The 43581-nt window shown below is 61.2% G+C and carries 43 protein-coding genes and 1 pseudogene (1 of these 44 only partly in view); 30 read left to right on the top strand and 14 right to left on the bottom strand.

The window, feature by feature from the left end; all coding sequences use genetic code 11:
* Positions 1-141 precede the first annotated feature (141 nt).
* Together AC2A04_RS17110 and AC2A04_RS17105 are read right to left on the bottom strand one after the other, a co-directional pair.
* Positions 142-540, bottom strand: a pseudogene (locus AC2A04_RS17110) (transposase); the annotation flags it as partial.
* Between the two features lie 107 nt (positions 541-647).
* The gene (locus AC2A04_RS17105; protein ID WP_484213574.1) at positions 648-896 is read right to left on the bottom strand and encodes a hypothetical protein; all 249 of its coding nucleotides are present in this window, start codon (positions 894-896) and stop codon (positions 648-650) included.
* A 737-nt stretch (positions 897-1633) separates the two neighbouring features.
* Between AC2A04_RS17105 and AC2A04_RS17100 the strand changes: the two genes are divergently transcribed.
* From AC2A04_RS17100 to AC2A04_RS17080, 5 genes are all read left to right on the top strand, one after another.
* Complete coding sequence (locus AC2A04_RS17100; protein ID WP_484213573.1) at positions 1634-2251, top strand: ribonuclease D; 618 nt, start codon at positions 1634-1636, stop codon at positions 2249-2251.
* 24 nt (positions 2252-2275) lie between these two features.
* On the top strand, positions 2276-2920 hold the full coding sequence (lptC, locus tag AC2A04_RS17095) for an LPS export ABC transporter periplasmic protein LptC (protein ID WP_484213572.1): 645 nt from the start codon (positions 2276-2278) through the stop codon (positions 2918-2920).
* Positions 2917-3468: an LptA/OstA family protein gene (locus tag AC2A04_RS17090; RefSeq protein ID WP_484213571.1), complete on the top strand. Its 552-nt coding sequence runs from the start codon at positions 2917-2919 to the stop codon at positions 3466-3468. The genes lptC and AC2A04_RS17090 overlap by 4 nt, the downstream gene beginning before the upstream one ends.
* A 443-nt stretch (positions 3469-3911) precedes the next feature.
* On the top strand, positions 3912-4850 hold the full coding sequence (locus tag AC2A04_RS17085; protein WP_484213570.1) for an IS1595 family transposase: 939 nt from the start codon (positions 3912-3914) through the stop codon (positions 4848-4850).
* Entirely contained in the window at positions 4847-5977 is a 1131-nt protein-coding gene (locus AC2A04_RS17080; protein ID WP_484213569.1) for a transposase, read from the top strand. The genes AC2A04_RS17085 and AC2A04_RS17080 overlap by 4 nt, the downstream gene beginning before the upstream one ends.
* Positions 5978-6275: 298 nt before the next feature.
* On the opposite strand, the gene AC2A04_RS17075 is transcribed toward AC2A04_RS17080, so the two are convergent.
* The 3 genes from AC2A04_RS17075 to AC2A04_RS17065 are packed head-to-tail and all read right to left on the bottom strand — an operon-like array spanning position 6276 to position 8097.
* Positions 6276-6554, bottom strand: coding sequence for a helix-turn-helix transcriptional regulator (locus AC2A04_RS17075; RefSeq protein ID WP_484213568.1), 279 nt, complete (start codon positions 6552-6554; stop codon positions 6276-6278).
* A gap of 13 nt (positions 6555-6567) precedes the next feature.
* Positions 6568-6819 (bottom strand): type II toxin-antitoxin system RelE family toxin, encoded by a 252-nt coding sequence (locus AC2A04_RS17070; RefSeq protein ID WP_484213567.1) that lies wholly within the window; start codon positions 6817-6819, stop codon positions 6568-6570.
* A 21-nt stretch (positions 6820-6840) separates the two neighbouring features.
* Complete coding sequence (locus tag AC2A04_RS17065; protein WP_484213566.1) at positions 6841-8097, bottom strand: NYN domain-containing protein; 1257 nt, start codon at positions 8095-8097, stop codon at positions 6841-6843.
* Between the two features lie 1639 nt (positions 8098-9736).
* Between AC2A04_RS17065 and AC2A04_RS17060 the strand changes: the two genes are divergently transcribed.
* From AC2A04_RS17060 to AC2A04_RS17050, 3 genes are all read left to right on the top strand, one after another.
* On the top strand, positions 9737-10906 hold the full coding sequence (locus AC2A04_RS17060) for a hypothetical protein (protein ID WP_484213565.1): 1170 nt from the start codon (positions 9737-9739) through the stop codon (positions 10904-10906).
* A gap of 1272 nt (positions 10907-12178) precedes the next feature.
* Positions 12179-12967, top strand: coding sequence for an AAA family ATPase (locus AC2A04_RS17055; RefSeq protein WP_484213564.1), 789 nt, complete (start codon positions 12179-12181; stop codon positions 12965-12967).
* The gene (locus tag AC2A04_RS17050; protein WP_484213563.1) at positions 12960-13355 is read left to right on the top strand and encodes a hypothetical protein; all 396 of its coding nucleotides are present in this window, start codon (positions 12960-12962) and stop codon (positions 13353-13355) included. The genes AC2A04_RS17055 and AC2A04_RS17050 overlap by 8 nt, the downstream gene beginning before the upstream one ends.
* A gap of 64 nt (positions 13356-13419) precedes the next feature.
* On the opposite strand, the gene AC2A04_RS17045 is transcribed toward AC2A04_RS17050, so the two are convergent.
* Positions 13420-14535: a RepB family plasmid replication initiator protein gene (locus AC2A04_RS17045; protein WP_484213562.1), complete on the bottom strand. Its 1116-nt coding sequence runs from the start codon at positions 14533-14535 to the stop codon at positions 13420-13422.
* A 771-nt stretch (positions 14536-15306) separates the two neighbouring features.
* Here AC2A04_RS17045 and AC2A04_RS17040 point away from each other — a divergent pair.
* From AC2A04_RS17040 to AC2A04_RS17025, 4 genes are read left to right on the top strand one after another with little or no spacing between them, the layout of a single operon-like run.
* Positions 15307-16149 (top strand): DUF7146 domain-containing protein, encoded by an 843-nt coding sequence (locus AC2A04_RS17040; RefSeq protein WP_484213561.1) that lies wholly within the window; start codon positions 15307-15309, stop codon positions 16147-16149.
* 58 nt (positions 16150-16207) lie between these two features.
* Positions 16208-20485: a strawberry notch-like NTP hydrolase domain-containing protein gene (locus tag AC2A04_RS17035; RefSeq protein WP_484213560.1), complete on the top strand. Its 4278-nt coding sequence runs from the start codon at positions 16208-16210 to the stop codon at positions 20483-20485.
* A 22-nt stretch (positions 20486-20507) separates the two neighbouring features.
* Positions 20508-20747 carry a type II toxin-antitoxin system Phd/YefM family antitoxin gene (locus AC2A04_RS17030; RefSeq protein WP_484213559.1) on the top strand — a complete coding sequence of 80 codons (240 nt, stop codon included), beginning with the start codon at positions 20508-20510 and terminating at the stop codon, positions 20745-20747.
* Between the two features lie 3 nt (positions 20748-20750).
* Entirely contained in the window at positions 20751-21137 is a 387-nt protein-coding gene (locus tag AC2A04_RS17025) for a type II toxin-antitoxin system VapC family toxin (RefSeq protein ID WP_484213558.1), read from the top strand.
* Positions 21138-21156: 19 nt separating this feature from the next.
* Here the strand turns inward: AC2A04_RS17025 and AC2A04_RS17020 are convergent, their stop codons facing one another.
* Positions 21157-21615 (bottom strand): helix-turn-helix domain-containing protein, encoded by a 459-nt coding sequence (locus AC2A04_RS17020; protein ID WP_484213557.1) that lies wholly within the window; start codon positions 21613-21615, stop codon positions 21157-21159.
* A 257-nt stretch (positions 21616-21872) separates the two neighbouring features.
* Here AC2A04_RS17020 and AC2A04_RS17015 point away from each other — a divergent pair, with 257 nt between their 5' ends.
* From AC2A04_RS17015 to AC2A04_RS16995, 5 genes are all read left to right on the top strand, one after another.
* The gene (locus tag AC2A04_RS17015; RefSeq protein ID WP_484213556.1) at positions 21873-23924 is read left to right on the top strand and encodes a ParB/RepB/Spo0J family partition protein; all 2052 of its coding nucleotides are present in this window, start codon (positions 21873-21875) and stop codon (positions 23922-23924) included.
* An 86-nt stretch (positions 23925-24010) separates the two neighbouring features.
* Positions 24011-24910, top strand: coding sequence for an ArdC family protein (locus AC2A04_RS17010; RefSeq protein WP_484213555.1), 900 nt, complete (start codon positions 24011-24013; stop codon positions 24908-24910).
* A 102-nt stretch (positions 24911-25012) separates the two neighbouring features.
* A complete protein-coding gene (locus AC2A04_RS17005) occupies positions 25013-25669 on the top strand; it encodes a hypothetical protein (RefSeq protein ID WP_484213554.1) in 657 nt (218 codons plus the stop codon).
* Positions 25670-25680: 11 nt separating this feature from the next.
* Positions 25681-26286 carry a DUF6927 domain-containing protein gene (locus tag AC2A04_RS17000; RefSeq protein WP_484213553.1) on the top strand — a complete coding sequence of 202 codons (606 nt, stop codon included), beginning with the start codon at positions 25681-25683 and terminating at the stop codon, positions 26284-26286.
* 23 nt (positions 26287-26309) lie between these two features.
* The gene (locus AC2A04_RS16995; protein WP_484213552.1) at positions 26310-26543 is read left to right on the top strand and encodes a hypothetical protein; all 234 of its coding nucleotides are present in this window, start codon (positions 26310-26312) and stop codon (positions 26541-26543) included.
* Here the strand turns inward: AC2A04_RS16995 and AC2A04_RS16990 are convergent.
* Positions 26537-27025, bottom strand: a complete 489-nt coding sequence (locus tag AC2A04_RS16990; protein WP_484213551.1) for a hypothetical protein — start codon at positions 27023-27025, stop codon at positions 26537-26539. The genes AC2A04_RS16995 and AC2A04_RS16990 overlap by 7 nt on opposite strands.
* 92 nt (positions 27026-27117) lie before the next feature.
* On the opposite strand from AC2A04_RS16990, the gene AC2A04_RS16985 reads away from it, so the two are divergent.
* From AC2A04_RS16985 to AC2A04_RS16970, 4 genes are all read left to right on the top strand, one after another.
* Positions 27118-27456 (top strand): hypothetical protein, encoded by a 339-nt coding sequence (locus tag AC2A04_RS16985; RefSeq protein WP_484213550.1) that lies wholly within the window; start codon positions 27118-27120, stop codon positions 27454-27456.
* 199 nt (positions 27457-27655) lie between these two features.
* On the top strand, positions 27656-27946 hold the full coding sequence (locus AC2A04_RS16980; protein ID WP_484213549.1) for a type II toxin-antitoxin system RelE/ParE family toxin: 291 nt from the start codon (positions 27656-27658) through the stop codon (positions 27944-27946).
* Positions 27936-28238, top strand: coding sequence for a HigA family addiction module antitoxin (locus AC2A04_RS16975; protein ID WP_484213548.1), 303 nt, complete (start codon positions 27936-27938; stop codon positions 28236-28238). The genes AC2A04_RS16980 and AC2A04_RS16975 overlap by 11 nt, the downstream gene beginning before the upstream one ends.
* A gap of 196 nt (positions 28239-28434) precedes the next feature.
* Positions 28435-28842 carry a GFA family protein gene (locus AC2A04_RS16970; RefSeq protein WP_484213547.1) on the top strand — a complete coding sequence of 136 codons (408 nt, stop codon included), beginning with the start codon at positions 28435-28437 and terminating at the stop codon, positions 28840-28842.
* 174 nt (positions 28843-29016) lie between these two features.
* Here AC2A04_RS16970 and AC2A04_RS16965 read toward each other — a convergent pair whose 3' ends face one another.
* Complete coding sequence (locus tag AC2A04_RS16965) at positions 29017-29568, bottom strand: group I truncated hemoglobin (RefSeq protein WP_484213546.1); 552 nt, start codon at positions 29566-29568, stop codon at positions 29017-29019.
* 11 nt (positions 29569-29579) lie between these two features.
* Complete coding sequence (locus AC2A04_RS16960) at positions 29580-30467, bottom strand: DUF3034 family protein (RefSeq protein ID WP_484213545.1); 888 nt, start codon at positions 30465-30467, stop codon at positions 29580-29582.
* Between the two features lie 94 nt (positions 30468-30561).
* Here AC2A04_RS16960 and AC2A04_RS16955 point away from each other — a divergent pair, with 94 nt between their 5' ends.
* From AC2A04_RS16955 to AC2A04_RS16945, 3 genes are all read left to right on the top strand, one after another.
* Complete coding sequence (locus tag AC2A04_RS16955) at positions 30562-31170, top strand: methylamine utilization protein (RefSeq protein WP_484213544.1); 609 nt, start codon at positions 30562-30564, stop codon at positions 31168-31170.
* 4 nt (positions 31171-31174) lie between these two features.
* Entirely contained in the window at positions 31175-33511 is a 2337-nt protein-coding gene (locus AC2A04_RS16950) for a putative bifunctional diguanylate cyclase/phosphodiesterase (RefSeq protein ID WP_484213543.1), read from the top strand.
* 351 nt (positions 33512-33862) lie between these two features.
* Positions 33863-34561 (top strand): hypothetical protein, encoded by a 699-nt coding sequence (locus tag AC2A04_RS16945; RefSeq protein WP_484213542.1) that lies wholly within the window; start codon positions 33863-33865, stop codon positions 34559-34561.
* A gap of 204 nt (positions 34562-34765) precedes the next feature.
* On the opposite strand, the gene AC2A04_RS16940 is transcribed toward AC2A04_RS16945, so the two are convergent.
* Both AC2A04_RS16940 and AC2A04_RS16935 read right to left on the bottom strand, forming a co-directional pair.
* The gene (locus tag AC2A04_RS16940) at positions 34766-35656 is read right to left on the bottom strand and encodes an ImmA/IrrE family metallo-endopeptidase (RefSeq protein WP_484213541.1); all 891 of its coding nucleotides are present in this window, start codon (positions 35654-35656) and stop codon (positions 34766-34768) included.
* Positions 35646-35981, bottom strand: a complete 336-nt coding sequence (locus AC2A04_RS16935; RefSeq protein WP_484213540.1) for a helix-turn-helix domain-containing protein — start codon at positions 35979-35981, stop codon at positions 35646-35648. Before AC2A04_RS16935 ends, AC2A04_RS16940 begins: the two co-directional genes overlap by 11 nt.
* A 183-nt stretch (positions 35982-36164) precedes the next feature.
* Here AC2A04_RS16935 and AC2A04_RS16930 point away from each other — a divergent pair, with 183 nt between their 5' ends.
* From AC2A04_RS16930 to AC2A04_RS16905, 6 genes are all read left to right on the top strand, one after another.
* Complete coding sequence (locus AC2A04_RS16930) at positions 36165-37418, top strand: nucleotidyltransferase domain-containing protein (RefSeq protein ID WP_484213539.1); 1254 nt, start codon at positions 36165-36167, stop codon at positions 37416-37418.
* Positions 37403-37903, top strand: coding sequence for a type II CBASS E2 protein (locus AC2A04_RS16925; RefSeq protein WP_484213538.1), 501 nt, complete (start codon positions 37403-37405; stop codon positions 37901-37903). The genes AC2A04_RS16930 and AC2A04_RS16925 overlap by 16 nt, the downstream gene beginning before the upstream one ends.
* Complete coding sequence (locus tag AC2A04_RS16920; RefSeq protein WP_484213537.1) at positions 37866-38924, top strand: CBASS cGAMP-activated phospholipase; 1059 nt, start codon at positions 37866-37868, stop codon at positions 38922-38924. The genes AC2A04_RS16925 and AC2A04_RS16920 overlap by 38 nt, the downstream gene beginning before the upstream one ends.
* Before the next feature lie 69 nt (positions 38925-38993).
* Entirely contained in the window at positions 38994-39689 is a 696-nt protein-coding gene (locus AC2A04_RS16915; RefSeq protein ID WP_484213536.1) for a DUF6088 family protein, read from the top strand.
* Positions 39686-40732 carry a nucleotidyl transferase AbiEii/AbiGii toxin family protein gene (locus AC2A04_RS16910; RefSeq protein ID WP_484213535.1) on the top strand — a complete coding sequence of 349 codons (1047 nt, stop codon included), beginning with the start codon at positions 39686-39688 and terminating at the stop codon, positions 40730-40732. Before AC2A04_RS16915 ends, AC2A04_RS16910 begins: the two co-directional genes overlap by 4 nt.
* Positions 40729-41316 carry a hypothetical protein gene (locus AC2A04_RS16905; protein ID WP_484213534.1) on the top strand — a complete coding sequence of 196 codons (588 nt, stop codon included), beginning with the start codon at positions 40729-40731 and terminating at the stop codon, positions 41314-41316. The genes AC2A04_RS16910 and AC2A04_RS16905 overlap by 4 nt, the downstream gene beginning before the upstream one ends.
* A 451-nt stretch (positions 41317-41767) precedes the next feature.
* Here AC2A04_RS16905 and AC2A04_RS16900 read toward each other — a convergent pair whose 3' ends face one another.
* On the bottom strand, positions 41768-43066 hold the full coding sequence (locus AC2A04_RS16900; protein ID WP_484213533.1) for an MFS transporter: 1299 nt from the start codon (positions 43064-43066) through the stop codon (positions 41768-41770).
* On the bottom strand, positions 43063-43581 hold the end of the coding sequence (locus tag AC2A04_RS16895; RefSeq protein WP_484213532.1) for an MFS transporter. It continues 816 nt past the right edge of the window; 519 of the gene's 1335 nt are visible here — the last part of the coding sequence; its start codon lies off the right edge, out of view — the gene reads right to left on this strand; the stop codon is at positions 43063-43065. The genes AC2A04_RS16900 and AC2A04_RS16895 overlap by 4 nt, the downstream gene beginning before the upstream one ends.

Genomic DNA, 43581 nt, shown 5'->3' with positions numbered 1-43581 from the left:
TACCTTACCAAATGTGACGCTCGGCGCGTTAGACGCCCCCCGTACCAACAGGCTCCCACCAACCTTCCGGCCAGGCCCGTTTCGCACAATCGCCGAAAATCTTCAAGCCAAGCTGCTGCAGGTGCGAACTGTGGGCGCCACTCAACACGCTTTGGTCTGTTCGGTCAAAGCATGCCTCCGCGTCATCACGGTCCAAGCAATTCGTGTTGTTTTGTTGGCGAGCACCACTGTAGCGATCGTCGCAGGGTTGCGCTCAAGCAGGCCCGCCATCCAGGGTGGCGACCCGGATTCTTACGCGTCGTTCGCATAACGGCAGTTGAACCGACCACCCGAAGCCGGCGAACATGGCCATCGCCCTGCTTGGTTATTTCCCCGAACCGCTCTTTGTCGCCCGAGCTGTTCGCACGAAGTGTGAGCCCAAGCCAGGCGTCAAACTGACGGCCTGATCGGAACAGTGAAGCGTTGAGCAACGCAGCCGCGATGGCCGAAGCTGTGATCGGGCCGATCCCCAGAGATCGTAGCCAGCCTGCGGCTCATCTCTTCGTTACGGTGCCAATCGAGGATTTTCGCCTCAAGCCGATCGATCTCGCTCGCTAGTGCCCTCAGCTGAGCGGCAATGCCGTGAAGCGCCTAACGCGCGTGTGCGCCTAGTTGACAAAAGATTGTAGCCATAGTCTTGGGGCTGCGAGCTTGAGGAAGCTCTCGAACGACAGGACGGTCTTATCGTAACGCGTTATAATGCGGCGCTGTTGCGTCATGAACGCACCTAAAATCCGGATGAGTTCGGCCCTGCGCAGCTTGCGACTGATCAATTGTGCATCATCGGCAGCGATGGCGTGAACCTGAAACACATTCTTCGCCAAGTCCAATCCAACGGTGACAACCTCCTGCTCCATCTAACTAATCCTGACGTGGACCCACAACGACCAAATCATTGCACAGCCACCTTGGTGAGGGAGTCGTCCACGCCATCACGTCATCCCGGGAATATTCGTGCGCATTAGCGGGAATTGAAAGGAACATCAGATGCATTCGGCGCGCAGGTCAGGATTCTCGCAAGTCCTGACAATACATACTGGCGGTCTGCCTGTTTACGTTCCCGCGGCGATATGGTTTCCGCGGCGTTAACGGCTCGTTAGGGCAAATTGCCTAAACCATATTCGCAAGAGAGCGCTGCGGCTTTGCCGAACGCGATTGCGCTACGGGTCTGCCGAGCGCTCTCCCATCCCGACCACGGTGCACCTTGCCTGATTGAACCAAGCCATTGATCGACAGCTTTGGGGGATTACGGTCGGCGGCCAGAATCAGAAAGACCTGTCGCTCTCCGATGGTGCTCCGCGCGAGCAAGTTCACGCAAAAGATGGAAGGTCAAAGCGAATTGCTTGCCCCCCGAGAGTTCGCAGCGAACGCCCCCAGCAATTGCTCCTGCTTTGCTGCGATGTCGTTTTTGCGTCCCTTCCCCCAACGTAAAAACGCGCAGACGCCGCAGCTCACGCCGGCAGTCGATCAGGCAAGTCCGCAACGTCCCGCCGATTGGCCACGCCCAGCACGCAACGATAAAGGCAGACAGCAAGCAACATGCCATTCGCCCTGCACCCTTGATGTGCCATCCCATACCGCCTAAGCGCATGGGATGGCCGTATATCTCCACGAAGAAGACTTGCCCGAGGGCGTACTGGCAACCGGAGCGGTAGCCGTCGATACCGAGACGATGGGACTGATCACGCCGCGTGATCGCCTGTGCGTCGTCCAGATTTCAGACGGTGGCGGTGACGAACACCTTGTCCGGTTCGGGCCTGGCAGCAGCTTCGATGCCCCCAATCTCAAGGCGGTCCTGGCCGATCCGGCCCGGGTCAAACTCTACCATTTCGCCCGCTTCGACCTTGCGGCAATCGAACACTACCTCGGCGTGACAGCCGCGCCGGTATTCTGCACCAAGATCGCCTCGAAGCTGGTGCGGACTTATACCGATCGCCATGGTCTCAAGGATCTCGTTCGCGAACTGCTGGGCAAGGAAATCTCCAAGCAGCAGCAGTCGAGCGACTGGGGCGCGCCGACCCTGAGCGATGCGCAGCAGGAATATGCCGCCTCGGACGTGCGCTATCTCCATGCGATGCAGAAAATCCTCGAGGAACGGCTTGCCCGCGAAAACCGCACCGAACTTGCGCAGGCCTGCTTTGACTTTCTGCCGATGCGCGCGCGCCTCGACCTCGCAGGCTGGTCCGACCGCGATATCTTCAGCCACGAGTAAGATGTCTTGCTCCAGGCAACCAGCATGACCTTAGAAGCCGACATGATGCGAACCCGTCGGCGCCGCTTTGCAGCGCCAGGCGGTTTTCACGACAGACTGGTTCATTTCCTGGCGCGCGCGCTGCCAGCTGCGGTAGGCGCCTTGATTGCGGTCATGGTCATCGCGCCGATTTCTCCACGCGGCGAGATCAGTTTCCTGCTCGACCGGCGCAAGGTCGCGGTTCTCGAGGACCGGATGCAGGTATCGAGCGCGATGTATCGAGGGCAGGACAATGAAGGTCGGGGCTTCTCGATCACGGCCGGCTCTGCGGTCCAGCGGACCAAGGCCATTCCGCTGATCCAGCTCGACCAGCTGACCGCCCGGATCATGCTCGATGACGGGCCGGCCCAGCTGACGGCCGGAAAGGGCGACTACAATTTCGGCAACGAGATTGTCGATATTGCAGGCCCGATCAATTTCCAGACATCGGACGGCTATCGGATGACGGCAACGAACGTCGATATCGACCTCGGAGCCAAGAGCCTCAGAAGCCGGGGGCCTGTCGAAGGCCGTATTCCGGCTGGAACATTTTCTGCCGACAGGATAAGCGCCGATCTGTCGGAACGCTCCGTCACGCTTGAAGGGAACGCCCGCCTCCGCATGGTGCCGGGCAGGATGAAGATGCCATGACCACGCTCGAGATCTTCCGTGCCGCCCGTCCGTTTCGCATGGCCGTGATCGGCTTCGCCGGGGCGACTGCACTGGTTGCAGGCGCCAATGCGCTGTTCGCGCAAGGTATTGCCGGGCACGACAGCAAGGCTCCGGTGAACTACGCGGCTGATCGCATCGAGGTACAGGACAAGGCCAAACGCGTGGTGCTTTCCGGCAATGTCGACATCTCGCAGTCCGATCTTCGACTGCGCGCTGCGCGCACGACGGTGGCCTACAGCAATCCGGGCGAGATCAGCATCGATCGCATCGATGCAACGGGCGGGGTACAGGTGACGCGCGGAGGCGAAAGCGCGCGCGGTGATGTTGCGGTCTACGACTTCGATCGTAACGTCATCACGATGACCGGGAACGTCGCCTTGCGGCGCTCGGGCGACACGCTGAACGGAGGCCGTCTTGTAATCGACCTCGATTCGGGTCTGTCGAGCGTTGACGGACGTTCCGGTTCTGCAGGCTCGGCCGGGGGCGGTCGCGTTTCAGGCACATTCAACGTCCGTCAGAAAGACTGACCGAGCATGACCGCCTCGACAAGGAGGCGGTGTCCGACAGGATAGGAAAAGCTTCTCTCCGGACGGACATGACTTTCGGAACTGATGAGCCTTCGCGCAAGCAGGGCGCGCCTGCCGTCGCAGTTGCGTTTCGGTCACCATCACACTATCGTTGAAGCTCTGCTCGATCTTCGTCGTGAGAGCAGGGCTGCATGTCAGCAAAAAAACACTGGGCTCCGGCTAAGGTCGGGTGGCCTGCGAAATACAATACCCACGGGGAATACGCGGGGCGCGATTCCCAGTGTTCTCGCGCGACGAACCGCCTGGCTCGCCGCCGAGGGGCAGGCGCGCCTCGATGTGATGACATGCGAACATGCGAGCCCTTCCCCGGTATCGCGCCGCGAACAGCTTGGGGGATTTACGGCGATCCCGTCTTCGGCTTTCGGCCGCGAGCAATCCTGGACGTGGGCGCTTCCATTGAAGGGACGAGCCTCGACCTTATGGAAAAGGTCTTTCCCGACGAAGACGCGTGTCTGCGCCATCTTTTCGACGTCCGGTTTGGCCAGGGATTTCCGTGCCTGGCCTGCCGTCGCCCTGCCACCTGGTACAAGGTTGGCACAAAACGCTTTTTCAAGGCCCGATGCTGCAGGAACGTTGAAATCTACCCTGCGGCAGGCTCGATCTTCCATCAGACGAGAGTTCCGCTGAGGGACTGGTTTCTTGTCATGCTCTACTTCGCAAATTCACGGACGGGCGTTTCGGCAACGCTCGCGCAGCGTCTGCTCGGCGTTTCGCACCAGGCTGCATTCCATCTTTGCGACCGCATACGCACCCACATGGCTCTGCTTGAAAATCGCCGGAAGATCGGAGGGCCAGACCAGCATGTCCATATCGATGAAGCGCTGTTTCGCGGCGTACTTTCCGAAAGTGGTTGTCACAACAAGGTGATCATCCTTGGCATGTGCACGCGCGGCGAACTCGTTTCGACGATCATACCGGACAGGAGACAGGCCACGATCCTGCCGCTTGTCGATAAACTGGTCGCCAAAGGCTCGATAATTGTGACCGACGGTCATGCATCATACCGGTCCTTGCCAAAGCAGGGATGGAAGACCGTTACTGTCAACCATTCCAGGCAGATCTATGCTGATGAGAACGGCATCAGCCAAGCGCAGATCGAGTCCTACTGGGGGCACATGAAACGCTATCTCAGAGTGAGTCACTTGCGCGTGGATCGCCGCAACCTGTGGAAATACATAAACAGCTTCAATTTTGTCTATAATCGCCGCAACCGCTCCTGCGACACTTATTGGGACATGCTGTCATCCTTTCCGAATTTTCCTGACATTCCTGCGCCTCACGAACATATGGACGCCTGCATCAGCACCCCGGTCGGCCTATGACGAATCTTACGCCTCCCGCAAAACGGCCGGTGCCTCAAGTCCGCCAGGCCGAGGCAGCATCCCCTTGTGGGGCGGATGACTCGTTCGGCCGTTTCGCCGAGGCGTTTCTCGGCAAAATTCCGCCCAGAATGCGTTGGGCGCCGCCCGGACGGGAAGGCACCAGCATCCATGCTGTTCGTGCCGCGCTGCCAAATGACACCGCAATAGTCGACCACATGTTTATGGTGAGATACGCTGGCCGGGTCTTTTGTGATACCTGCGGCAAGCCGGTCATAATGTATCGCATCCGAAACTTCCGCCGCTATTCCGGCCGTTGCTGCAAGTACATTTACCTGACGCCCACCTCGGGCACCCTGTTCGACCGGACGCGCATCCCGCTGACACACTGGCTCCATGCCATGCTCTACTTTGCGAACTCGAAAGTCGGCGTACCACTCAGTATGCTCGGGAGACTGCTTGGGCTCGGCAAAAGCACGTCCTTCAAGATTGCCGATCACATACGTGAGCATATGGCGCTTCTCGAGGCAGGGCGCATGGTGGGCGGGCCCGATGTCCGCGTAGGTATATCGTTCACGACGGTCAAAGGTGTCAGACATCGTCACACCGGCAGAAATGTAAGGACAGTGGTCATGGCGATCTACGACCGCCACCACATTGTGACATGCATAATCCCAAACCGTCGCATCCGGACGATCACGCCGATCCTCCTCTCACGCGTCGCACCCAACTCTGTCCTTGTCTATGAAGATCAAGCAAAACTGCGCCATCTGTCAGGCCACGGCTTTTACACGAAGCTGATCCGCACATTCCGGATCGAACTCCTGGAGAGATATTGCGGTATCAACGGCGTTGTCGAGGTCTACTGGATGCACCTGAGGAGAGCCCTGCGTGACAACCATGTCCACTACGACGCGGCCCAACTCTGGAAATACCTCGGCGAATTCAATTTCCGCTTCAATCGACGTGACCGGTCCCATGAGACATTCTGGGATATGATTTGCGCGTTTCCGCCGATGTCCCGCGCGAAACGCCTATTGCAGCAGCCAAATGATGCCGCGCGAAGGGAGAGCCTAACGCCGTTTGCGCAAGATCATGCTGCAAACACGCCCTGCGACGATGACAAATGATGCCGATCGTGTTCTTCGCCGCCCTTCACACCTGCGAGTTTATTACGCATGGATTTGCTGCATTGCAGCATTTCTATATATTTCAGCTACTTTGTGGCCCGTAAGACCCACCGACTTATCAGAACCCAGATACTGCCCAAACGCACCGATTTTCCGAATTTGGCGCGCTGATTGTTATCGCACTTTGGCACTGGGAAATTCCAAAATCCGACCCACACCAGACCCGGTTAGCGATGGCTCAGGCGAGATCGTCGAGCGCCATCCCCAAGGCATCCGCCAGCTTCTTCAGCGTCTCCACCTAACCGGTCTTCGTGCCAGCCTCGATGTTGGCAATCTGCACGCGATTGACGCCAGACCGCTCGGACAAGGCGGACTGGGTATAACCGCGATGCTCACGCCAGACGCGCAAAGGAGCCTCACCGGCAACGATCCGACGCGCCATCTCGGCGGGCAGCAGGTCGTCCTCACCCGAAGCCAGCGCCTCGACAGCACGGTCATAGGCCCCCCAAGTCGAACATGCCCTCTGCGATAGCGAGAAGGCGCCAGTACTCTTCGGCAGGGATCGAAACCATTTCACCCCTGCTTGCCTCCTACGCCCCGCAAATGCTGCCACGCGAGCCGATTTCCAGCACCGCCAGCACCTCACCATTCCGCATGATCACCCGCCAGTCGCCAACCCGAAGCCGAATGCCCTCACGCCCCTGCAACGCCTTGGCGTTGCAGGGGCGTGAGGCAGGATCGGCAGGGTATTGATCTACCTTGCCCATGATACGCTCGGCGGTATCCCTTGGCATCTTACGCATGGTCTTGAACGCCGAGCGGCTGTAGCTGACGGGGTTCACAACACGATTTGTAGCTGATGGCTACGTGTTCATCAATGCTGCCTGACCCATCGCTGGCAAGCCTAGCCAGCGACACAAGGTATTTTCCATTTCAGGATCAAGCGGCACACCTACTGCACCAGCGCGGTCAAGCAGCGCGCTGAGGAATGCCTTTCCAACGTCCTCTGCCGATGGCGAAGTTCTGGCATCCAATTGCACGCCGCCGAAATACGTACCGCGAATGACGTAATTGAGCGCAGTGCGGGATGTATGCACACCCTCTTTCGCCAATTCATCACGTGCCCAAATCCCTGCTTCCGTCAGGTTGAACTCGTGAGCGGCTGCGTAGGTCGCCAAAATCCGAAACACCTTGGGCCAATCTTCGCTCGCAATTCTGGGCAATTCCACGGCGCGCGTGAGCATCACGTTCGGACCGGGCAACGCACTTTTCGTACCCTTCGTTTCAGGCGGCTGGTGCCGCTCCTCGTCCCACAAGTGGTGGTTCGAAAAGTGGACATTTGGCAGTTTCAAGGAGGTCACGGCCGCGCGGAATGTGCCTTTGCCGAGCCAGTTGCTGTCCTTTGCCATCGGGCAGATTCGTGCCACTTCGGAAGCCAAGGCAGCAAGGTTGAGGGGGGCGGTGGCAGAAGCGTAACGCTGATTGATGAATTGAGCGAAGCTGTCCGAGGCATCTTTGGCCACGTTTGCATCGGTCGCAAGAACAGTCATGGACGCTGGCTCCTCCGTGGCGTCTGACTGCCCTTGCAGCAGGGCCTCAAGAGCATCAAAACCTAACAGTTGATCCGCCAGAGCTGTGTACGCAGACGAGAGGTAGCCGGGCGAAGCGATCGTGATCAACCGGTCTTCGGCCCTGAGGCGCTGCAACAACGGTGTGAAATCCGAGTCGCCCGAGGCAAGTACGAATTCATCGAAATGAGTGCGATGGTTCAGAAGGTCCAAGGCATCGATGACGATGCGAATGTCCGCTGCGTTCTTGCCACCCCGGGTAAGAACCGGGCAGTCAATGACTTCAAAGCCCGCCCGCACAAACCCCGGCCGAAACTTCGAATAATAGTAGCGCTCGTTTTGGCGGGCCGGGTCCAGCACGTATCCGGCGGGATTCAGGTAACACCGGGCAACCAGCCACCGCCTTGGAGATGCGCTGAGATAGCTGCTGGCAAGCATTTCCAGCCAGTCTGCCGGTTCCGACGCGAATTTGACGGCAGCATTGCGATCCAAATCCCACAAGGTGCTGAAGACGTTGTCGAAGTCGAGAAAGATAGCGGATTTGGTCGACATGCGCGGTTCCGGTGAGACAAACTCGCCTAGCCTTATCCGATACGGCCGTTGATTCTACATGAATCACACCTGGATCTGGCTCAAACACCTCTCCCAGACTGCCTGCATCAATGTCGTGTCGTCGGCGTGAGAAAGTCATGGGATCCGAACTTCCAAGGCGCCTGCCAGAGCTGCGTTTTGATGAATAGCCGTTCTGTGGCGCCTCGATGCTCCTCCCGCAGTCCCACCCACACCAACGGCCGCAGCACGTGCATATAAACCAGCGGTCGGAAATGGTAGTCCAGCTTCAGCACTTCCTGTCAGGCCATTCACCAGCGAGGTAAAGCGATCCTGCGAAATACCGGTCTGCGCTTCGATGTTCAGGATGTTGAGAAACACAACCCAGTTGCCCCGTAGGCGATCGTCAAACCGGGTTTGGGCAGCGTGATCGAACTCGCACAGAAATAGTGGTGAGCACAGCCCATAGGGCGGCTGGTCGCTGCGCCAGCACCTTTCCTGCCTTGGTCAGCGCCATTTTGCCCTTGTAGTTCCGCACCAGCCGGGCACCGAGCCAGACTGGCAATCGGCGTCCCTGATCCTGCATACAACGCCCCCCGTGCCCCCAACCGTTTTCGATCCTCGCCACAGCAGCAGCCTTTGCCTTAAATCCTTGGGCAAACCAACGCGCGTTCCATGCCAGCGACTTACTATCCATCCGGGGCCAACGGGGCCTTTCCGCCATGGCGGCAGACGATGACGCGCCTATATCTTGGCCCGGCAGATATTCCGGCTGGGTCCGGTCATAGCGAAACTGCCGTGACACTGCGCGAAGACAAATGGGCGGTAGGCCCCTCCCCTTCCTGATCAACCCTGGCGCCTGCTCTGCAAGAGGCAAGCGTCAGCGTCCTCAGCCTCCACAAGATCCTCGACCTTGACGGCCAGTTGTTCACTGGCACACAGGCCGGTGCCGTAAGCGACCAAATGCAACGCCCTGTCGCGCAGGTTCGTGAGGGAATTCCCCAGTATAGCTGGAGCCGCCCGCATATTGGACGCAAGTGGAAGGTCGACCAGCAGATCTTTGACGCTTCCGCGGAACCGCAGTGGCCGGCCCTGGCGTTGAACTCGGCCCTTTTCCCGCCGAGGCGCCTGCAAGGTGAGAATGACCATCTAAAAGGAAAGTCTGCAGAGCCGACGCAAACGCGCTGATGGAGGCTCGGTATCGAGCCGATAATGAAGGCGCGGCACAACCTGCGGCACCATTGTGTCGCTGGTTGTGCCGCGCGATCCACCAGAGATGCGCGAATCATGGCAGGCTGTGCCGGCAGCGTCGGTCGACCATCGATCTGGCACCAGGTGTCGAACGCCTCAATGTCGCTGCGGAACGCCCGCACCGAGTTTTGGGGGCGCTGCTTGGGTAATTGCGGCAGGGAGATCTGGTGTCGCAATGATGCGAGGCGCCCCGTGCCAGCAAGGACCGCTCGACACCGCAGGAACTTTGCACTTCATTCAACGAAATCCTGAGGGGAAGAATGGCCATGACCGAGCTATCTGGCCGCTCATCATGGAAGCCTGTTACATGTGATAACTGCACTTATCGCATGTGCATCGAACGAATGTACCAGCACTTGTGTAGCAAACGTCGTTTCACTACATATCTTTCATGGAGCCGTTTCACCCGCTGGCCAACGATACCGACGCGGACTCGTCCCAGGTCGCTGCGGCGCAGGCCGAATGCATGCTTGCGCTGGGCCGTCTGGACGGATTGCTAGCCGGACTCGATGGGCCTGAAAAGCGGTTGTTTTGCTGGAGTTTGCTACGCAACGTTTTACTCTGTGCGCTGCGCCAGGCCGGGTTTACCGACGCGGATCTCAGATTCGACGCCTGGTTCACAGGCACTGGCCGGGCGCCCGAGGAAGGCCCCCTCACCGCCTGCTCTGCGCGCGCGATCGTTCAGGCAATCCTTGCTGAAGTGGTTCTCCATGGCTGGGACCCGCTCGCCCAGGCAGCGCGGCAAGTTCAGGCCATGGGCCGATTTGCGGTCGAGCACGCCGACAGTCATGATAACGACTTCGCGCGTGACGCACTTGAACGCGCACGGATATTGGTCAGCCAGGCCGCGACAGCCAGCGCGGGCTCCCTCCCCTTCCCGGCATTGAGCAGACTGACATCAATGGCGGCAAGGGATCCCCAATTTGCGCCGCTCGAGCGCGGAACTCGGATCTTATCGATCGGGAGGCGCGATTTTGCTTACGAGCAAACCAGTCCGCATACCCCGCTGTGGGCAATCGACATAGTACTTGGCTCCCTGCTCGCCAGTTGCGGGACCTGGCACATTCCCCTCCCCTGCCCCGGCGTAGTTTCAGCACATTCGCTTGCCGCGCAGCATTGGGAGGGCGAGCGCCAGATAATGCTCAGCGAGAGCATCACGGCCATGGCAGAGCGCCTGCTGAGGGGTGCAGAAGCAGCGCGTTACCGCGCCACCATCGCCAAGGAGGCCTGCGGGCGTCTTCGCTCTAATGCAAAGGCTCCACTGGTCTGGATGGCCGCGATCGGCTTCGCCCCGCTCGGTCTCGACCAAGTCATCAAAGGCTTCCACGTGAGCCGCCGCGGCACCTACACTATCAGCGACGCCCTGATCGCGGCCGGCCTTGTGATGCGCTCGACGAACAAGGGAATGGTGATCCTGACCGGGCAGGAACCGCGCATGGCCAACACGCACTTACCGGACTATCGATCAGCCTCGCGCCCCTCCCCCACCCTTGCGCAGTTTGACGAAGCCATGGCTGAGATCGACCGCCTGCTGGCTCGAATTGAGGCGCCTCCGGTGTGATATCTGCTGGAAAGATGGCCATCGCCAGGGCAAGGCGTGCGGATAAGCGGAATCTCGATGTGCTTGTCTGGACCGTCGACCTTTTTGTCTGACGTGAGGATCTGAGGGCCGTCAGCCAGGACTCCCCTGCCCCCTTTACCGGCAATGCGATTGCGTCGTTCAGGCACTTGGTCTCAGGCAGCTAAGCTGCGGGAGCTGATGGCCTGATCATGACCATGTTTAGCGTGATGAGCGGTCGATGTGCGGTCTTTGGCTGGCCCCGCCTGCTTCCCAATAGGAGCGCAAACAGGCGCCTTTTGAGGCTTTCTGGCTCGGCAGTTCTATTGCTGAACTTTGTGATTGGCGCGCGTCTGCCTGAGTGATCGGGGGCAGCAGGAGCCGCTCCCGAACGGGGTCGCCGCAAGGCCGTTGGCCTTTGAAAGACCGCGTGGCTTGGCCATGCGGCGCCTGAGCCGACTTTGGTCCGACCTCGAGCGGGTCCACAGGCGACTTGTCGCGTCATGAACCGCGTTTCATCTGTCGCTGAACGTCAATCCCGTGGGTAATCTGCTGCCGCATGAGCGCCAATGCTGCGTCACGCGTCGGGTGGCCTCCCCTCCCCTATGGTTGGATGGGATTATGACCATGAACAATCGTGATCTTTGCCGATCGGCTCGTGTCGGGAAACGGCATCGCAATCGAAAAGTCACGCACCCGTTGCCGGCCGAACCAGGCAAGTGCGTCGATCCCCTCTGTGGGGCGACGGGTATGTTGTTGGCTAGGTGGAGGCGATCCGGCGCAATGGCCCTTGGTCAATTCCCGATTAAGGGCACGCCCAAACGCGTGGGTCGCCGTCCACAGACCGGCGGAGCAATTCTCGATCTGAGCGTTACGCAAGTTCACTTCGGCTGCCGCCATGGCCGTCAAGGACAGGTTGTGCCGAAGTCGCCTTGGGCGTTTGGCATTTCCACCGGGTCGGGTGTTCCCGCTTGCCTGCGACTGGCGGGATACGTGAATCAATCCGGCAAGCAGGATCGGGACGAGCAGGTCACGACAGCGTCGCGGGACCGTCGGACTCGGTTGAGTCAGGATAAAATATCGTAAATTCAATGGGTTATCGCTGTGCCGCGCGTTGTGGCGCGGGTTATGGATCGCGGCACGACTGTGTCGCGCGTTGTGCCGCATGGGTGGCAACGCTGCACGCCTGTGCCGCGCGTTCGTCGCACATCGCCCGAGCGCTTTGCCCAGCGCGTATTGACGCGCACACACACGCACATGCAACAGTAGCCGCGCATGCGCTGGTCCATTGCACAGCGCCCCAACACGCGCTATGAAATGTGCCAGGACGTGGTGCCGCGCCACATGCCGCGCTGCCCGACAAGCAGGAGATTCGCGTTGCCAGTTATCACCATCGCACAGAGCAAAGGCGGCGCCGGCAAGACGACCCTCGCACTCGCGCTCGCATCAGAGTTCGAGGCGCTCGGCGGCTCTGTGTTCATGCTTGACGCCGATCGCCAGAACAGCCTCCTGAACTGGCACCGTGACCGTCTCGCCGCGGGGAGGGGAGGGGACTCAAGCATCATCGTAGAGGATGCCTCCCAGCTCCGCGACGCCGATATTGGCGCGGCCATCAACAAAGCCCGGGAAATCGCGCAACTCGTGATCGTGGACTCCGAAGGCACGTCCAACTTCAAGACGGCTTATGCAGCGATGGATTCTGACTTTGTCGTCATTCCCACGCGCTCATCGCGCCTTGATCTGGAACGGACAGTCGAGACCAGCGAAATGCTGGACAAGATGTGCGGCGGCGTACCTTACAGTGTGCTCATCACACAGACCGGGCAGGTCGCGCGATCGAAGGCAGAGTGGGAAATCGACAGCCAGATCAATGCGGCTTTACCAACGTTTACCGAGCAGATGCACACTCTCGACGCCTTCCGGGCCATGTCCAATTTCCGCATGACGCTCGGCGAAGTCGAAAGGCACAAATTGGCAAAAACCGAGAAGGCACGCCTCATCGCGCAGAGCATCCTCGCCAATATCCTTGATAAAATTCAGAAAAGGGAGATCGTGAATGTCTGATCGCAACCTTGCTGGAAGCGCGATGGGGGACATCATCGGCTCCACCCGACAACGCCTGGAACAACCCGAAAACCCTGCAGAGCGCCTCAAGAACCTCGTTGCGGCCACCACTATGGCAAAGCCGGCATCATCGCCACCGCCGCAGGCGCGTGATCGCGCGCCAGCAGCGCTTCCCGGCAACTATTTTCCGCAGGTGGCCCAGGACCACGGCATCGTTCCCAAGCGCAAACCGCAGCGAGGACCAGCGCGCTCCCTCCATATCAGCATGCGATTGTCGCCACCAGAGCGCGACCGGCTCGTAAAGTGGTGCGATGAGCGCAATCTCAGCCTGCCTGACGGCATCATCGCCTTGCTTGATCTCGCTGATGGGGAAGGGCAGGGGGCTTGAACGCTTGCAGAACTGCCTCGCACCCACGTCAATCGATGTTTATGTGAGATTTTGGGGGAGGGGCTCACGCTCGCCCGCGTGCGGACACGAAATTACGGCAGAACCCTTCCCACGATTTGTAGAGCGCCTGACCGCTCAGCGTGTCGAGCTTTGGCCCCATCGTCTTGCGGAATGCCTCGGCCACCAAGTCCTTGTCCCATCCTCCGCCAAAGTCACTCACTATGGTCAGGATCCGCTGATCACCGCAAAAATGCAGGGACTGCGCAGGGAACAGCTCGCGGGCAGGGCGCGTGGGCACAACACGGACGATCTGCTCGACAGACCCGTCCCGGCGCGCGCGCCGCCCCACCTTCGGTCGGTCCAGCTCCTTGGCAGTCTCCTCCTGTTCGACCGGATCCTTGGGGCAAAATGTCAATTTCACCGCTTCCACTGGCCGCCCTCGGCCAGACCCGCGCACTTCGTCCCACTCGACCGTGAAATCGGCCAACTGGTCAATCTCGGCCTTCGACTTTACGAGGACATCCCGGCGAAATTCCGCGAAATTCTTGAAACTGCCGTCGGGCACTCCCAGCCTGCGCCGCAATTCCTCGACAGTCATTCTCACGACCCGGTTCTGGCGATTGATGATGAGGCAGCCCAGGTCATAAAGAGTCAGGGCATATCGCGACTGCAAGGCGAGCATGACCCCCAGATTGACCCGCGCGTAGTAATCTGATCGCTGAATGACGCGTTTGAAGTTATCGGAGAATTCAAACTCGACGACACTCATGCCGTCTTCCGAAATCTCCTCAACGCAACTCGCCAGGAGCGACTGTGACATGATCGCCGGCTTGCCCTTTTTCGTTGTAGTCCTGATTCGCACAATCACGCGCAGAAGTTCATCCATAACTGGCTGAATTCGTTCATTTCCCTTGTGGGACCCGCGCAGTTCCTTCTTCGTAATCGTGAAGGTCTTGATCTCTCCGGCGTCAGGCCCGGCCTTGCGCAACATCAGCGCGAAAGCCTTTCGGGCAGCTGCACTCAACGAACCTGTCTCGAACTCCGATTCGACGAGTTCGCCAGGCTTACTTACAAAGTCGAGGTCCTTGCGGCGAATCACCTCGGCCACACGCAAGGTGCGACTGAGGCCCTCCAAACCTGGAGTAACCTCGATATCCGTTGTGTCCGAATCGAGCTCCATGTGAGTTCGATAGCATCAACATGTCATAAAGAGAACACACCCCCACCTACTCATAGAGACGCAACTTTTCCGGCTTCCCGCGACCGGATATATCCTTGCCGATCCGGCCGGCCACATGGCCCCCATCCGCTCACATAAAGACGTGGCTCCAAAGCCGATATTGCTCCATCGGCGCTTTACCCCCGATCGCTCACACAAACACGCCTCAATCCGGCACGATCAAGCAAAGAGGTTCTGGTCATTGAACGGCCCCCCCGGCCACTCACAGAAAAGCATCGCTATATCACTGATTGATAACTGTTTTTTCCAATGCCCCCGAGGGCACATATAAACACGACTGCGGCAGGGGGACGATCCACCGCAAAGCCCCCGCTTTCTCACACAGAGAGGTACATCGCGGCGTGCACGCCCCCCGAAACCTCACAAAGACACGGCCCACGGGCGAAATGTAGGCAGTTTCAAGATTCACAACGGCAATTCAGAGATTTCCGGGCAGAAGTTTCGAATATCTCGCACACATCCCCCGACTACTCACACAAACCCCCCTGATCTCATATGACAGCCCCCATCCACTCACTCAAAGCCCCCCATACACTCACGCTAAAGCCCCCACCGGCTCGCATAGAGGGGGGTTAACGCCTTGTTTCTACGACTTTAAACCACTCTGAATCTTAGAATCTGGAATCATGGAAGCTCCCAAGCTGCGCTTGGGCGTTTTTTGTTCAAAGGATTAAAGGTCAAGAGAGGGGAGGGTGGATTGATGCAGGTGGTATGTCCATTGTTCGCAACAGACCCTCCCCTGAACTTCGCGTGCTGATCGAGCGTATTGGCGGCCGTTGGTTTGGTGACACCGCGATGTGCCCCTGTCCATCGCATGCCGACGCGACGCCATCGCTTTCGATCCGGCAGGGCGACCGCGGCATTCTCGTCACATGTCATGCTGGATGCGAAAGAAAGGCTGTAATACAGGCGCTGCGTGCACTGGCCCAAATTCCTTCGCTTCGTCCGGCCGAAATCTATCGGCCATCAACCCACCGTGAAACTGCCTACCTCGCGATCTGGCGGTCCGGGCGATCGGTGGATGGAACCCTTGCCGAGCGTTATATCCGAGAGGTGCGGCACATCTGGGGACCGCTCGACGACCTTCGCTATCATCCCAGATGCCCCTATGGCCAAGGGGCTAGCGTCCAGTTCAAACCGGCACTTCTCCTCGCCATGCGCATGGCGGGCACGATCGCAGCGATCCAGCGGATTTTCCTAGAACCGTCGACAGCGGCCTGCACCGAGAAGCGCGTCCTCGGTCAGGCCATTGGCGCTGCGTGGACCAATGGCCTGCCAGCCAAGACCATCGGCATGTGCGAGGGCTTCGAGACCGCGGCTGCCTATACGTCGCTCACGGGTATACAGGCCTGGGCGACGATGGGTGCCAAACGGTTTCACCAGGTCGACATCCCGGCCTCGGTCGAAACCGTGATCCTGCTGGCCGACAACGACGCCGAAGGCAGAAGGGCGCGCGATCGCGCAGCCGAATCCTACCGACGCCCCGGCCTTGCAATCGAGACCGAATGGCCGCCGGGCCGCATGAACGACTGGGCGCAGCTCCTGAAACGGTGAGGGGAGGGGGGCTGGAGCGGGCGTGCCGCTGATCGGCACGAGCCCAGGAGTTCTCCGCATGACCACAACAATCCCGCGCGCAAGCGCCATTCTCGGCGCTGCGCGCGCACTTGCCGCCAAGTTGCTCCTCGCTGTTCCAATCGACCGCGCCGCTCTGAGCCAGGCCATGACCGAGAGTGCAGGCGGCAGCGACGCGGAAGGCGCGTGGCAGCAGCGCGACAGTTTCGAAGCGCTGGAAGTCGCGCTCTCCCTGGCCATTCCCGAGCTGGTAGGCCGCACGGACGTCGGCGCGGCGATCGGCACGCTCGAGGCGCTAGCGCGCGAACTGCCAACCCACACGGTACGCAGCGAGGACCAGATCCAGTTCCAGCAATTCTCGACGCCGCCGCCGCTGGCCCGTCTGGCCGTTCATCTGGCGCGGCTCTCGAGCGATGACATGTTGCTCGAACCGAGCGCAGGCACCGGGATCATCGCATCGCTTGCCAAGGGCGCGGTCAGGGACCTGATCCTCAACGAACTCGAGCCAAGGCGCGCCGACCTGCTTGCGGCCGTGTTTCCGGACACAAAGGTCTACCGCCACGACGGTGCGAAACTCAGCGCGCTGCTCTCCGGATCTGAACGGCCAAGCGTCGTCCTGATGAACCCGCCGTTCTCGGTGTCGCAATCGCGGGGAGAAGACCCGAACACCGCGGCCCGGCACCTGCGTGCGGCCATCGACCACCTCCTGCCGGGTGGCCGGATCGTCGCGATCATGCCGGACTGGTTCTCACCCTCGGCCAGGTACGAAGAAACCTTCCGGCGCACCCTCGAGGGCGCGCGGGTCGTCCTGTCGCTCCGTCTGGACAAGGGCGGCTATGCCAAGCACGGCACCGGGATCGCCGTTCGCGTGCTGGTGATCGACAAGGTGCCAGGCGAGATCGGCGTGTCCACGATCAATCGCGGTTCGGTCGGCGAACTCTTCGCTGCGCTGCCAACGCTGCCGCTCCGAGCGCCACTGCGTGACCCGACACAATCAGCTGCACCCCGACCCAAGCTCAGCCTGTTCCGCTCGGTGAAGACCGGTCCAGCCCGGCCGGTGATCGTGCGGGCGGCAGTCCCAGGGACTTTGGCCAATGACGTCCGCCCGGTAGCCTACGAGGTACTGGCCGAACCTGCCGCGATGGGCGAGCAGCGCGGGGTCTATGCCGATTACCGGCCCTCGCGGGTCGTGATCGCGGAAGGTGGCGAACACCCGACGCACCTCGTCGAATCTGCCGCCATGGCTTCGATTGCCGCGCCGAAACCCAGCTACGTGCCCTCTTTGCCCGAGCGGACCGTGACGGCAAGACTGCTATCCGCCGCCCAGCTCGAAACCGTGATCTATGCCGGCGAGGCCTGGTCGCGCGATCTCCATGGCCGTTTCAGCCATTCGTCCAGCGAAGTGGCGCTCAAGGAAGACCCGGACGGCCAGCTTTACCGTACCGGCTTTTTCCTTGGCGATGGCACCGGGGCGGGGAAGGGGAGGCAGGCCGCCGCCTGCATTCTCGACCAGTGGCTCAAAGGCAATCGCCGCCACATCTGGATTTCGAAGAACGCGCCCCTGCTCGAGGACGCTCAGCGCGACTGGACAGCGATTGGAGGACTGCCGTCGGATATCCTTGAGCTCTCGCGCTGGAAGATCGGCGAGGAAATCACAGCGCCCGAGGGCATCCTGTTCGTGCCCTACGGCACGCTCAGAAGCTCGCGTGTCGAGGACACCCGGCTCGACCAGATTGTCCGCTGGGCTGGCGAAGACTTCGAAGGCGTCATCGTCTTCGACGAAGCCCACGAAATGGGCGGCGTTGCGGGTGGGGAAGGGGCCTTGGGGCAGAAGCAGGGTTCGCTTCAGGGCATCGCCGGGGTCCTGCTCCAGAATACGCTGCCGCGCGCCCGGGTGCTCTACGCTTCGGCCACAGGCGCATCGGACGTCAACAACCTCGCCTATGCGGTCCGGCTCGGGCTTTGGGGGCCGGGGACAGCGTTTGCGAACCGCGAGCAGTTCATCAGCGAGATCCGCGATGGCGGCATTGCCGCGATGGAACTGGTGGCCCGCGACCTCAAGGCGTCAGGACTGTACCTCGCCCGGGCGCTGAGCTTTGCAGGGATTGAGTACGATATCCTGCGCCATGACCTAACCCCCGAGCAGATTGCGATCTACGACACCTATTGCGAGGCCTGGACGATCATCCATCGGAACCTTGAGGCCGCGCTCGAACTCACCGGGATCGTCGATGGCCTCGAGAACAAGACACTCAACAGCGGCGCCAAGGCGGCGGCGCGCAGCAGGTTCGAAGGCACCAAGCAGCGCTTCTTCGCGCAGGTGCTGCTCTCGCTGAAACTTCCTTCGATCTACCCCGAGATCGACGGGCATCTCGCGAGCGACGAAAGTGTGGTGGTCCAGCTCGTCACCACGGCGGAATCGATCCTCAACCGGCGGCTTAACGAACTTGATCCCGACGAGCGCGAAGCGCTGGAACTGGACTTGTCGCCCAGGGAAACGATCGTTGACTACCTCACCCGCGCTTTCCCGACCCGCCAGATGGAAGAATACGTCGACGAACTTGGCGATGTCCGCTCGCGGCCGATGTGGGACGAAGCCGGCAACCCCGTCCACAACCCGCAGGCAGAGGCGGCGCGCGCTGGGCTTATCGAGCACATCTGTGCCATGCCGCCGATCCCGACCGCGCTCGACGCGCTGCTCGAACACTATGGTGTGAGCGCGGTGGCCGAGGTCACGGGACGCAGCAAACGCCTGGTCCGTGATGGCTCGGGCCAGCAGCGGCTCGAAAGCCGTTCGTCTCGGACCAATCTTGCCGAAACCACCGCGTTCATGACCGGGGCCAAGCGCATCCTCGTGTTCTCGGATGCGGGCGGCACGGGCCGCAGCTATCACGCCAGTCTCGATGCCAGGAACCAGCAGCGCCGGGTCCATTTTCTGCTCGAGCCCGGATGGCGCGCGGACCGTGCGATCCAGGGGCTGGGACGCACCCACCGGACCCATCAGGCCTGCCCGCCGCTGTTCCGCCCTGTCACCACCGACTGCAAGGGCGAGGCGCGCTTCACGAGCACGATCGCGCGGCGCCTCGATGCATTGGGCGCACTGACCCGCGGTCAGCGCCAGACCGGCGGGCAGGGGATGTTCGATGCTTCCGACAACCTCGAGAGCATCTACGCCAAGCATGCCCTGCACGACTGGTACGGTCTGCTTGCCACCGGAAAGCTCAAGAGTACGAGATTGTCCGAATTCCAGGCGATGAGTGGGCTCGAACTGACCGATCAAGATGGCGTGCTGCGCGAAGACCTGCCGCCGATCCAGCGCTGGCTCAACCGCATTCTTGCCATGAAGATCGCCGTCCAGAACGCGATTTTCGACGAATTCCTGACCCTTGTCGAAACCCGCGTCGCGGCGGCCAAGGAGGCAGGCACTTTCGACATCGGGGTCGAGACAATCTCGGTCGAGGCCTGCCAAGTTCTGTCGGACACAGTAATCCGGACCGACCCCGTCACCGGTGCAACCTCGCACCTGCTCGAACTCTCGCTTACCCAGCGCCGCAAGGTTCTCTCGCTCGAACGCGTGCTCAAGCTGGCGTCCCACGAGGACAAGCCGCTGTACTTGCGCAACGACAAATCGGGGAAGGTGGCCCTGGCGATCCCGGCACCGTCGCACATGGACGAAGAGGGCAATACCATCCGGCGCTTCGAACTCGTTCGACCGCTGCGCAGCGAGTACTTGCGCGCCGATCGCCTCGACGAGTCAGCCTGGGAGCCCGTGTCCAAGGCCACGTTCAGTGCCCTGTGGGAGGAGGAATATGCGGCAGACGAAAGCCAACTGGTCACGGAGACCGTCTACCTCGCGACCGGTCTACTGCTGCCGATCTGGGGCGCACTTCCCAAGGAAGACCTCACGGTCAATCGCATCGTCGACAAGTCTGGTGCTTCCTGGCTCGGCCGTCATGTCCACGATCTCTACGTCGATGCGACCCTCGAGAAGATCGGGGTTTCCCGCAAGGCACAGACCGATCCCGCCAAGATCGCCGCCGGCATTCTTGGCGGAGGCACGTGGAAGGCGCCGCATCCCCTCAATCTTACGATCCGCACCGCCCGCGTGAACGGTTCCCGACGGATCGAGATCGTCGATGCCGAAGCCGCGCGCATTCCCGAACTCAAGGCCAAGGGCTGCTTCACCGAGATCATCGCCTACAAGACGCGCGTGTTCGTGCCGCTGGACGGCGCCGAAGCGATCATCGCAAGCCTGATTGGACAGGCAAGTTGCAAGGAGCTTGCGGACCGGAACAGGTATGATAGACTTAGTCCATAGAACTTAGCTAAGGTAATCGGAAATGGAAACGGTCAACATTCACGAAGCAAAGACGCATTTGTCGCGCTTGCTCGAGCGCGTGCTGCGCGGGAATGCGGTCGTGATCGCCCGGTCAGGCAAGCCGATCGCGAAAATGGTGCCAATCGACGCTGTTGCACCGTCCAAGATCAAGCGCTTGGGGTTTCTCAAAGGGGAAATGCGCGTGCCGGAAGATTTCGACCGTATGCGCGAAGGTGAAATTGAAGCGCTGTTTGAAGCCTGAGCGATGAAATTTCTCCTGGATACACATGTCCTCTTATGGGCGGCGGGCTTTCCGGAACGATTGACGCCTGCCGCCCGCAAGCTGATCGACGATGAAAACAACGAACTAGTCTTCAGCGCTGCCAGCCTCTGGGAAATCGCGATCAAGAATGGGCTCGGGCGAGAAGACTTCACAGTCGATGCACGCGTATTGCGCCGGGCATTGATCGACAACGGTTACATTGAGCTCGCCATTTCAAGCGAACATGCCGTTGCAATTTCCCAGCTGCCTCCGATTCACAAGGATCCATTCGATAGAATGCTGATTGCGCAGTCGATCGTCGAGGGCATCACCTTGCTCACATCAGACGAAACAGTCTGCCGGTACTCCGGACCCATCCGACAGATCTGAGTGTTCCGCTCGGGTCGGATCAATACTGGTCCGAGCCGTCCGAAATCAGTTCGTCCATCGCCTTCGACCGAAACTTGTCGCGCGATGCCTTGTACGCGAACACGTCCTCGGCCTTGAGCCGCCGATGCCGTCCTACCATGCTGTGCGGGATGTCACCCTTCTCGATCAACCTGATCAGGTAAGGGCGGGACATGTTAAGCAGGTCTGCTGCCTGCTGGGTCGTCAGCATATGATGGATCGGCACGAGCGTGACGGCATCCCCGCTCCCGATGTGACGCAGCAACTCGAGGAACAAGTCCGACATCGCCGGTGTTAGCGTGATTTCTACCGGCTTCCTGGTCTTGGGATCGGTCGAGTGCAGTTTGGCTTCGCCGGCCTTCTGCGAGGCCAGGATCCGCCGTAGCTGGTTGGCGATCTGGCGATCATCGGCAGAGGGCAGCCTGTTGCCAAAAGGCAAGGCATTGGCTGGCAGTGTCATCGTTTCTCTCCGCTGATGGCGATGTTCCCTGGCGCATATTCGCAATAAACGCAACCGAGTTGTGCAATCTGGGTTCCGCGGACGATCCGGCCCCGTGAGGCATAAATCCGACATTTATGCCTCATGGGGCCGAGCGGGCCCCCTTGGGACGCGCGGTCGTGACCGGGAATTCGGGCAATCCTGAAACTGTGAGGGGAGGGGGGCTGGAAGGGATGAGCCGAAGGGCTCGGCCAAGTCCGGCTTTCAGGAGCACCCCCATGAACGATATCGAGTTGATCCCGCTCGGCAAGCTGCGCTTGTCCGATGCCAACGTCCGCAGACAAGACAGCAACCTCTTCATCGAGGAACTGGCCGCCAATATCGAGGCCAAGGGCCTCCTCCAGAACCTGATCGTCGTGCCCGCCAAGAAGCGGGGCATGTTCGATGTGACCGCGGGCGGACGTCGCCTGCGCGCACTCAACTATCTGCTCGGCGCGGGCAAGCTCCCCAAGGATCACCCCGTCGCCTGCCGCGTCCTCGACATCGATGCCGCCGAGCAGTCCGAACTATCGCTGATCGAGAACGTCATCCGGCTCGACATGACGCCGACCGACGAGATCCGCGCCTACAAGCACTTCGTCAACGAGGGCAGTGACCTTGACGCGATCGCCAAGCGGTTCGGCCGTACCCGCCGGTTCATCGAAGGCCGCCTGCGGCTTGCTGACCTCGCCGATCCGATCTTCACCGCGCTCGAGGAAGGCAAGATCACGCTCGATGTCGCCAAGGCCTATGCGACGACGCCCAATCATGATCGCCAGATGATGGTCTGGAACGAGCTGTCGAACAGCTGGCAGGGCAACAACCCCGATTCCATCCGCCGCATGGTCACGCACAGCGCCATCCGCTCGTCTTCGCCCATGGCCAAGCTCGCGAGCGAAGCCGAATACCTCGCCGCCGGCGGCAAGATCGAACGCGACCTATTCACCGAGGACGGCGGCGAGACCTGGATCGATGCCGAGATCGCGCAGCGCATTGCCGGCGAGAAGCTCCAGGCCTTTGCGGCCGAGGTCGCCCAAACCTCCGGCTATGCCTGGGTGCGCCCGATCCTCGAAACCCGCGTCACCTACAACGCGACCGAAGACCTCCACCAGGTCCATCTCGAACCGGCACCGCTCACCGACGACGAACAGATCGAGGCTGACAAGCTGCTCGAGACGATCTCGGCGCTCGAAGCGACAAGCGAAACCCTCGACGAGGATGACGAAGCCGCCGCCGCCGAGTTCCAGGCACGCTGGGATGCCGCGAGCAGCGCCTACGATGCGCTCCACGACAAGCCCCCGGTGATACCAGAAGAGATGAAGGCGAATGTCGGCTGCTTCGTGATCATCGGTGCCGACGGTCAGCCCACCCTCGCAAGCGGCCTTTACAGCGACAAGCCGCTCGAACGCCGCAAGGCCCGCGGGTCCGACGCGGGCGAGGGTGCCGGCGGAGCAGGGGAGGGCGGTAGCGCCGCTCCGGCCCCCAAGCCGTTGTCGCAGAAGCTGGTCGAAGAGCTCGCTGTACAGCGCCGCGACATTCTGGCGATCAACCTCGCGTCCAACCCGGCGACTGCGCTCGACTACCTGATCTTCGCCATTGCCGACTCTCGCGCGCTCTACAGTGCGCAGGCCTTGGGCACGACGCTCCGCGCCCCGTCGCCCTCGCTCTACCTGGCCAACTACCCTGAAAGCCCGGCGCACACGTTGATGGCCGATATGCGCGAGACGCTCGACTTGTCGTGGACCGAGCACCGCCGCACGGTCGACCGGTTCTCCGCGTTCAGCGCGCTCGACGACGATGCCAAGGCAAGCTGGCTCGCCTGGTGTATGGCGAAGACGCTCGAGGCAAGCATGGGCATCGACAAGAAGACCGGTCAGTCCGGTCCTGAGCCGATCGACCTGCACGATCACCTCGCCGCGCTGATGGGGATCAACGTCGCCAGCCACTGGCGGCCAACCTCGGCCAACTACTTCGACCGCGTGAGCAAGCAGGCGCTGCTCGCCCATGTCAGCGAGGTCGGCGGACCGACCATGGCGGCGAGCTTCATGGGCTCGAAGAAGGGCGACCTCTCGGCCTCATGCGAGAAGCTGTTCGCCGGTGAGACCATCGTTGCGCCTGAGGTTAGGCAAGCTGCGCTCGCCTGGGTTCCCGAGGCCATGCGCTTCCGGGTGCTTGCCGCGAGCGAGCCCGATGAGGAAGCGCCGGTTGCGCACGAACCGGAAGCCGAAGCCGACGAGCTGGACCCTGCCGAACCGCAGGACGCCGAAGCCGGCGAAACCGTCGGCGCCTGATCCACACCGCTGAAAGCGGGACCGCAGTCCGTCCAGCGCATCTTGCTGGACGGGCTGCGATGCCGTGCAAGCTTGAGGCGACATAAATGACCCGCCAACCCAAACCAGACGTTGCGCAGGTCATAACCGACCTGATCCTCGAGAAGATCGCCGCCGGTACGGCCCCGTGGCTTAAACCCTGGTCTTCAACCAGCACGCGGCCGCTGCGCCACAATGGTGTCCCCTATTCAGGGATAAACACCTTCTTCCTCTGGGCGGTCGCCGAGAGCCGGGGTTACGCCAGCCCCTACTGGATGACCTTCCGACAGGCGCTCGAACTCGGCGCCCATGTCCGCAAGGGCGAGAGTGGTTCGTTCAGCGTATTCTACAGTTCGGCGCGCAAGACCGACACCGATCGCCAGACCGGTGAGACGACGGAGAAGACGATCCGCTTCATGAAGTGGAACCACGTCTTCAACGCCTCGCAGATCGAGGGATTGCCGGCGCACTACTATCCCGAGCCGCCCGACCCCAAGGCGATTGGCGCACTTTCGGCCGGGGTGCAGGCATTCCTCAACGAGATTCCGATCCGCGTGGTCCACGGCGGCTACAGCGCGCATTACACGCCGAGTACCGACACGGTGACGCTCCCGCCGCCACAGGCGTTCCATTCGATCGAGGCTTATTTCTCGACTCGTTGTCACGAACTCGGCCACGCCACGGGATCGGCCAAGCGGCTCAATCGCCAATTCGGTAAGCGGTTTGGTGACGACGCTTATGCGTTCGAGGAAATCGTCGCGTCGCTATGCCAAGCCACACTCTGCGCTGAGTACGGTCTCCCCAATGAGATTCACGACAGCCACGCGTCCTACATCCACCACTGGATGAAGATCCTGCGCGGGGACAAGACCGCGATCCTCCACGCAGCCGCCAAGGCCGAGCAGGCGGTCAAGTGGCTGCGCCAGTTCGATCCAGCGCTCGCGGGCGATCTCAAGGAGGCGGCCTGACGGCGCCCGCAGTGCGATGGCCCGGGCCCGCTCGCATGACGAACGGGAAGGGGAGGGGGTGGGAGCCCGATGCGCCAGGAGGCGCAAAGGGAGACTTCACCGATGAACTACGATCTCGACTTCCGCTATCGCCGGGCCCTGCAGCCCGATGGGCTCGCGACCATTGCCACGGCGACCCAGGCCGTCGTCGACGCGATGCAGGACGCGCGCAACGCAGGGATTGACCCGGCACGCGATCCCGCGACCATCCTGCTTGCGCGCCACGTCGGCCGCATCGCGCTCGGCCATGCGCCCGATGAAACCTTTGCCGAAGATCTGCCGCTGCGCCGACAGTGCCTCGCCAAGATCGACGAGCTGAAATCGAAGCCTGCGCTCGTGGCGCTGGCACGGCGGGGCATCGGTTACGATCCTGAAGCCAAGCGCGCCTTTCACCGCGAAGCCCGCTCGGCGCTCCGGGTGGCAGCGCGCCACCTTGGGCTTGAGCCCGACCAGTTTGATCTGCGCAGCAACTTCGCCGGTCCCGCAGTCTCGGGCGAGATCACGCTCCACGGCGACGAGATCTACGTCCAGGTCTCGATACCCTGCGTTCGCCCGGGCCGCGAGGTCATGTTCCGCCGCTGCAAGGGCCGCCAGGACTACCTGGGCGACCGGAACCACTTCTGCGACATCGCCGTCCTCGCCGCGCCGCTCAGTTTCCGCGCGCTCGTCGTTCGCGAGACCGGCCTTTCCATCAATCCGCGCCAACAGGCGCTCGTCTAGGAGACAAGCCCATGGGTTGGCTGTTCATGTCCCGCGGCGGCATGGCCCCGTTTGCCACGCCGAAGGCCTATCTCGACAACCAGTGCACATACCCGCCGGACCCCGAGAAGGGCCGGGAAACCGGCCTGCGTGTCCTGAAATCCACCGTTCGCTCAGGCGCTTACTACGCCGCCTGCCAGAGCTATGACTTTGAAGCCCCGCGCGAGACATTCGCGATCATCTGCCTGGTCAAATGGAACCCCGGCGCGCGCAGCGGTGAAGTGTTCGGGTACAAGGATCTCACCGAAACGATGGGGCCGTACAATTACGATTGCCCCGCATCGATCCTCGATCTGCTGGGGCCGCCCGGCAACGAATACGCCGCCCAGTGGCGCGAGCAGTGCCGACAGCGCTTGGCGCTGTCTACGCGCCGCAAGCCGGCGCCGGGCGACATGCTGGTGCTGGCCGAGCCGCTGACCTTCACCGACGGGCAGAGCGAGCGCAGCTTCCGCGTCGTCCAGTCGGGCCGCAAGACCATCCTGCGCCGGGTGAGCGACGGGGTCGGGGTGAAGATCAGCAAACTGATGAGCCGGGCGTGGACAATCGTGACGCCGCCCGCAGCCCCGCCAACCTCGTGACCTGCACCCAAGCGAGCAGCGCCATGACCGACTCCGCCCCACTTCAGCGCTCGTCCAAACGGGCGCGTCTGTGCAGTATCGAGAACGCCAACCGGATCGCCACCAGGGTAGCCGAGCACGTCCAGGGCGACACCGCCGTGGTCAAGACTGGCAACCCGCTGCAGCCCTTCCGCGTGGTGCTGGCGAGCAAGGCGGCGCCGGGGCGCACCGTCTCGCGGGTTGTCACCTGCAACGATGACCAACCGAACGATCAGTAGGGGCCTGGACCGCGCTCGACGAACCACGATTGCCCGAGCTCGAAATCCGGGCTGGCCGATACGAGCGGCCCGTCAGGCGCTTCGCTGACATAGGGCGAAACGAGGTCCTTGCGCCGCACCCGCATGCGGCTGAGCCAGGCCGCGGTGCGGCCACGCACCTTGAGGATGGTCAGCAGCCAGTCCATCGCCTCCGCCATCTCGACCACGCCGCGCCCTGCGAGACAGTAGTAGATCGCCCGCTGGAAATCGTCGCACTGGGTGCTGAGGATTCCGGCGAGCTTCGCCCGTCCGCCGGGGGCGTTTTCATGCACCAGCGACACTGCCTCGCGCAGTTCCCGGACCGACAGATAGGCATCGTCTACGCCGACCCCGATGCACAGTGCCGAGATCGCCCGGCGCACCGGCGGCAGGTTCTCGTCGCACGACGCATCACGCAGGCCGATGTCGAGATCGAAGTGGTCGAGGTGACTGGGAGCGGGCATCGCGTAATCCTTTCCAAGAGAACGTAGCGTGAACGTTCAGACCCCGTCAACCGGATAGCGGAGGGGAGGGGGCACGCGGCGGGGGATCAATCTTGAAAGGAACAACCCATGACCCACCTGCCCCATCCGTCCCGGTTGCTGCTGACCACACTGTCGAGATCGCCCTGCTCAACGACGCGGCCCGCGCAGGTTCGCTGCCTACTTCGCGCACAGTGTTCACGCGGGCGCTGGCCGACTTCCTTGCTGGCGACGCCGTGGACGCAGGCACCCGGCAAGCCAGCCTGTTGTTGGACCAGGCTGCGCAGCGCAGGCTCATAAACGAAACCCCTATCGATCCCAGCAATGACCCTCACGGCGAGCGTGACTTCGGTCTCGCAGTCGCTTGTGTTCGTCGAGGTAAAACCGGATTGCCCCAATATCGCGCGGTCTGAGCGGGCGTTTCGGGCTCACATTTTGCCCCGCATTCCAAGGGCGCCGTTCGCGCACGGCGGGGTCAAGATCGGAATGTCCCATTGTGCTTCTCCAGTAGCCAACATGGCCGTCTGGGAAGATGGGAATTGCTGACGCGGATCCTTAGTCAAGTGTCGCGCGACACTTGACGTTCAGCGATGTTTGCATTATGAGTGGCGCATGGAAATCGAGAGCATCCGGCACAGAGGGCTGCGGCGCTTCTTTGAAACTGGCAATGCCAAGGGGCTGGTCGGTGATTTGGGGCGGCTGCGCAAGATGCTTGCTTACATCGACGCTGCCGAAAGTTTTGCAGAATTGGCGGTCCCGCCAAACTTTGGACTGCATGAACTGACCGGCGACCGGAAGGGCACCTGGTCAATGACCGTGACGCGAAACTGGCGCATGACTTTTGGCGTGGATGAGCAGGATGCACTGATCGATCTGGATTTGGAGGACTGTCATGGCGCTTAGGATGCACCCCTCGCTCGCCGTCCATGTGGGCGACTGGCTGAAGTCGGAAATCGTCGAGCCCGCGCAGGTCAGCGTTACCGCCCTGGCCGAGCACTTCAGCGTATCGCGGCAGGCCTTGAGCACCTTACTCAACGGCAATGCCTCGCTTTCCGCCGATATGGCAATCCGTTTCGAGAAGGCCTTTGGAGTAAAGGCCGATACGCTGTTGCGGATGCAGACGACCTATGAGCTTGCGCAGGCACGCGAACATGAAGGCGAGATTAAGGTAGGAAGGTTTGCAAAGGCAGCCTGATCCGCCTTGGTAGCTGCCGATTGAACCCAAAGAACGGTGCGGTCATCCGTACGTGCGCCCTCGCGCACCCCTATGCGGCTCCAGCGTTTCAGCGCCAAGGAGTAGTAAGTTGCCCGATCATTGCCTGCTTTCCAACAGTTCAGGCCCTGACACCAATAGCGCGGCGCCGCAGAACGAGGTGCGCTAGGCTTGGACCATGACCCAATCTACCGAAGGCTCTTGCCTGTGCGGCGCTGTCCGCTTCCGCATCGTAGGCGCGTTCGAGAGCTTCTTCCTGTGCCGTTGCGGACGCTGCCGCAAGGACACGGGATCGGCTCATGGAGCTAACCTATTCTCCTCAACGGCGCGGCTCGAATGGCTTGCGGGAGAAAGATCGGTAAGGATCTATCGCCTTCCTCACACGCGCCACGAGAAGAGCTTTTGTGGTACCTGCGGGTCGTCACTCCCGCGGGTGCAAGACGGTGTGGGCATGTTAGTCGTGCCAGCGGGCAGTCTCGACGACACGATTGAGCTTCGGCCGAATGCTCACATCCTTGTTGCTGATCGCGCCACTTGGGACGAAGACCTAGAGAGCCTGCCGATGATCGAGACATTTCCGAGCTAGTCGGACCCCGCCTTGAACCCGGACGTTCGCGGTCCGATCCAGCGTGATCGATTCCCGCCCTTCGTTCAGCCCGCCTCAGCAACGGCGGAAAAACCTGGTCTGGGACATTCCTGCCGTTCATGGCGCACAGCTTGAAAGGCGGCTTTCGGCGAGAGCAGGCGTTGCAAAGCGCAGTCAGCGCTCTGTCACTGTCCGGTCCATAGGTGCCAGCTTCGCCAGCAGCCGGTTCTGAGCCGGAAACGAAACTCCTGCCTCGCGCATGGCCTGCTGCAAATGCTCAACCAGCGCATTGAGATCGGCCCGTGTCGTACCCAGGCCCTTGTGCGCAGTCTTCATGTCCCGCCCGGAATAGGCACATCCAGCGTTAAGGATATAACAGAACTGCTCGAACAGGGTGCGCCGCAGCCGGACCATGTCGTGCTCGGCGAAAATCGCCTTGATGCGCGGATCCGCAAAGCTGAGATCGAGTGTGCGATCGGTGATGCGGCGGATGCCGGTTTGCCCGCCAAAGGCGCGCGCCATGCTCTCGCCGCTGAACGGGCGTGCTCCGGCATTGGCATCAGCATGGAGATAAGGATCAAGCGGAATTTCACCGGTCACCGGATCGCGTTGCTTGCGGACCACGCCAAATTCCTTGTCCCAGTCGACCGCAGCTTCAGTGTCGGTCGGAGCAGGTGGTTCGGGCAGAGGCGCAGTCGCCAGCAGCAGGGGCAGGAAAAGCGACATCGTCAGCCCTTTCAATAGGCGAGCTGCAGTGAAAGCAGCCCGCCCCTCTGTTTTGCGAACGTCGCAACCGACCCTACGTCGACATAGGCCGCAGTCACGGTAGCGTGCCGGCCCACTGCCCAGGCGGCGAAAAGATCCTTGGCGTCGTCTTCGCGCGCGATGCCCAGGTTGTCGGGCCGCGTGCGCCATTCGCCGCCGATCACCAGCCGCGGTGTCACCAGATATCCCAGCGAGCCTTCGAACTGCACGCTCCGTCCAGACTGATTGTCGCCGCCGAAACCCAGAAGCCCGAACTGGTTGGCCTTGGTCAGCCGTGCCGTCGCATTGACGAGCACACTCGCGCCAAGGAAGAGCTTGGTCGCGCTTACGGTTAAGTCCGTTCCGGTTGAGGCCTGCGCCCCGACGGCCCGCACCACTGCGCCATCCAGGTTTCGCTTGTGCTCAACGCTGACGCTGATCTGCGGGAGGAATTCGGGACCATAAATGAGGTCACCCGCAAGCCGCACTTTCGCGGAAAAGATGTCCTGGTTGAACTGGAAGCCCTTGCCCAGCCCCAGCGCTGCGCCGACGTTCCGCGTGTTGAAGTTCTGCCGTGCATAGGCGAGCTCCACCCGGTCGCCGATGCCGATGGCAAGTCCGTGGGTGTCGAGGCGGAAGTCAGGCAGTTCGAGCCCGCTCACATGCGCCGAAACGCCAGCCGAGCGGTCCGTTCCCATGCCGGAGATCGTCGCCCAAGTGGCGAGGCCGCCGCCACCACTCCCTTCGATCGTGGTGATACCATTGGTCAGGATCAGCTTGCCGCTGTCGAACGCGATGGCCTCGCGCGCGGAGCATGGGGCGGCGAACCCGAGCGCCGCCTGCGTCAATGCCATCGTGATGAAGAGTCGATACTTGGTCACGCGCCGCTGTTAACCAAGATCTCCTTTCCGATTGGTAAAGCAAACCTTTGGCGTAGTTGACCGAATCTTAGGAGAGTCCTGCCACAACGCCGCCATGGAGAAACGTTTCCTGCGACGGCTGCCACTGGGGCTTGCTTGCCTGTCTGCCGTATCGGCGACCGAGCCGCAAACAAGCACCGTCCAGTTCTTCGATCAGCGTGGCATGCCCATTGAAGGCGTCGTCATTGAAGTACCCCCGCCGCCGGGGAGCAATCGCCCGCTCGCCTTTTCATGGCGGAGCGCCATGGCCCAGCGCAACCAGACATTCGTGCCCGGGACGCTGGTCGTGCCGAAGGGCGGCGCCGTCGCGTTTCCCAATCTCGATACCGTGCGCCACAGCATCTACAGCTTCTCGAAGCCCGCGCGCTTCCAGATCGATCTCTACGGCCGCGAGCAGACGCGCTCGCAGCGCTTCCCGCTGACCGGCACCGTGGCGCTAGGTTGCAACATCCACGACAAGATGCGCGGCTACATCCGGGTGGTCTCGACGCCCTATGCGGCCGCGAGCGATCTAAACGGCCGCGCACAGATCGAAGGCCTTGGCCCCGGCACTTACCGCGTCACGCTGTGGCACCCGCGTCTGCGCGGCAGCGGAAACGAGGCGGTGCATAGCGTGACGATCAAGCCCGGCGGACCGACGCGCCTCACCCTTGAACTGCGCTGATCCGATGGCCCGCACGTTCGCTTTCCACACGCTTCTGAGCCGCATCGCGCGTTTCCGCCCCCGCACCTTGCGCGCCCGCATCGCCGTGCTGCTCATGGCGTTGCTCGCCGGCGTCATGGCCGTCTCGGTACTCGTCGCGGGCAGCGGCATCAGCATCTTCGCGCAGCGCGTCGCCGAACGCGACATGTCCGCCAATGCCCGCGTGTTCGAACAGCTGATCGCCACGCGGGAGCGCCAGATGCGCGAATCAGCGATCGTGGTCGCACGCGATTTCGGTTTCCGCGAAGCCTACGCCGTCGCCGACCGCGCGACCCTCGGCTCTGCGCTCGGCAGCCTTGCCAGCCGCACCGGCGCTTCGCTTGCCGCTGTCGTCTCGCTCGATGGTGCGGTCGTCACCAGCCCCGGCGCCCCGGCGCTCGATGGCGCTGCCCTGCTTCCAGCCCTTGATGCAGGCAAGGATGGCGGCGTAATCGCGCTCAACGGACAGTTCGCGCTTGCGGTCGCAGCACCCATCGAAATGCCCGATCTCGCAGGCTGGCTGGTGCTGGCCCAGCCGCTCGGCACGCACGACCTCAGCGCGCTAAGCCGCCTTTCGGCCGTGCCGATCCAGGCGCAGGTGAGCCCCGCCAGTGCACTCGGTCCGCAGCAGGCCGCGCTCGGACTTGGCACCATAGGCGAACTACCCTCACCGCAGGGCAGGCAGCTTGTGCGGCTATCCGCGTTGCCCAGTCTCCAGCGCGGGCTTGAGCCCCGGCTGATCCTCAGTCACTCGCTCGATCAGGCAATGCAGGCCTACCGCGCGCTCAACGCCGTGCTTGTCGGCATTGCGCTGGCAGGCACGCTAGCCGGCCTCTGGCTTGGCCTGCGCATTGCGCGAAGTGTCACGCGTCCCCTCAGTCAGCTGGCCGAAGCCGCAAGGCGCTATGCCGGGGGCACTGTCGCCAAGGTCGAAGTTGCCGGCGATGCCGAAGTTGCGGCGCTGGCGCAAAGCTTCAATGCGATGGTCGATGCGATCGAGGAACGCGAGCGCCAGATCGTCCACAGTGCGCTCCATGATGGCCTCACAGGTCTGCCCAACCGGCGCTTCTTCATCGAAAAGCTTGATCGCGCGGTTGCGCGCCAGAACGCCGCGCATCGCACTATGGTCGTCTTCGTCGATCTCGACAACTTCAAGGTGATCAACGACACGATGGGCCACCCTGTCGGCGATGCGCTGCTGCGCGAGGCCGGGCGGCGGCTGCAGGACCAGTTCCCTGATCACATGGTCGCCCGCTTCGGCGGTGACGAGTTCGGCCTTCTTGTCACCGGGCTGAGTGACGGCACGGATCCAGCTTCGCTGGCGCGCACCATCCACAGCGTGCTCAACGAGAATATCACCGTCGGCGGACGGTCGATGCAGCTGTCCGCCAGCTTCGGCGTGGCGGTGGGGCCGCAAGACGGCAAAAGCGGCGACGAACTGCTAAAAAATGCCGATCTGGCGCTCTACCGCGCCAAGAGCGAGGGCAAGGGCACGTACCATTTCTTCGAAGCCTCGCTCGACGAGGAAGCGCGGCGGCGGCGTCAGCTCGAACTCGATTTGGTCCGCGCGGTGCGCGAGGGGGGCTTCGAGCTGCACTTCCAGCCGCTATACAGCATGACGCAACAGCGCCTCAAAGGCTTCGAGGCATTGATTCGTTGGAATCACCCCGAACGCGGCCGCATCAGTCCAGCCGATTTCGTCCCACTCGCAGAAGAAACCGGCCTCATCATCCCGATTGGCGAATGGGTGATCCGCCACGCTTGCGCGCAGGCTGCAGCATGGCCGGGCGAGCTCTCGGTCGCCGTCAATATCTCCCCGCGCCAGTTTGCGAGCCCCGTGCTCTCGCAGACGATCGTTCAGGCGCTTGCCGCCTCGGGCCTGCCTGCAGATCGGCTCGAACTTGAGATCACCGAAAGCATTTTCATCGGCAATGTCGAACGCACGCTCGGCATGCTCCATGGTCTTCGCAGTCTCGGGGTGCGGATCGCGCTCGACGATTTCGGTACAGGCTATTCCTCGCTGAGTTATCTGCGCAGTTTCCCCTTTGACAAGCTCAAGATCGACCAAAGCTTCGTGCGCGATCTGGGGAGTGACGCCAGTGCCCACGCGATCATCCGCGCGATCACGACGCTCGCCTCCGCTCTGGGCATCGAAACGCTGGCAGAGGGCGTCGAACTGGAAGCAACCATGGATGCCCTGCGCCGCGAGGGCTGCGACCTCATCCAAGGCTACCTCATCAGTCGTCCAGTGCCTGCGCACGCCGTTGCCGGACTGGTGGAACAGATGAATGGCGTCGGTGCGCTGCGCTGGGCCTGTTCCTAACGGGGTTGGCCAACTTCCTACTTCCCGGCCTGCCAAGGGCTTGGATACGGAACTTTGATCGACGCGACCAACCGGAACCCTCGGTGTACATCGCCATAGTACCACGGTAGGAAGTCCAAATGTCAGCTGCTGCCGGGAGCAGGCGTCCGCGTTGAACGAGATGAACGACCGGCTCTGGTCTCGTGCTGCTATGTCGGTCGCTCCCGAGGGGTGGCAAATGTCGCCTTGAAAGCAGTCCTTCGCGGCGTGGACTTGCCTTACCGAAACCGGTCATCCATTCATCGTTGTCTTGCGGGGTTGTTCGATCGCGCCTTTCGGAGGAAAGTCGCGCGGAAAGAGGGCGAACGCCGGATGAACCAGCATGACCTGATGGTTTCAGTGCTCACCGCCGCGGGCGGTGAGCCGATCGAGAGTCACACGAGGCCCGGCTATACGGGCAAGATCGCTGATATCCTGTTCCCGGCGGACGATGTGATCGTCGAGGTCAAGTCGCTCACCACAGACCGGGCGGCATCGGACGAGACGTCAGAGGCGGTTGGCGAGATGTTTTTGCGCCATACGCATATGGGCGCACCGGTGATATTCGGCACAGTGACGGTGAAGTTGCACGATCTGCCGCCCGCGATCGCCATGAACACGCTACGGATCGCTGGTAAAAGGGTCTTGGCTGAGGCGAAAGCCGCGAACGCGCAGCTTAAAGCGACGAAGGCTGCGCTGGGTCGGCCAGAGGCGATGGGGCTGCTGGCACTGATCACCCCGCCATTTCGGCTGGATCGGCATTCGATCGTGGCCTTGGTGGGCGATGCGATGCGTGACAATCGGTGCCGCTCCATCGACCAACTCTTCCTGGTCGAAACCCCTCTCGCGGCGCCGGAGCCCTATCGGCGGTGGGGAAACAGCTTTATATCTTTGCATTCGCGGCCCGAAGGCGATCGAAGCCTACCGCAGCATCTCGTCGAAGCGATCGGACACGCCTGGGGCAAGATCACCGGACAACCGGCGGGCCGAGGAAATGAAGAGGACTATCACCGCTTCGGAGCGACGTCCTGACCCGCCTCGTTTTCGGACGTGCCGAACACTAAATACGCACCCCGAAAGCGGTTGTAGATTCAGCCCAGAATCTCTCGCGAGAAGTCCCCGATCCCTGCCCTTGTGTGTCAAAACCTATAGCTTCGTTCGCGTTGCACAATAGGTAGGTCGCCCGAAGGGGAGCGCACCAAATGCTCGTTTAATCCTGCAGCTCGGCCAATCCGGTTACCGGCGTCGGCTCTTCCCGGGGAAGCGCGGATTTTCCCAGACATCAAAGGTGTCGCGCACTTCGTCTTCGCCTTCATCGTCGCTGTCATCGACGACCAGCAGCGTCATTTTCCACCCATTCGCCAGATTCAAAGCCTGTTCCCTGATCGATGATGGGTGGTTGAAGTTGGCCAGCCAGACACCCCTGTCAACGTCATCCGATTCGACCCCATTGGTCTGATGGCGGGCAGACAGTGAATTGTGGGGGAGCGGCGTGCCGATCCGGGCTTCGACGAACGGAAAACGGGTTGGCTTATAGATGCGGCGCAATGTCCCATTCTGCGAGAGCAAGATGGCGCACAAATCGTGATGGTAGGTCGAATAATGGATTGCCGTTGCTTCCTTGCTGACGTCGTATTTTGCCGCCAAATCGACAACATGACGAAGATCAGGACCACCTTGTGAGCGCATGTCCGCCTTGAACCTTGTCACCGGCATCAGGATCCCGGCGCTGAACCGGTTCGCTTCCGCTTCCATTCGCTGGCTGCGGTTGTCGCGGTCGGCCTTGCGAATGTTCATGTCCGATTTTGAGCAGGTAAATTGCCCCGAGTTACCAGGCTGGTGCGCCGAGATGAGATAGTGTCCGAGCTCGTGACCGATCGTATAACGCTGCCTCAGTCGATTGGCTTTGCCGTTTACCAGGATGACACCGTCCCGACGCTCTGGCTGCGTAATCAACCCGCCTTCGAAGTTGTCGGTTGTCATTCGGTGGATGGCAGTGATGCCAACGGCCGTCGCAAGTTCCTCGATCGGAACCGGAGTCGGAAGATCAGGGACCTGTCGCAGGATCTCTGCGATGATACGTTCGGGGGAGGTGCAGTCAGCAAGCTCGACCCGATCAATCTGCATCTGTTGCCTTGCCCCCACGCTTCTTCATGGTCTCGATCATCGCTTCGATGAACTGCCTGTCCTTGGGGTCGAGTTTTTGGAGATCGCGGTACATGACGACCATTTGCTCGTCTTCCGCGTCAGATGGGTCTTCGCCAACCAGCGAAGCAATCGTAACCCCAAAATGTTCGGCCAGGCCTTTCAGAAGTTCGATCGAGGGGTTCTTTGTCGTTCCCTTTTCCAATTCCCATATGTGAGCCTTCGAAGCTCCCACTGCATCGGCAACCACCTGAAGGGATTGTCTCCGCTCTGTCCGCAGCTTTTGCAATTTCATCGCGAGCGACATGGCACTCTCCCAGCCCCCTAAGAGTAACACACCTGCGCGCCTGTAGGAAAGCCGCGGCGTTCGGTCAATCGAACATTTGTGGCAGATTGGTTGACTGCTCTGGTCGTTCGGTGTATCTTACGATCCTGTAAGGTGAAGTCTGCCGATCTTGGACTTTGCCACTTGCGCCAAATAGGGGGCATAATGACCATTTTCGATCCGATCCGTCCGCGCCCCGAGCGGCTGCCGAACCCGAGCTTCGCCGACGCGATGCTCATGGACGTGGCACGCCGGGTCCAACTTTCACCCACCAAGCACGACGAGGCGCAGCAGCATTTCGAGGCGCTTTGCAGCTATGTCGATCGTCCTGGCAGCCCGCTGCAGGATAAGGTGATCGCCTGCTACCCAGGGGGCAGCTTCGCGACAGGAACGGCGATAGCCTCAAGCGTTTCGAAGGATCAGCATGACGTCGATGTGGTCATGGAACTTGATGTTCCGACCAACAGCGATCCCAAGTGGATTCTTGACCTGTTTTTCGAAGCCATCAACGCCGAGCCGGGCTCCCGTTATCACGGGCGGGTAACGCGAAATTCGCGGTGCGTAACCGTCGAATACGACGATGGTGTCCGCGTTGATTTGATGCCGATTTCGCGGCTGACGGCGGCGCCCGAGAAAGCGGGGCATCTTTTCCATTTCAAGCAGCAGCCGCTCGAAAGCTACCACAAGCCCGTCAATCCTTGGGGCTTTGCCGACCACTTCAACGCGCAGACGGCATACGATCCGGTCTTCGCTGCAATCTTTGAATCCCGATCACTGACGGACGGGCGGACGGTCGCGAAGGCCGACGTCGATCCGTTGCCGGACCGCGTGCCGCTGTCGGAAAAGGCTGCTCGCGTCGTCGCGCTTCAGCTGATCAAGCGCAATCGCGATGTGCGGTTTCGCAACCGTTCGAAGCGCAAGCCGCCCTCAGTGGTACTGGCAGCACTGGCGCTGGAAGTGGCCCCTGTCGGCGCAGGCTTGCTGGAGGAGGTCGTCTCGATTTCGCGGCACATTGCACGGCGCTTGCAGGAGCAGAGTGCACACAATCTCTGTATCGACGTCCGCAACCCCGCTTACATCCCGGATGTCTTTACCGATCGTTGGCCCGGCGCGTTGTCGGACCAGAACGAGTATGTGCGTGATCTGGAATATCTGGTCCGGCAATTGGTTCGCCTGCGGACGGAAAACATCTCGCTGACTGAAACAAACACGATTCTCGACGATCTGTTCGGAGAGACGGCGGCGAAGTACGCGATCAAGGAACACATGGAACGTAGCCGTCTCGCCATGGAGAAGGGCGCGATGCGGTTCGGTCCCAGCGGCAAGGTCCATGCGGGCGTGACGGCCGCTGCTATCGCAACTAATTGCACTCCGGCTCGGGCAAGCACGAACATGGGCGGCGAATGGTTCCTGGACTGATCCCGATCGAGACCCAGATCGCTGCGATGGAGCAACGCTGGCCTGACTTTGCGGTTGTGCAAAGGAGCCAGCGCCGAGCGGTTTGGGAAGGAACGCTCGAGCCGGTCTGCAAACGCTATCGTGTGCGGATCGGCTATGAAGTCCCGCTTGCGATCGAAAACTTCTCCATTCTCAACGTGCAACCACGTGTTCAGGTGCTGTCGCCACGTCTTGAACGCCATCCTGAATATGAAGAAGGCCCGATCCCGCACGTTTATGTAAACCGTGCGGAGCAATCCTTGCCTTACTTGTGCCTGTTCGATCCGTTCAACGTCGAGTGGACGCCATCGGACCTGTTGGCCGAAACGACGTTGCCTTGGGCCGCACGGTATCTCTACTTCTATGAAGGCTGGTTGCTCACCGGAAAATGGTCGGGCGGTGGTCGGCACCCGACACAGGAGGAGTTGGATGGAACCCAGCGACCAAAGGCCATTGCGGCGGTCTGATGGAACGCTTGGTGAGCGGCGGCGACAATTGCCGTGGCCGGTTGGCAAACGATTCCGGATCCTGTCCATCGACGGCGGCGGCATTCGGGGTATCTTGCCTGCGTCGATCCTGGCGGAGTTCGAACGGCAGTATCTGGGCGGAGACTCCGCCGGTGACTATTTCGACCTGATCGCGGGTACATCCACGGGGGGAATAATCGCCCTCGGGCTTTCGATCGGACTGCCTGCTTCCGAAATCCTTCAGGTATATCTTGAACACGGCGAAGAGATTTTCCCATCAGCCAAGCCGCCCCTGGAAGGGCTCAAGCGTCTTTGGGCCAAGGTTCGATCGCTGGCATATTACCAGTATGACCGAGACCCACTTGAACGTGAACTGCGCCGGATTTTTGGCGCGCGCGTGTTTGGGGATGCCCAGCGCCGACTTTGCATTCCTTCGTTCGACGGCTTCACCGAGGTCAACATATTCAAGACACCGCATCATCCCGATTTGAAGCTCGATTGGCGCGAAGAAATGGTCACAGTCGCGCTCGCAACATCTGCTGCTCCCACCTATTTCTCGATCTACAGGGATGGGCAGCGACGGTTCGCAGACGGAGGCGTGTGGGCTAACAATCCGGTGATGGTCGCACTGGTCGATGCGCTCAGTTGCAACGAACTCGACCGCGATCAGATCGATATCTTGTCGCTGGGTTGCTGTGACACCGAAATGACGATTTCGGATGCACAGGTCCTGCGCGGAGGCTTGTGGCACTGGCGCGATATCGTTTCGTCAGCAATGCATCTGTCCAGCCAGAATGCGCTTGGGCAAGCTGGGCTACTCATTGGCCGTGATCGGCTCATTCGCTTGAATGCGCCACTGCTGCCCGGCGGTCCGATCGGTTTAGACGACGTGCAGCGGGCGAAGGCAGAGCTGCCAAATGTGGCAAAGGAACTGGCTTTTACGAATGGGCCAGCGGTGGCGTCCCGGTTCTTCAATGAGAAGGCCCAGCCTTACGTGCCCTTTCATCCACAAGCGGTTTGATCGGCTTGGGCCGGGGGAGATGGGTTGCGTCACTATCCGCGTCCGAAATCCGTCTACATTTTTCGGACAATGGCGATTTGGATCGTGTCCGAAGTTATGCTACATATTTCGGACATGGACAAAATCCCGCAAAGACTGAAAGCGCAAATTCTCGACCGCGTAAGCCGAGCGGCGGCGAACACTGTCTGGACACCGGCCGACTTCCTCGACCTTGCAGGCCGTGATGCAGTCGACAAGACCCTCCAGCGTTTGGTCAAATGGGGCGAGCTGCGCCGGATCGATCGTGGCCTCTATGACAAACCGCAGATCAACACCTTGACCCGGCAGGACAATGCCCCCGACCCCCGCGCGGTCATCGACGCCGTCGCGCGGCGCGATCAGATCCGTGTCTTGGTCGACGGAATGACGGCCGCCAACGATCTTGGCTTCACCAATGCCGTACCGGCGAAGATCGTCGTGCACAGCGAAGCGCGCGCCAAGTCGATCAAGCTCGGTAATCTCACCATCGAATTCAAAACGACCGCAGCGAGCAAACTCTATTGGGCGGGACGCCCGGCCATGAGGATCGTCCAGGCGCTGCATTGGCTGCGCGATACAATGTCGACGGACGACACGGGACAATGGCGCCAGCGTCTTGTCACCCTTCTCGGCAATCCCACCCACGGCTCGGCGCTACGCGCTGATCTTGCCGATGGGCTGCCGACACTCCCGGCATGGATGCAGGAGCTGCTCCGTCCGCTCGTCTCGGAAGCGTCCACCGAATGAACTCCGCCTTCGACGAAGTGCTGCGCGCAGACACGGCCACCCGCACGGGGCTCTATACGGCGACTGCGCAGCGGCTCGGCACGACCCCGCAGAATGTCGAGAAGGATTTCTGGGTCTGCTGGACCCTCGATGCGTTGTTCAACGGAATCGAGGACGGACCCCGGTTGCTGTTTAAGGGCGGAACTTCGCTGTCGAAGGGGTTCGGGCTGATCGAGCGGTTCTCCGAAGACATCGACGTTACGGTCTTCCGCGATGATCTCGGCGTTCCCGCGACCATCGCGGAATTGGTTGCACTGAGCCGCAAGAAGCGGGAGGCCGCGCTCGATGCAATCAAGGACGCCTGCGAGACCCATATCAACGGACCAATGAAGGCGCGCCTCGCGCAAATCTGCGCCGATACCTGCGCGCGCGCAGGCCTCGAAGCGCAGTCAATTCGGGTGGAGGCCGACGCCCGGGATGCCCAGACCTTGCTCCTGGTTTATCCCAGCATCACTCCCGAGGACGCTTACATCGCCAAGTCGGTGAAGATCGAGTCGGGCGCAAAGTCGGCGCTCGATCCCAATTCGATCCGAACCATTGTGCCCTATGTCGACGCTGACGCCGTTGACCTCGACCTCGCCGTTCCGCGTATTACTGTTGTCGATGCCGAACGGACCTTTTGGGACAAGGTCGTCATCCTTCATGGCCTGAGGCGATGGTTCGAGATCCGAGGGCAGCTGCGCGGCGACGGCCAGCGCATCTCTCGCCACTATTACGACCTGTTCCGCCTGGTCCAATCGGAGATCGGCCAGGCGGCCTTGGCAAACCGCGCGCTTGGCGAGGACTGCGTTGCCCATGCCCGGATATTCTTCAATCGCCCGGACTTCGATCTAGCCACCGCGCAGGCCCCGACATTTGCCTTGTGCCCGGAGGGAGGGATGACGGATGCCTTGCGCCAGGACTATCGCGCCATGAGCACGATGATCTTCGGCGAGCCGCCGCCCTATGACGCGGTCGTTGAGGCGATCGCAGAATTGCAGAATTCCTTGAACGCGGCCGCATGAAGGGGTTCCTCCAGCGCTTGTTCAGCGGCGATAGTCCGAGCGATAAAAGGTCGGCGCAACCAGGGTTCGCCAGTTCGCTGGAAATAGAACCCTGGTCCCATGGCTTGGTCAGGATCCCTGCACTCGACTTCTTTGGCCCCTACGCCGCATCGTCAAATGGGAATTTTCACCTCATTTGGCTGGACAGAAACCCCGACGGCACAACTGGCGGTCATCGGCATGAGGGACACGGGATATGGACTCTTTTGAGCGATGTTGGCGCGACAATGGCTACGGGTCGTCTTGAGCGACCGCAGGATGGTCATGTTGCCGACAACGGCACGTTCGTGCTCAGCGATTGGATGTTCGGTGATGGATTGAATGGCCGCCTTTGCGCCTTCCGTCCCGACGGACAGAAGCTCCTCGAGCGTGAGTTCTCGGCGAACCTTGGACCCAGCGGGATCTTAGGCGACGGCCGTTTTGCAATCTGCCAGACACTCCATGCTCCCGGTAGCCCTGACAGCAATCGTCATTTTCTGTTCGATCTCGAGGTGGGGCAAGAGATCGCGAGTTGGATGCAGGAGTGCTCGTCCCACTTGGTCTGAGAGTCGGTCTCACTGAAGTTCGGCCCGCCTAGCCAAGTCAATCAGCGACTGCGACAGGACACACCCTCTGAACGAACGTCAGCTTAACCCGATTCTCCTTCTACAACCGGACTTTCCGGAGCGTCTTCAATCGTGGCCATTCTGAGTCCCACGAACTGACGCCCGCTTTTGGCTAAGCCCGCCATTCGCAGACCAACCCGTGAATGTCGGTTTGTCCCAGTTCCCCCCTCTCAAATGGCCGAGCGCCGTCCTGGATGAACGAGAAGTTTGCTTGGCGGGCCTCAAGCCGGGAATGATCGGATTTGAGGCGGCATTTGCTGGTCCGCTGGTCGGCTCCCGCGGCGGTCGCTCCCCACCAGGTTCCGTCGTCCGGTAGTGAGCGCATGAACGTTCGTTCGCGCCAGAACAGGTCATTGCTCGCGTGAACGCTTCGCACCGAGATGTACGATTCCTAATGCATTTCGGGATCGTAATTACGCATGATGATTGCGGTGAAGATCAATAGACCTGCAGGTGACAAGGCAATGAGATAGCGCAGTGCCAAAGCGCCTTCGGGCGTGACCGGGCTGGCCGGTTCGAATCCCATAAGCGCGAGGGTGCTGAACGCAAGACCGACCGACAGCCCGATCGCAAGCTTCATGGTGCCGTTGAGCATCGAATAGAGCAGGCCCGATCGGTTCAGGCCGGTCGCTTCACGTTCGCTTTCGGCAATTACCGCCATCATCACGCGGGGCATAAATGTGGTGATCGGCAAGAACAGGCCACACAAGAGAGCTGGAATTGCCGCGAGCAAAGGCACACCGGCTGGCACAAGCAGGTACGTCAAATGCACCGATGCATAGATGACTGCAGCGATTGACAGCGAACGCGCATTACCGGCCTTGATCGCCAAACGTGCCAACAGTGGCGTGCCGACAAGTGCCATGACGTTTTGCGCCATGATCAGCGTGGTCGCAATCGAGGCAGACAGGCCCAGCGTTCGCGTGAAGTAGAATAACGCGACCGTATTTGAGATCCCTACCGTCAATCCGAGTGCGAGATCTGAAAGCAAGATTTTCCATACGCGCCGCTGAATCAGAAGACCCCAGTAATCCCGCAGCGAATTGGCGCGTGTTTCTGCGGGAGTGCGCTCGGGCATTGCGCTTAGCGCAAGGAGCACGCAGATCGGCACGATCAGTAGAAGCGCAATGCCGATGACGCGGACGGCATCGACGAGCTTGCCGTCTGTCAGCCATAGCAGGATTGGCGGGATAGCCAGAACGGTCAATTGACCAAGCGAGGCAAAAATCTGCCACCACGCAAAGACACGGGTGCGCTCTTGAGCATCGCCCCCGACTGTCGAGGCCCATGCGAGATGGGACAGCACGATGACCGAATAGCCGATGAACCCGATGGAGAGCCAGAGCCACAGCATCGTGCGCGTAAGGCCGTGCCCTGCAAAGAACAGCCCCTGGACCAGCAACAACAACATCGGTACCGACGCGGCAAGCCAAGGGCGGAAAGCGCCCCATCGCGTTCTGGTGCGATCGATCATGGCGCCGATCAACGGATCGAGCGCCATGTCGATGACGCGCACGCTCATGAATGCAACCCCGATGAGCGCGATGTTGATGGTCGTCGTTTCGGCGAGATAGGCCGGTAGATAGACCATCAGTGGCAAGCCGAAGGCGTGAATTGCGAATGCCGGAGCTGAGAATCGCAACATCTGGCCGAAGGCGGGGCGGGTCGCTCCGGCGAGCGACACTGTCATGCGGGCTGCCCCGCCGTCGCCTTGTTGGCCCCGGACTGCCCTTGCTGTTCAAGATCGCGCGCAATTTTTGCAGCTTGTGCATTCGCGGCTTCTGGAAATCGGTGCATGCACGCCACGACCAGCAGCGAAAGGCAGGCCGGTACGGCGCCGATGAGAAGGCGCAGCGGCATCGCGTTTGACGGGTCCGATGCTTGCGAAGGTTGGAAATTCAGCCAACCGAGCAGCGTGAATGCCAGCCCCACAGCAAGTCCGAGCGCAAGCTTCATCGAACCGTTCAGTGAGGCGTATAACAGACCGGTACGATCGCGACCGCTTTCGAGGCGGATGGCGTCGGCAACGTCTGCCATCATGGCACGCGGCAGGAACCAGGCGATCGGAATGCACAAGCCGAGAATCGCGACGGTTGCGGCGGTCAGCAGATAATTGCCAGGCGGTTGCAGTGCGACCAGGATCTGCATGATGGCCTGGAGCAACGCTCCTGCCTGCAGTGCGCGCGCCTTGCCGATCCGTCCCGC

The sequence above is a fragment of the Novosphingobium sp. HNCC26DJ243 genome (assembly GCF_057180545.1).
This window is presented reverse-complemented; position numbering and strand designations above follow the sequence as displayed.

What these genes read in the sequence shown, in the direction of transcription:
- AC2A04_RS17100 (WP_484213573.1), top strand. Translation starts at nt 1,634, where the DNA reads ATGGCCGTATATCTCCACGAAGAAGACTTGCCCGAGGGCGTACTGGCA.
- AC2A04_RS17065 (WP_484213566.1), bottom strand. Translation starts at nt 8,097, where the DNA reads ATGTCGACCAAATCCGCTATCTTTCTCGACTTCGACAACGTCTTCAGC.
- AC2A04_RS16900 (WP_484213533.1), bottom strand. Translation starts at nt 43,066, where the DNA reads ATGACAGTGTCGCTCGCCGGAGCGACCCGCCCCGCCTTCGGCCAGATG.
- AC2A04_RS17030 (WP_484213559.1), top strand. Translation starts at nt 20,508, where the DNA reads ATGGAAACGGTCAACATTCACGAAGCAAAGACGCATTTGTCGCGCTTG.
- AC2A04_RS17035 (WP_484213560.1), top strand. Translation starts at nt 16,208, where the DNA reads ATGACCACAACAATCCCGCGCGCAAGCGCCATTCTCGGCGCTGCGCGC.
- AC2A04_RS16980 (WP_484213549.1), top strand. Translation starts at nt 27,656, where the DNA reads ATGGAAATCGAGAGCATCCGGCACAGAGGGCTGCGGCGCTTCTTTGAA.
- AC2A04_RS17055 (WP_484213564.1), top strand. Translation starts at nt 12,179, where the DNA reads ATGCGCTGGTCCATTGCACAGCGCCCCAACACGCGCTATGAAATGTGC.
- lptC (WP_484213572.1), top strand. Translation starts at nt 2,276, where the DNA reads ATGACCTTAGAAGCCGACATGATGCGAACCCGTCGGCGCCGCTTTGCA.
- AC2A04_RS16975 (WP_484213548.1), top strand. Translation starts at nt 27,936, where the DNA reads ATGGCGCTTAGGATGCACCCCTCGCTCGCCGTCCATGTGGGCGACTGG.
- AC2A04_RS17090 (WP_484213571.1), top strand. Translation starts at nt 2,917, where the DNA reads ATGACCACGCTCGAGATCTTCCGTGCCGCCCGTCCGTTTCGCATGGCC.
- AC2A04_RS16930 (WP_484213539.1), top strand. Translation starts at nt 36,165, where the DNA reads ATGACCATTTTCGATCCGATCCGTCCGCGCCCCGAGCGGCTGCCGAAC.
- AC2A04_RS17015 (WP_484213556.1), top strand. Translation starts at nt 21,873, where the DNA reads ATGAACGATATCGAGTTGATCCCGCTCGGCAAGCTGCGCTTGTCCGAT.
- AC2A04_RS16995 (WP_484213552.1), top strand. Translation starts at nt 26,310, where the DNA reads ATGACCGACTCCGCCCCACTTCAGCGCTCGTCCAAACGGGCGCGTCTG.
- AC2A04_RS17010 (WP_484213555.1), top strand. Translation starts at nt 24,011, where the DNA reads ATGACCCGCCAACCCAAACCAGACGTTGCGCAGGTCATAACCGACCTG.
- AC2A04_RS17025 (WP_484213558.1), top strand. Translation starts at nt 20,751, where the DNA reads ATGAAATTTCTCCTGGATACACATGTCCTCTTATGGGCGGCGGGCTTT.
- AC2A04_RS16945 (WP_484213542.1), top strand. Translation starts at nt 33,863, where the DNA reads ATGAACCAGCATGACCTGATGGTTTCAGTGCTCACCGCCGCGGGCGGT.
- AC2A04_RS17000 (WP_484213553.1), top strand. Translation starts at nt 25,681, where the DNA reads ATGGGTTGGCTGTTCATGTCCCGCGGCGGCATGGCCCCGTTTGCCACG.
- AC2A04_RS16940 (WP_484213541.1), bottom strand. Translation starts at nt 35,656, where the DNA reads ATGCAGATTGATCGGGTCGAGCTTGCTGACTGCACCTCCCCCGAACGT.
- AC2A04_RS17045 (WP_484213562.1), bottom strand. Translation starts at nt 14,535, where the DNA reads ATGGAGCTCGATTCGGACACAACGGATATCGAGGTTACTCCAGGTTTG.
- AC2A04_RS16935 (WP_484213540.1), bottom strand. Translation starts at nt 35,981, where the DNA reads ATGTCGCTCGCGATGAAATTGCAAAAGCTGCGGACAGAGCGGAGACAA.
- AC2A04_RS16915 (WP_484213536.1), top strand. Translation starts at nt 38,994, where the DNA reads ATGGCGATTTGGATCGTGTCCGAAGTTATGCTACATATTTCGGACATG.
- AC2A04_RS17105 (WP_484213574.1), bottom strand. Translation starts at nt 896, where the DNA reads ATGGAGCAGGAGGTTGTCACCGTTGGATTGGACTTGGCGAAGAATGTG.
- AC2A04_RS17005 (WP_484213554.1), top strand. Translation starts at nt 25,013, where the DNA reads ATGAACTACGATCTCGACTTCCGCTATCGCCGGGCCCTGCAGCCCGAT.
- AC2A04_RS16950 (WP_484213543.1), top strand. Translation starts at nt 31,175, where the DNA reads ATGGCCCGCACGTTCGCTTTCCACACGCTTCTGAGCCGCATCGCGCGT.
- AC2A04_RS16925 (WP_484213538.1), top strand. Translation starts at nt 37,403, where the DNA reads ATGGTTCCTGGACTGATCCCGATCGAGACCCAGATCGCTGCGATGGAG.
- AC2A04_RS17050 (WP_484213563.1), top strand. Translation starts at nt 12,960, where the DNA reads ATGTCTGATCGCAACCTTGCTGGAAGCGCGATGGGGGACATCATCGGC.
- AC2A04_RS17060 (WP_484213565.1), top strand. Translation starts at nt 9,737, where the DNA reads ATGGAGCCGTTTCACCCGCTGGCCAACGATACCGACGCGGACTCGTCC.
- AC2A04_RS16920 (WP_484213537.1), top strand. Translation starts at nt 37,866, where the DNA reads ATGGAACCCAGCGACCAAAGGCCATTGCGGCGGTCTGATGGAACGCTT.
- AC2A04_RS16965 (WP_484213546.1), bottom strand. Translation starts at nt 29,568, where the DNA reads ATGTCGCTTTTCCTGCCCCTGCTGCTGGCGACTGCGCCTCTGCCCGAA.
- AC2A04_RS17020 (WP_484213557.1), bottom strand. Translation starts at nt 21,615, where the DNA reads ATGACACTGCCAGCCAATGCCTTGCCTTTTGGCAACAGGCTGCCCTCT.
- AC2A04_RS16910 (WP_484213535.1), top strand. Translation starts at nt 39,686, where the DNA reads ATGAACTCCGCCTTCGACGAAGTGCTGCGCGCAGACACGGCCACCCGC.
- AC2A04_RS16990 (WP_484213551.1), bottom strand. Translation starts at nt 27,025, where the DNA reads ATGCCCGCTCCCAGTCACCTCGACCACTTCGATCTCGACATCGGCCTG.
- AC2A04_RS17040 (WP_484213561.1), top strand. Translation starts at nt 15,307, where the DNA reads ATGTCCATTGTTCGCAACAGACCCTCCCCTGAACTTCGCGTGCTGATC.
- AC2A04_RS17080 (WP_484213569.1), top strand. Translation starts at nt 4,847, where the DNA reads ATGACGAATCTTACGCCTCCCGCAAAACGGCCGGTGCCTCAAGTCCGC.
- AC2A04_RS16970 (WP_484213547.1), top strand. Translation starts at nt 28,435, where the DNA reads ATGACCCAATCTACCGAAGGCTCTTGCCTGTGCGGCGCTGTCCGCTTC.
- AC2A04_RS16905 (WP_484213534.1), top strand. Translation starts at nt 40,729, where the DNA reads ATGAAGGGGTTCCTCCAGCGCTTGTTCAGCGGCGATAGTCCGAGCGAT.
- AC2A04_RS16955 (WP_484213544.1), top strand. Translation starts at nt 30,562, where the DNA reads ATGGAGAAACGTTTCCTGCGACGGCTGCCACTGGGGCTTGCTTGCCTG.